We start from the raw sequence: 57671 nt of genomic DNA, 5'->3' as shown, positions 1-57671 counted from the left end.
TCAAATTTATTTCATTGTTATTAATTCATCTTCAATTACAAATTATATTTAACTCATCAAATCTAGACCCCAATCACAGATCTCTCTCATACTATTCAAATGACGAAAAACAGTTCGTTATTTACCAAGAATGAATAATTCCCCCTACCCAGAATAAGGTCATTACAGACGCAAACACCAGCAAAAAAGCGGTTGAGTAGGTATTTATGACCTTATTAGAAATGACAGTTAAAGAATGTCTAAACAATATTGTAAAGCAATATGCTTCACAAACAGCATTGATTGAAAACCAAAGTAAAAAGACACTTTCTTGGCAACAATTACAACAAGAAGTAGAAAGTGTTGCGCGTGGTTTTTTAGCGATTGGTTTAAAAAAAGGTGATCGTTTAGGTATTTGGTCTGCTAATAGTAAAGAGTGGATAATTTGTTTTCTTGCTGCTGCTCAAATTGGTGTTCCTGTTGTTTGTATTAACTTTCATTTTAAAAAAAGAGAGTTATTAGATTTATGTCGATTAACCGGTATTAAAGCATTATGTTTTTCTGATGGGTTTAAAAGTAATGACTTTATTGAAGTGATTAATTGCCTTGCTAAAAAAGTAACTGAAAATAAGGATGTATTACCTCAGTTATTTATTAGTATGGGAAATAAATCGGCAGAAAAAAGTGTCTCATTATCTCAATTAAAAGCAATTAGCCAAAAAATATCAGATAAAGAATATCAACATGCTATTTCACAAGTTAGTGTAAAAGATTTACTGACTATTCAAATGACCTCAGGCAGTACTGCTATGCCTAAAGGTGTCATGTTAAGCCAATATAATGTGATTAATAATGCCATGCTGTCAGCACAGCGATTAGGCGTAACGCATAACGATGTCATTTGTCTTGCTGTTCCTTTATTCCACTGTTTTGGGCTCTCTTCTTGTCTCTTTTTTGCGTTAACAACCGGATGCCAATTAGTTCTTCTTGATAACTATTGTGCAGAAGATGTTTTGAAAGTCGTCCAAGACTATCGTTGCACCGTTATGCATGGCGTACCAACGATTTTTAGCCGTTTAATGAAGCACGAGCAGTTTTCTCATTACGATTTATCTAGCCTTGATAAAGGCATTATTGCCGGGGCAAGTTTCCCTCCTGTGTTAATTGATGACATTGAAAATACGTTAGGAATGAAAGGGATCACCGTCTCTTATGGACAAACAGAAGCCTCGCCTTGTTGTACTCAAACATTACCAAACGATGCTTTACCCATAAAACGCAGTTCTATCGGTAAACCATTACCTTTTGTTGAAATGAAAATCATTAGTCCGAAAACGGGTAAACCTGTGCCAGTGGGCGTTTTGGGTGAAATTTGCACTCGTGGTTTTCATGTGATGATGGGTTATGACAATGCTCCTGATAAAACCAAGGAAGCTCTAGACGAGGAAGGTTGGTTACATACAGGGGATATTGGTTATGTCGATGAACAAGGAAATTATCACTACGCCTATCGCATGAAAGAGATTGTCGTCCGTGGTGGTGAAAATATCAGCCTTTGTGAAATAGAAGAGGCCATTGCGGAATATCCCGGTGTTGACGCAACGAAAGCGTTCGGCATTCCTTCTGTCGATTTAGGTGAGGAAGTCATTGCCACTATTTGTGTGCAAAAAGACTGCACCCTAAATGAAAGCGAATTACGTGTATTTCTACAAGAGCGTCTAGCTCGCTACAAAATTCCCAAAGAACTCCATTTCTTTACGCAGTTTCCTCATACCCCTTGCGGAAAAATTGATGTGCAAGCCCTGAAATTGCAATTGGGTTATGGCGTTTCAATCAAGGATGAAGAAACCAAAGTAGCGGGTTAAGTGACAACGGATTTATCCACATTCTGACAACAGCAGTATGAAGTCTAAAAATAATTAGGAGAAAAAATGACAAGTCGTAAAGCACTGGAAGGCGTCACTGTAGTTGAGTTGGCGACCTTTATTGCCGTACCCGCAGCGGGCCGTATTTTAGCTGATATGGGGGCAAACGTAATCAAAATTGAATCCCCAAGTGGTGATAACTTACGTTATACCGCACCGACTGAAGGCCGTCCGTTAGATCAACATGAAAACACCAGCTTTGATTTAGAAAATGCCAATAAACGTGGCATCGTGTTAAATACGAAAACAGAAGCAGGTAAAAAAATTCTGTTTGAACTGCTAGAAAAAGCCGACATTTTCTTAACTAACTGGCGTCCTGGTGCAAGAGAACGCGCAGGGTTGGATTATGAAACGTTAAAACAACGTTTTCCAAAATTAGTTTACGCCAGCGTGACCGGCTATGGTGATGAAGGCCCAGATAAAGATCTACCTGGATTTGATTACACGGCATTCTTTGCTCGTGGTGGCATTTTAGGTTCGCTGTACCAAAAAGGCACAGTACCAATGAATGTGATCCCTGGCCTTGGTGATCACCAATGTGCATTAGGTTTAGTGTCTGGTGTGTTAGCTGCTTATATTCGCGCTAAAAATATTGGGCAAGGTGAGTATGTTTCAACTAACTTACTGCATACCTCAATTTATACCCAAGCAATCATGATCCAAGCGGCACAATACCCAGATTATGGTCAGCCGTATCCAATCGATCGTCGTAATACTACCAGCCCATTTATTCTGGCTTATAAAACAAAAGATGACCGTTTTATTCAAGTCTGTATGCCTGTTTATGACGCCTATTATCCAACCTTTATTTCTTGTATTGGTCGTCCAGATTTAGCGGAAGACGCTCGTTATACACGTCTACAAGAAGTAGCGAAAAATAATCGCTCCCCTGAATTATATGACCTGATTTGGCAACAAGTTGAGCAAAAAACAGCGTCAGAATGGGCAGATATTTTTACCAAAAACGATATCCCATTCAGTATTGCGCAAACATGGGAAGAAGTGTTGGAAGACAAACAAGCTTGGGCAATCAACACCTTCTACAACATGAAGTACAAAAATGGCAGTGAAAAAGCCTTAGTTCGTCCACCTATTGATTTCTTAGAGAGTGGTTTACCTGAATATCGTCGTGGTCCTTTGTTAGGTGAAGACACACCGTCTGTATTAGCTGAATTAGGGTATAGCGCAGAAGAAATCGCCAGCCTTGAAGCCAATAAAGACGTGATGACGTGGAAAGAATAATCCACTTATTTTTTTAATTTTCAGGAGAGCAAAGGCATGCAACAAGACATTTTCACAATGGGCGTTGATATCGGATCGTCTGCATCAAAATGCATCATCATGAAAAATGGTGACGCCATTGTCGCTAAATCACTGGCATCTGTGGGTGCAGGAACCTCTGGGCCTGAAAAAGCGATCGCTGAAGTATTAAGCCAGTTTGGTGGCGATCTCAGTCAGATCAGTTGGATCTGTGCAACCGGTTATGGCCGTAATTCTCTGAAAGAAGCCAATAAAGAAGTGAGCGAACTGAGCTGTCACGCCAAAGGCGCGCACTTTCTTTTTCCGGGCGTAAAAACAGTGATTGATATCGGCGGTCAAGACGTTAAAGCACTTCATATGGATGGTGCAGGCCGTTTATTAAACTTTGTGATGAATGACAAATGCGCCGCCGGTACAGGACGCTTTTTAGATGTAATGTCGAGAGTATTAGAAACCAAGATTTCTGACCTCGCTCAAGAGGGCGCTAAGTCCACTAAGAAAGTCACGATTAGCTCAACCTGTACCGTGTTCTCTGAATCAGAAGTGATTTCTCATCTCGCGAATAACGAAACAATACCCGACGTTATTAATGGCATTCACCGTTCTGTGGCTAGCCGTATTGCTGGTCTTGCAAAACGAGTGGGGGTTGAAGCCCCTGTCGTGATGACAGGCGGTGTTGCCAGTAATTTTGAAGTTGTTCGTTATGTAAGCGAAGAGTTGAACGCCTCTATCGCCACTTCACCTTTATCACAATACAACGGGGCGATAGGTGCCGCCATTTATGCCTTTGAAGCGTACCGCCATCAACTGGAAGACGATGCGTTAACAATAGGAACATCAAAATGAGCAATGTAGATATGAATGCGCCGGATTATATTCCTGCGAAAAAACGACTGCAAAAAATCGCTGCTGATGCTTATCAGCGTGCGTGGGATGCTAAAAATAGCGGTGAAAAAATAGGCTGGTGTGCCTCTAACTTCCCACAAGAAATTGCTGAAACATTAGGTTTATGCGTGGTTTATCCTGAAAACCAAGCCGCAGCCATTGCGGCAAAAGGTGCAGGTTTAAAAATGTGTGAGCATGCAGAAAGCATGGGATATTCCAATGATATCTGTGCTTATGCTCGAATCAGCCTCTCATACATGGATATTAAGCAGTGTGAAGAGATGGATATGCCTCAGCCTGATTTCTTGCTGTGCTGTAACAATATCTGTAACTGCATGATCAAGTGGTATGAAAATATCGCATACGAATTGAATATCCCGATGATCCTTATCGATATTCCTTATAAAAATGATTATGACACTGATGATGTGACAGTGAAGTATGTTCAAGCACAATTTGATGATGCGATTAAACAACTTGAAAAAGTCACTGGCAAAGTCTTCTCCGAAGAGAAGTTTAAAGAAGTCTGTGAAATCTCACAACGTACAGGGCGCGCATGGCTAAAAGCAGCAGAATATTGCCAATATGAACCGTCACCAATGAATGGTTTTGATCTGTTTAACCACATGGCGGTTGCTGTTTGTGCTCGCGGCAAATTAGAAGCTGCACTGGCTTTTGAGCAACTGTGTGAAGAAATGGAACAAAATATCAAAGAGAAAAAATCGACTTACCGCGGTGAAGAAAAATACCGTGTTCTCTTTGAAGGTATTGCTTGCTGGCCTTATTTGCGTGCCACATCTACCCCGTTAAAAGAGCAAGGTATTAACGTTACCGCTACTGTTTACGCCACCGCGTTTGGTGTGATTTATCAAAACAGTGACGAGATGATGCGTGCTTACTCTTACGTTCCTAACTGCGTCTCTGTTGAGCGCGCGGCAGATATGCGTATTAACGTCAGCCGTCAAAATAAAGTTGATGGTGCGATTATTCACGTTAACCGCAGTTGTAAGCTCTGGAGTGGCATTATGCCCGAAATTGAGCGCCGTATTCGCCATGAACTTAAGATCCCAACGGTGACTTTTGATGGCGACCAAGCAGATCCCCGAGTTTTCTCTGAAGCGCAGTATGTCACCCGTGTTGAAGCATTAACAGAAATTATGGCTGCGAATAAAGCAGATATGAAAAAGGGAGACATCTAATGAAAGCATTAACGGATAGATTTGATGAGCTGCAAGCCGTGGTGGATAACCCCGTTGCGCAATTAGAGGGTTTTATTCGTAGTGGCAAAAAGGTGATTGGTTGTTTCCCTGAATATACTCCGAATGAAATTGTCTATGCAGCAGGCATGGTGCCTTTTGGCATTTGGGGCGCGGAAGGACGTGAGATCTCAGAAGCGAAGAAATATTTTCCTCCTTTCTATTGCGCGCTAGTGCTTTCTTCTCTTGAGATGGGATTGGATGGTGCGCTGAATAAACTGTCAGCAGCCATAATTCCTTCTTTGTGTGACACCTTAAAATGCTTAGGGCAAAACTGGAAAGCCGGTGTGCCACAAGTGCCTTTTATCCAACTGGTGCATCCACAAAATCGTAAAACCCCAGCGGGTATTGCTTTCTTAACCGAACAATACAAAAAAATCGCACTGCAATTAGGGGAAATTTCAGGTCAGCCTGTGACAGATGATGCACTAAAAAGTGCAATCCATTTGTTTAATCAGCGACGCGCCGCGTTACGCGAATTTTCAGAGATGGCCGCGCTTCATCCAAACTTAATCACACCACAACGTCGTAATACTGTGATCAAAAGTGGTTACTTTATGGATGTCATTGAACATACAAAAGCCGTTGAAGCCATTGTTGCACAATGCAAAACCTTATCTCCAGAACCTTGGAAAGGGCACAAAGTTGTTGTGACAGGCATTATTGCGGATAGCCCTTCTATTCTACAAATTTTGGCTGATAACAAGATGGCGATTGTGGCAGATGAAGTGGCACATGAGTCTCGTCAGTTCCGTCAAGATATCCCAGAAAATAACGCACCTTATGAAGCAATGGCAGAGCAAATCGCCCAGCTTGAAGGGTGTTCACTTTTATATGATCCAGAGAAAAAACGTGGCCGTTTAATTGCCGATATGGTGAAAAACACAGGCGCTGATGGTGTTGTCTATTTGCTAACAAAATTCTGTGATCCAGAAGAGTTCGATGCCCCGATAGTGAAGAAATTCCTCGATAGAGAAGGCATTCCTTCCATCATTATCGAAATCGATCAGCAAACTAAAACGTATGAACAAGCTAGAACGGCACTGCAAACTTTTGCTGATGTGCTTTCTGCTTAACAACATTAATCAATAGTCACAAAAGACCTGTGTGAATAGCACAGGTCAATTGAACCCTAACACATATAAGTGGGGCAATCATGGGTATTATTTGTTTAATCATTGGGCTAGCGATATTAATGATCATGTGTATGAAAGGCATACATATCTTCATTTCTGTCTTTACCACCAGCCTATTTCTTGCTGTGACTGCATGGCTTGTATCACCAGATATGCTTAATCCTGTCGATGCACTGTTACAAGTGTATACCGGTGGGTTAGGTGGTTATTTTGGTAGCTTCTTCTTCATTTTCGTACTTGGTGCGATTTTTGGCAAATTAACCGCTATCAGTGGCGCTGCTGATAGTGTTGCCTCTTTTATTATTGGTAAATTTGGTGAAAGAGCCGTTATTCCTTCATTAGTTGCGGCTTGTGCCATTTTAGCCTACGGCGGTGTTTCAGTGTTTGTTGCACTGTTTACCGTTTATTCGATGATGGTGAGTTTATTCCGCAAAGCGAATCTTCCTCGCAGACTTATTCCTGCTGTCTATTTTGCTGGTGCAGGTACGTTTGTGATGATAATGCCTGGATCACCACAAATCCAAAACCTTATCCCAATGAAGTTCTTAGGTACGTCAGCTACGGCCGGTTTAGTACCGGGTATGTTGACAGCATTATTCCAAGTCACCTTAGTGATTATTTATCTCACTTGGTTATTTAAGCGTGTAAAAGCGAAAGGTGAAGGCTGGGTTGAAGACGAAAAAACAGCAAAAGCCGAAGAAGGTAAAAAAGATCGTCAATTACCTAATGTGCTCGTTGCATTACTCCCTATGCTTATTTTGCTGGTCGTGCTGAATATCCTGAAATGGGACCCTGCTATCGCACTATTCTGCGCCATTATCGCCGCCTTGATTGTGTATTTACGCTATCTCGATTGGAAAAAGCTCGTACCTAATTTAGCCGCAGGAACAATGGAAGGGGTGACCTCCCTCTTTAATACGGCGGTTATTGTTGGGTTTGGGGCATTAGTGATGACCTTACCTGCGTTCAAAGAATCATTCCAAGCGATTGCTCAATCGGGTCTTAATCCACTTGTTGTTACTGCAATTTCAGTCGGTGCCTTGGTGTTTATCAGTGGTTCTGGCTCTGGTGCGCTAAGTATTGCTATGCCAATGATTGCCGCAATGTTCCCTGCAACTGTGGTTGATCAAGGCTCCTTACACCGTGTGGCAACAATGGCATCAATGAGTACAACTCCGCCATTTAACGGATTGATTATTACTGTCTTTAGCGTTTGTGGTGTCAGCCATAAAGAGGGCTATGGCCCTGTAGGAACGTTAACTCTCGCTATCCCACTGTTAGCCATGATGTTTATGTTGCTGCTGTACACCTTCTTACCTGCATCCATAGCGACGATGTAGAAATAACGTTAACCCATTAATGCGTGCGATAAGACGACAAACGTGAAATCGCACGCCATAGAGATAACCCTATATATTCACAGAGGAAAATAAACATGGATTTTCAGCTAACAGAAGAACAAGTCCTGATCCGCGATATGGTCAGAGAGTTTGTTGAAAATGATATTAAGCCTATTGCTGGCGAAATTGATAAAGAACACCGTTTTCCAAGTGAAAGCGTTGCACCTATGGCTGAATTAGGACTCTTTGGTTTCAATATTGATGAAAATTATGGTGGAACAGAAGCGGATGCAATTAGCTATGTATTAGCAACAGAAGAAATGGCAAAAGTCAGCGCTGCACACGCGATGATCATGGGATCACAGTGTTCATTAACTGGCCCCGTTATTCAAAAATATGCTGATGAAGAAACCAAAGCACGTATTTTACCGGGAGTGGTTTCAGGTGAACAAATTGGTTGCTTCTGTTTATCCGAACCAAGTGCGGGTTGTGATGCCGCAGCGCAACAAACAACCGCTGTTCGTCAAGGTGATAATTATGTGATTAATGGATCTAAATTGTGGATCACCGCAGCACCTCAAGGTGCATTCTTTATCGTATTTGCCATGACTGATAAAAGTGCGGGTGTTAAAGGGATCACCGCATTCTTAGTTGAGCGTGATAACCCAGGGATCAGCATTGGTTTACCAGAAGAAAAAATGGGTATGAATGGCTCTGAAACCTGTTCTGTCAGTTTTAGTGACTGTGTTGTACCTGTTAGTGCACGTTTAGGCGCGGAAGGTAAAGGCTTTAGCATTGCCATGGAAACCTTAGATGGTGGCCGTTTAAGCTGTTCAGCTATTGCGTTAGGTATCGCACAAAGTGCATTAGATGCCACGATTGATTACACCAAAGAGCGTATTCAATTTGGAAAACCTATTGCAGCTAACCAAGGTGTGCAATGGATGCTAGTGGATATGGCTACCCGTGTAGATTGTGCTCGTATGTTGGTGTATCGCGCAGCTGCGGCAAAAATTGCTGGGCTTCCTTATACCCGCGAATCAGCGCAAGCCAAATTATACGCTTCTGAAACAGCAACCTATGTCACTCAAAAAGCCGTTCAACTCCACGGTGGTATGGGCTACACCAAATCTTACCCTGTTGAACGCCTAATGCGTGAAGCAAAACTCACTGAAATTTTTGAAGGCACAAGCGAAGTGCAACGCATGGTGATCGCTAAACATATTTTAGCGTAATGACATTGGGATTTTATTAATTTGCTCCCTTGAGCAAAACGGAGAATGTGAATTATGAAACTTATTGCCTGCTGTAAGGTTGTTCATGACGAACAAGACATCACAACGCGGCCTGATCGTACACTCGCAACTGATAATGCGGGTTTAAAAATTAGTTTATATGATTTAAATGCAATTGAAACCGCAGTAGAAATTGCCTCGGCTCTGGGTGATAGTACCGTAACAGCGCTTAGTGTAGGCACGAGTGCAATGGTAGAAAACGCGAAAATTAAAAAAGATATTTTATCGCGTGGCCCTGATGCATTAACACTTGTTGCTGATGATGCGTGCAATGCTCTTTATTCAACAGATACCGCCAATATTATTGCGCAAGCAGCACAAAAGGTGGGTTTTGATTTATTAGTTTTCGGTGAAGGTTCTGGTGATTTATACGCTCAACAAACAGGTTTAGCAGTAGGTGAATACTTAGGCTTACCTTGTGTTAATGCCGTTAACAAAATCACCGTTGATGGTGACAAAATTATTGTTGAGCGTGATTTAGAAAATATCACTGAAGAGCTAGAGCTGACATTACCTGCCGTTGTCTGCGTGACATCAAGCATTAACACCCCAAAATTACCGTCAATGAAAGCCATTTTAGCTGCGAATAAAAAACCTGTTGAGAAACTTGGGTTAGGTGATATTGGTGTTGATATTTCAGCACTGACTGTCGTGCAAACACAAGTGTGCGCACCAGAACAGACTGATCGCCTTGGCATTATTTTAGAAGGTGATTCAGATGAAAATATTGCCACATTTGCTGAGCATTTACGCCAAGCGGTTAATCAATAAGGAGATTAAAAATGGCTAGTTTACTACCTACTACCTTTGTTTATGCCGAGAAAGCGGATGATTTAGCAAAGCTGATAGCGTTTGCTCGTGGTCTTGGTGAAAAAGTGAATGTGTTATTTATCGGTGATGACGAAAGCACGCGTGAATGTGTCAGCCTTGGTGCTGATTGTGTCTATTGCTTTGCGCCACAAGAAGGTGTGATTGCTGAAGATTATGCGGCCTCTTTTGCTGAAATTATTAAAGAAGCAGGTGCTAATGCATTGGTTTTATTAGCATCATCAAAACGAGCAAAAGCCATTGCGGCCCGCCTAGGTGTGATGTTAAAAGCGGGTGTTGTCAGTGATGCATTAAGTCTGACTGTTGAAAACAATATCGTGATCGCAACACATCAAGTTTATGGTGGTTTAGCACATGCTAAAGCAGAAATTCGCTCACCTTATGCTATTGCTACCGTTGGTGGTGCATTAGATGTGGAAGTCATTACAGATGCTCCCAATGCATCAGTGGTACAAGGCACCTTTGTCGCCCCTGCGCATACATTAAAAGTGTTAGCACGTAAGCCAAAACAAGGTAGTAGCGTTGATTTAGGTAAAGCGCATTGTGTTGTTGGTGTTGGACGTGGCTTTGGTAAGGCAGATGATATTGCGTTAGCGTCTGCATTAGCGAAAGCCCTTCAAGGTGAAGTGGGTTGCTCACGTCCAATTGCTGAAGGTGAAGGCTGGATGGAACACGATCGCTACATTGGTGTTTCAGGCGTGACCTTAGGTGCTGATGTTTATGTTGCTGTCGGTATTTCAGGGCAAATTCAACATATGGTCGGTGTAGATAGAGCAAAAATTATTGTTGGTATCAACAAAGATAAAAATGCGCCTATCTTCAATATGGTGGATTACGGGATTGTCGGCGACCTCTACAAAGTGTTACCTGCATTAACAGCAAAACTTGGCGGCTAATCCCCGTCGGTCGCTTAGTGAAAGTGTGCTAAGCGACCACACATAATAAAAGGATAGAAAAGTATGTCAGACGATATTTTTGACGCCATTATTGTGGGTGGTGGACTTGCTGGTGGTACTGCTGCCTATGTTTTAGCGCAAGCAGGATGTGATGTTTTAGTGGTTGAGCGAGGTAATTTCGCTGGCAGTAAAAATATGACGGGTGGGCGTTTATACGCACATAGTCTTGAAAAAATCATTCCTAACTTTGCTGAAGAAGCCCCAGTTGAGCGCCTTGTGACGCGTGAAAAGATCTCCATGTTAACGCCGACAGATGGCGTGACGTTAGATTATCAGCATACTCAGCAAGAAGAGGAAGCGGCGCGCTCTTATACTGTATTGCGTTCTTCATTTGATCAGTGGTTAATGGAAAAAGCGGAAGATGTTGGCGCACAAGTGATCACGGGCGTTCGTGTCGATGAAGTATTAGTAAAAGATGGCAAAGTATGCGGCGTTAAAGCGGGTGATGATGAAATTGAAGCCCATGTTGTGATTTTAGCTGATGGTGTTAATTCATTATTAGCGAAGCAATTAGGCATGACGCAAAAAGTAAATCCTCATACTGTTGCCGTTGGTGTTAAAGAGTTACTTGAATTTACTCCTCAACAAATGGAAGACCGATTTGGTTGCACCAATGATGAAGGGTTAGCTTGGCTTTTTGCGGGCGCACCATCAGGGGGATACTTAGGTGGTGGTTTTTTATATACCAATAAAAATACCGTTTCTTTAGGCCTAGTTTTAGGGCTACATAACGTCGATAAGTTCGAAAAAACGGTTCCTCAATTATTAGAAGATTTTAAACAACATCCTGTTGTTGCACCGCTTATCAAAGACGGAAAATTATTAGAATATTCAGCCCATATGGTGCCAGAAGGTGGCATGAATATGGTGTCTGAATTAGTGAGAGATGGTGTATTAGTGGCAGGTGATGCAGCTGGTTTTTGCCTCAATGTGGGTTATACCGTAAGAGGGATGGATCTGGCGATTGCTTCAGGTGAAGCGGCCGCAAAAGCGGTATTAATGGCGAAAGAACAAAACAGCTACAGTCAAAAAGAGCTGAGTTGTTATCAATCTTTATTAAATGACAGCTTTGTTATGAAAGATATGAAGCTATATAAAGATCTGCCTGCTTTCCTTGATAACACCAGATTCTTTACGGATTATCCGCAAATGGCGGCCAATGTCATGCATGATTTATTCGTGATTAATGGCCCAGAAAAACCAGTACGTAAGAAAATACTGTCTCAAGTGAAGAAAGTTGGTGTGATGAACTTAATTAAAGATGGCTTTAAAGGAGTACGTTCTTTATGAGTCAAGTAAACGTAGACGTTAAATTAGGCGTTAATAAATTTAATGTGGATGAAGAAAATCCGCATATTGTCTTAAAGGATGATATCGATCCTGCACAATTTGAAATCTTAATGAAAGCTTGTCCCGCAGGGCTATATAAAAAAGATGAGAAAGGGCAATATCTTTTTGATTATGCGGGGTGTTTAGAGTGTGGTACTTGCCGTGTGTTATGTGGTGAGACGATTTTAAAGAAATGGGAATATCCGTGTGGCACACTAGGCATTGAATTTCGTTACGGCTAATGAAATAGATCTTTTTCCCCTCTAGTGTAACCTCCAAAATTTAAACTAGAGGGGGGATAAGTATTATGGGTACATATTGATTCATATACGAACCATAATGCTTGTAATGATACTTATATAACCCATAATTTTGTTTTATAACTTATCTTAACGAGTGTATTTTTCGATACTCTGAAGGTGTCATAAAAAATTCAGATTTAAATTTTCGGCTTAAATTAGAAATATCACTAAACCCACATTCATAAGCCAGTTGTGTAATATTTTTCTCTGCTAAAAGCGGATTAACTAACGCTGTTTTATAATTCTCAAGACGCTTTTGGTAGATCCAACGAAGTACAGACGTATTTTGTTCTTTAAATAGCATCTGTAAATAGCGGACTGAGATCCCACACGCATTAGCACATTCATTAACACTTAAATCGGGATCGGAAAGATGTTGCTCAAGATAGTGCTGAGCAAAATAAAACAGTGTTGATCTTCCTAAGCTTTGCGGTGGTGTCGCAATACTAAATTCGCTAAAGGCTGAAGTAATTAAGTTCAATAAAATATCAGCAAGTTGTTGTGCATGTTGTGGTGGCATTGAATCCAAAAATGGAATATAACGCATCACAAAACTATAAACGAGAGAGCCGGTAATGCTATTACCGCGTATTGCTCTTGCTGTAAGATTTTGGGTATTACCTAAACGTGATGCTAGTTTCTCCCTTGGGATAAGGATCTTAAATAACGAGTAGTCGTTATCAAAAGACCAGGATACGGGTCTTGCCATATCAAAAATACAAAAGTCGCCTTGTCGCAGAAATGCCGTTCTTCCATCTTGAGTTAGATGGCTGGTTCCTGAACGCTGTATCTCAATTTGAAAATGTTCTTCTAAGCTCAGTTTATGGCTCAAAGGACGGCTACTTGCCCAGTGTCCATTAGACTCTAACTGAATAAAGCGAATATTTGTCACCTTCTGCTCGACAATATTGGCATAGAATCGAGAATGAGGAGGCAATTCGACTTCATTGCATTCATAAGACGATAAAAAGCGGTCTTTTATTGTATCCCTGAATACGGAAAACCGATCTACGTCAGGGAGTTCCCGTGTCGTAAACATGCTTTTCATAGTACGCCCACTTTTATTGAAAGTATTTTTGTTGTGTTGCCATCAATCTAGTATAAAAAACAACTTAAACTAGATGGAAATAGAATAATATTTTTTATAACTTTAAACTTAAAATAGTGCATTTAAATAATTATTAGCGAAGATACTTATTATCTTTTTTGTTAATAAATTGAAGGTAATATATTTAAAAATTTTTAATTTTTTAAATTAAAGTCATATAACTAATATAATTAATTTATAGCATTTTTGATGCTATCATTTCTATGCTATTAATCCTAAGTTAATTTCCTATCTTTAGAGAGAGATCTCATAAATGGATTAAGAGTGATTCTTATTAATGTCTTATTTATTTCATTCTTTTCGGAGTGTGAGTTAATATGGATTTTATGTACATAATAGAATTGGTTGTTAAATAATTTTGTTTTTTTATTGTTAATCATATAATTATTAATTATATAAAATTAAATTAATTTTTTATAAATTTAATAGTAAATATATTTAATTTTAATGACGTTCACTTTTTCACTTGTTGTGAACAAATCAATATTGTGAACGTGAAATAGGTTTCTCGATTTATAAAACATTATTTATGTAGTATTTAGCCCACTAAAATTAGTGGGCTGAAAATGAATATTTTCTATCTTTAACGTAGGCCTTGCACACTTTCCACTAAATTGGCTAACTGTGATACTACGCGGTCGCCAATATCGGCATTATCACCACCCAATGCTTTATTGCGCATAAAGTCTTTCTTGATTTGTTGCCAACGAATAGCGTCTTTTTCAGTTAGTTTTCCACGTAATTCCGCGAGTTTTAATAAATTTTCCTCGGCTCCAGTTGTCAGCAATTGTGCTTCACCAAGATAATGATCGTCGAGTAAGCGTTCAATCTCTTCATCATTCATTACCGCAGAGACTTTTTCACTTAATTTATTCATATTGCGGTAGCTGCCTTGCAAACGGAATGCTGGCTCTGTGCGATATTTATCTGATTGTGCCGCACTGGCGATATATTGCTGATTTACTTTTAAAATGACATTGCGTAGCGTAATTAAGTGTTTAAGCACCATTACAATTTCATTAATTTCAGCATCAGAATAAGGGTAACTTAATGTATTGGTAGAAACAGATTTCCCCATCGCCTTATCAACTAAAATATAGAGATCGTTAAGATCACGTAGTGCAAGCGGTGCCAATACCGCATTCGACGTTAAGCTATTTTCGATATAACTCAGGGCAAAAGCATCGTCCATACCACCTAATACTTCACCTAAGTTATAAATATCAGCTCGGTTAGCCAACATATCAGGAATACGGAAGACTTCACCTGATTCGGTGTAAGGGTTACCAGCCATGACGACACAGAATTTTTTACCCCGCATATCATAGGTTTTGGTTTTTCCTTTCCATACTCCTTCAATACGTCTTGTTCCATCACAGAGCGAAATGAACTTTTGTAAGAATTCAGGGTGAGTATGCTGAATATCATCCACATACAGCATAACGTTATTACCCATTTCTAATGCTAAGTTGAGTTTTTCAAGCTCTTGCCTTGCTGTTGCATTAGGTGCTTGTTCGGGATCGAGTGATAGCACGTTATGTCCTAATGCAGGGCCATTGATCTTCATAAAAATAAGACCTAAACGTGCGGCTGCATATTCCATTAATGTGGTTTTGCCATAACCCGGAGGTGAGATCATTAATAATAATCCCATTAAATCGGTGCGTTTACCTTCGCCTAACGCACCAATTTGTTTTGCCATATTGTCGCCAATAATCGGTAAATAGACATCGTTAATCAGCTTATTACGGACAAAAGAGCTTAATGGTTTGGCTTTAAATTCATGCAGTTTTAAGCGTTCACGTTCATCGCTGACTATTTTTTGACGCAGTGTGAGATACTGTCGGAATGCAGGAATAAAGTTCTTTCTTTGCCCGCGCATCCGGCTGAAATAGTCATCTAAACTGAGTGATAATGCCTGGTTTTCAATGGTGGGGTGAGAGCCTAATAAACCCGTTACAGTGAAGTATAAATCAGCTTCACTATAACGAGCTGATGCAACTTTATCTAATATAATGATAGCGATAGCACCCGGAATATAAGGTGAGAGTTCGGCATAATCAGGCAGAGAGCACAGCCCTTGTAGCCAATTTTGGATCAGTGCCCAACGCTGTGCGTATCGCGTACCTAAATTCTGTTGTGAACGATTAAAGTCTATCCACATATGGGCTTCTTCTAATCGGCTTTGTAATGCAATCACTAACTCTTTAGCATATTTGCTATAAACTAATTCAATAGGTGTTCTCGCCAACGCAAAGCTTAAATATTCAGAGGCCTGCATCGGTACATAGTGTTCGCACTCAATCGGATTATCATGAAGGAAGAGGCGTATATCCGCTTCGATTTCTGCTTGCAGATCGGTTAACGCATCGTCGGTATGGAATAATTGCTGAATATTCAGTGCGGTTCTTGCGCGTTCAGGCCATAAAGCGGGATATTGCTCATTTTGTTTCGTTTCCCAAAAGAGCGCAGCTATTGCGCGTGCCGTTGGGTTATAGCGTAGAAGATCAGCACTTTCGCCAATAGGGATCAGCTTTTTCAATATGGCGATCGCATCGTGATCGTGGATACCTTTTTCATAACCTTCTTTATAACGTGGGGTTGCAAAATCACGCACGAGTTTTTCCAGCTTTTCTGGAAGAGTGAGTGCTTCTTTTAGCGTTTCGTAATCAAGACCATCTTGACGTTTTGCCGCTGCATAAATAATGGAGTAAGCAAGGTACTCTGCACGATAAACAGTGTCCGATTCAGATTCAAGTGAGGCATTCCAATAAGGCTGTAATTGAGCAAGTTCTGTATTTTCAATCGGTTCTTGGTAATCCGTTCCTGTCAGATATAACCAAAGCTTATCTTCTTTAGGTAAGATAGTGAGATCAAGTTCTTGCGTATTTACGCTAAAGCGATGGCGAGGCCCTAATTTAATAACATTGCCACCGTCTTCAAAAATATCAGTTTTATCCCGCAGAATACGAATAGCTTGGTCGCGAGAGGATTTTAAGCGTGCATCAATATCATCAGCTTTGACGTTATCATTGATTTCTCTTAATTTTTCAATGATCTCTCGTGTTTTTAGTGATAAAGGATCTGATGCGAAAAAGGCATTTAACTCATCTTGTGACTGTAATCGAGATGTTCGACGTTGCAGATTTTCCAGTAAGCGATTGGCTGCGGTTAATAGGCTTTGTGAGCGACGTTGGCGATCATCAAGCAACACTTGTTTGTGTGACTCAAAGGTTTCTACTAACTCTTCACGTTTAGCCATAATATCATCAAGAAATTCATCATGATGGCTAAACTGACTTTCTAGCTCTTCTAATTGAACTAAAAGACGCGAAAGCTGATCGTCACAACGTTCAGGATCGGTTGCAAGGGATAAAGCATTGGTGATCCCTTGGCTAAATAAGCGAAATTGAGCACCAAATTGTGCCACGCTTTCGACGCTACTTTGTGATTTGCGTTTTTGTTGTAGTCGAGCGCGAGATTGATTGAGCTGAGCATAGATTTGTGAGATTGCATCAATAATATGCGTTTGTTGGGTAACGTCTTGGAACGTTAAAGATGCCATTAAGTTAGAAAGCATATCCAAATCAGCAGACATTTTTTCCATGTCATTCATTGGTGCATCTAGTTGTGCGCTGTTCTGGGCTTTTTCAATGAGGTTTTCAAAGGTAACAAGTTGAGCTTTGAATGGTTGTAATGCTTTATCACTGGCAAGGAAAAGTGCGGTTGCTTGTGAAACACGCTGTTGTGTTTCGGTAATTTCTGTTTCCATGGCGCTAAGTTTGGTTAAGTCCATATAACGGAATTCACGCAAGGAAATCAGATGCCCTCGATGGGCATTTAATAAATTCAAGCTATCAACAAATTGTTGAATATCAGTCCAACTATCGGGGAGTGTTAAGGCCAGTAGTGATTTTTGGCGATTAACCGCTTCAAGCATTGATTTCGCAGATTGCTGACGAATACTTTCCACTTTTTCATATTCATCAAGTACTAATTCACTGGTTTGAGAGATATCTTTTAATAATTTACCAATTCCTAAACAGTGTTCATCATTAAACCAATAATAGAGATCTAATAAGTTTTTAGGTTGTAAGCTGAGTTGCTCATAACGAGCAATAGAGATTTGATTACCTTCAATTTCTTTTGCAACATGCAAAATTTCAGAAATACCTCGTACTAAATCAGCATTACCAATACGGCCATAAAAACCATTACGAGGCGGTTGTTTATCGGCAAATTCTTCAGAATAGAAGGGGGTTTGCCAAACTTGCATTGGATGAACACGCGTGGCTTCTTCGCCTTCACCTTCAAACAGCACCATTTTCCCGTCTTCAAGCATCGCATAGCCATGACCAACTAACGGCACAGCAAGTTTACGCTCAATCATATTGTAATTGAAAAGCGCAAGGCGACCTTGTGAAGGAGAGTAGAAAACATATAACACATCTTCGCCATTAGGCGAACGGCGTAGACGGCGGAAATACATTCCTTCCATTGGTTGATCAAAGGTTTTGTATTCGCCATTTTGCAGGTAATAGCCACCAGGGAAAATAATGCCGTGATCTTCAGGTAATTGAACACAAGCTTGTCCAATTGCATCAATGCGTTGTACAGTTTGCGTCAAAATGTTGTAGACCAAATAACGCCAGTTTTCTTCGCGATACGGTAAGATTTTTAACAGAATTAAACTGCCTGTTTGAGCATATTCAATTTGTGCATCATCGAGAGATTGGTTTTTATCTAAGACGGCTTCACGATAAATCCCTAAACCATCTTCGGTGTTATTTTCACATTTAACGGTTAGGTCACCACCAGTCGTTTCGACAAAAACGGTATCAAGAATATTGATATGGGGAAAACGGCCATTAACCGTATCTTCACGTTGGGTTTTTGTCCATTCGAAATCGTAAGCAGGAGGGAGGGCAATATCGCGTTCACCACGATTATCAATATAGTCGATACGCTTTTTATCACTTGAGATAGCCCAGCGGAAAACACGAACATCAGTAATTCGCGCACCAATTTGAAAACTGGCAAGCAATTTCCCATCACGCTCAACAAGTTGTAGTAGTTGCGTATTTTTGTAATAAGTATAAAGCTCAGTAAAATCCTGAATAAAACGATTATCGTTTAAAAAAGTCTCTTCATAAGGGACTGCCTCAACGTCAAACTCTCCCTCGCTTTCAGTTAAACGATAAAGTGAAAAGACATCTTCAAGATGAATTTCACGTTTTAATCCAAGGAAAACGTTATAACCAAACAGTAGCCATTCACCAACACGAACAATATCTCTGGCTTGGCAGTTATTTTCAGTACGAATACGGATACGGCCAATAATATCCATTTGGCTTTGACCAAATTCATCTAAGCGATGTTGATTTAACTCAGTAGCTTTTTGATGAAGTTGTTGGCCTTGCTCAGTGAGGCGTTTGCGTAAGATTTCATACGCGCCACCTTGTGCAACGGCGCTATCGAGTATTTCCTGCTCGCGATTCGTATCCAGAATTTCAGACATGGTATAACGGATTTCCTTGGCTTAAACGATAAAAACAAGATAAAAGACATAGAGATGTCTCTATGCCTTTCGTCTCCTAAATAGCATTATTCTTCTTTAGAGGAGTCTGATTTAGTTGTCACATCTTTAATCAGTTGATTGGCCCCTTTTGCTGCCATAAATCCATTAATTAAATCTTGAACTTCAGGATTTTTTAATAAAGAAGCAATATCGAGTTTTTTATCTTGTTGAGTGCGGTTAATCAGTTTTTCAACGTTTTCTTTGGCAAAACTGCTTTTATCCATAAAACCATCTACCGCTTTACCTAAGCTTAATGCTTTAGAGAAGGTGTTAAAGAAGTTGCCATCACCGCCCACAATTTCAATATTGGTTTTGCTCAGCGCTGCTGCTAATACATCGGCTTGTTCGCGTGCAATTTCTTTGTTGGCTTCAATAGACGCCATTGCTTGTTCAAATTGTTTTTCAAGACTCATACGGAATTCTTCATGTGAACGCGCGGTATCACTGAGGTGATCCATAGATTTGAATTTATCTGTTAAACCATCGGCTTCTGCTTTCAAGCGTTGGCGAATAACCTCAGCTTGTGCTGATCCTAATTGGCCTTCACCACGCGCTTGTGCTGCGAGTTTCTCTTCAAGAATTTTCGCATCAGCAAGGCCTAATTTCTCTTTTGCATTGGCTTGTTGTTCTTCACCACGCGCTTGGGCAGCTAATTTCTCTTCTAAAATCTTGGCTTCTGCAAGGCCTTGTTGTTGCTGGGCTTGTGCTTTCGCTTCCATCACTTGCGCTTCAGTTAAGCCTTTTTCTTTCATGCCTCGTGCTTCAGCTAATAGTTTTTCAGCCGTGATGTTAGCCAGTACAAGGCCTTCTTTCTCTTCAGCTTCTGCTGTCGCTTGGCGCACTCGTGCTTCGGCAAGACCTAATGCAGCATGCTCTGCTTCAATACCTTCGGCTAAACGTTTTTTCGCTTCGGATTGTTTTACAGAGGCTTCTAATTCAGCTTTCGCCATCGTGCTGATTTCTTCAGCTTTATGTTTAGCACTAGACTCATCAGCTTCGGCTCTTTTCACTTGGCGAACTAAAGACTCTTCTGCTTCTGCTTGTGCATTTATGATGGTGACTTGACGCATACGTTCAGCTTCTGAGACTTCGCGTACTTCTTTAATGCGCTCTTCTTCTTGAGCAACCGTTTTTTCTACGGCGACACGCTCACGAATAACATTTGAGATATTTTTACGTTCTTCTTCTAACGCTTTTTCTTTCTCAATACGTTGCAACTCAACTTCACGTTCACGAGCAACAATTTCTAATTCACGAGCACGATTAACTCGCTCCTGTTCAATGGTGACTGCACGAGTACGATTTTGTTGTGCAACTTCCACTTCACGCATGCGGTTTTCTTCACGAATTTCAATTTCTTGCTGCGTTTGAATACGAGCTTGTTCTGCTTTTAAGCGCTCTTCTTCTTGCACACGCAAGGTTTCAGATGTTTCACGAGCACGAATATTATCGATTTCACGTTTTTGGCGTGCTTCTGCATCGGCTTGTTGGCGTTCTAAGGCCAGACTTGCTTCTCGGGTTTCCACGTTTTTCTTTTGAATAGCAAGTTCTTGGTCGCGCTCTTTTTGGTTGGTTTCAATATTATGAATGGCGGTAATTTCCGTGATTTTACGGATACCTTCAGAGTCAAAAATATTATTAGGATCAAGTGCTGATTTCGGGGTTTGTTCTAAATAGTCGATAGCAACGTCTTCTAATGCATAACCATTAAGATCTTTACCGATGACATCAACAATGCGATCACGGAAATTTTGTCTATCTTCAAAAAGTTTAGACAGTTCAAACTGTTTACCTACTGTTTTTAATGCTTCTGAGAATTTAGCACTAAATAGGGTACTGACTGCTTGATGATCTGATGCTCTATCAACACCAATGGCTTTTGCGACTTTTAATACGTCTTCAGTGGTTTCATTTACACGTAAATAAAATGCAACGGTAATATCAGCACGTAAGTTATCTTGGCAAATCAAACCATCTTTACCACGACGATCAACCTCTAACGTTAAAAGAGAAATACGCATAAACTCTTTTTTGTAGATAACAGGATAAACTAATGCACCTGTGAAGTGGACTTTAGGTTGTGAGGTCATGTCATTGACTATTAAGGCTGTACCTTGTGGCACTTTTATATAGAAAGCTTTAAATAATCCAAATAACCCTAAAATAATTAGAATTGCGAAGCCAACAATAGTTAAGAAAGGCATAACGAAAGCCAAATCCATACTTTTTTCTCCATAGGTTCAGACGATGCCGTCATTTTTTAATCGTATTTGTCTGTTAACTTAATTGTATTTCATCGAATGCGAATATCAGCGATGAAATTCATCTTCCGTTACGACTTGATAACTGTGAGTAGACGCGTCATAGCTAATAATAATAACGTTGTCTCCTCGTTTAATATTTTCTTGTTCTGGTGCTCTAACTTGTAAAATTAAACCTGCACCTCCATCCTCTAAAACGGCTTCACCTTTGTTTTCCGCTACATTGGCTGATCGTACTATGGCTAATTTACCTATTAATTGGTGTACTGATTTAGGCTTATTACGCGACATGAGCTTTTTACGAATAGGTTTTAAACATACCGCAGTAAGATTAAGAGAAATAAAAGAGATAATGATTAAAGCAACAAAGCCAACTAAATAATGAATAAAATTGGTTTCAATAGCGCTGATAATCCAATAGTTAGTAAAGTAACTGATAAACCAGCCAATAAGGGTAAAGAAGGTTACAATAATCGTAACTGGGATACCGGCTAACCCTAATTTTGTTAACCAACCTGCGAAACCTGTTGCATCAACATCCAATTCACTATCAATATTAAATAAATCAATATCTAATAATCCAAAAGCAGCACAAAGCCAATAAAAAGAGATAATAATAAGTAATGCACTAAAAATAATGCTAGGAAAAGCTAGGCTATTTTGGAAAAACAAATTCATAAAGAGTTCTCTTAATTTAAGAAGAAGATAATATCCTTGTCATATTAATATCTCTTATCATACTTTAATACGCTGAAAAAGCATGTAGTTATAATCACATTCTATATTTATTTTTTCATTTTATTTTTTATGGAAGTTAATATAACTTATTTAGATAATGATGAATAATATTCGGTATTATTGCGTATAAAATCAGATCATTCTCTAAAGTAATAATAAAAATATTTTTATCTATTACATATCATTTCTTATTAACTGAATAAGTGTTTTGTTGTAAAAAATAGAAATTTATTAAATAAAAACTCTATAACATTAAAAAAACAACACTAATTGTGTTGTGTATTCCATGCAGTACTATCGGTGCGATTAATGAACGAGTTCCTATTCTGATTTGGCAAAACACAACACCCACAATAAAAATAAGGATAAACGTAGTCATTGACTCATATTGAGTATGCATAGCGGCAAATAGAAGTGAAGAGATAATAATGGCAATCCATTTTCCGATATTGCCATACCACATACCCGCATTTAGTAGAAAACCTCTAAAAATGACTTCTTCAGTAATTGGAGCAATAAAGATAACTGAGAGTGCAAATAAGAAGAAGGCAAAACCTGTAATGGATTCAATTTCTGTAATCCATGAATCATCTTCAGAGCCTAAAAATAGACTAATAAAATATAATCCCACTAAGGCCAAAAAGGGGGCCTTTAGTGTACTCCATTGAAGACGACCTAACGGCATTAATTTAATATGTTTTTGATAGGCAAACCAAATAATTAGACAGTAGGGGAGATAAATAAAAAAACTGATCAATGAGATGATATAAGGTGATTGAAATAGTGCAACAGGAGAGGGAGTCAATAATAGACTAAAAGATGAGAAAAAATAACCTATAAAAGCAAGTATGCAAATAAAGGAGTGATAAATTCGGTCTTTGGGAAATTCCATTTTTGTTGATCCTTGAAGTTATACTGATGAGGTAGTTCTATTTTTATCATGTTCGAAATTATAAAGGCTTTGTAAGAAAAGAGTATGAAGAAATATTTGAATTATTAGGATATAAGAAAATACTTAGATGTTTGGTTTATGTAGGAGTTGCTCTATCGTTTTCAATTATATTTTTAGTTATCGATGAGTAAGTCGTATTTCACTCTTTTAATGAGGTGATTAATAAGCACTCAACGTGTTCGACCTATGATATTTAAGAGCTAATAATGGTAGCTAATTATTTTCCTTTGTGTTTTTTATAAATACAAAGATTTATATCTTAATATTGGTGTGGAAGAGAAAAGAACGATAGCGATGGTAATTAAAAATGCCATTTTTTAACATTAAGCCTTCAATTCCATTTTTCATAATCTATCTTCCTGATCCTCATATGATACAAATATATCTGAACTAGCATATTACTAATAGTGTTGTATTTATTTTGATCTACTTTCTAATAGATAGGAATGAGGTAGGTAGAAAAGAGAAACGGTATTTAGTAAGAATAATAATTAGTTTAGTCTATGAAAGCAAAAAACCAGCCCTAAGGCTGGTTTTTCTAAAGATGGTGCCCGAACTCGGAATCGAACCAAGGACACGGGGATTTTCAATCCCCTGCTCTACCGACTGAGCTATTCGGGCTAACGAGGCGCATTAAACCGTATTCAGCGTGATGCGTCAACGTCTTTTTAATAAAAAATGCAAAAATAAGTTTGTTTGCTTTCTTTTTATTCTATTCGAGTTTAAATTTTCATCATAAGCAATTTTTCAGTAAAAAATGCTTAAATAACAATCAGTAAAGATATTCACTTTTTTGCAGATCAAAGAGAAAACTTTCTCTTTTTTTGATGATTAAATTTGATTTTTGCTACTCAGCAGAGAGAAATTGGGTACAAGCAAAAAACAGATCATTTTTCTCGTTTTCCAACACTCAAAACTAACTTAATGCACCATTTTTACGGCATTGGGCAATCTTAAGAATATCCTCAGCCAATAATTTTGCTGTAATAATATCATCAGCATGATGATTCACCATTAAACGGCTTAAACAGCCTTCTAAGATGAGTTCCATCTGTTTAGCAACTAACTCGCTGTCTTCGATATCAAGCTCGCGTAGTAGCGTTCTAGAGTAATCAAATGAGCTTTGCTTTTGACGTTGGCTTAATTGGTGAATTTGAGAGTGCTCATCAGGGTATGCGCTACATGCTGCAACAAATAAACAACCAGGAAAACGGTTTTTCTCTAAACGTATGGCCAGTTGATCATAACGGGCAAGTAACTTTTGTTCGATAGTCAGTTCTTCATCTAACATCACTTGGCGTTGCCAAATATCAATTTGCTGCCCATGATGGCGAAGACAATCAAAAATTAAGGCATCTCTATCAGGCCAAAATGGGTGAAGTTGAGATTCATTGATATCCGAATCTTGAAGAAGCTCTGGTAAAGTCGCCGCTAAGCCGTATTGCTCTAGCTTGATAAGTACGTGGTCTAATAATGCTTCACGTTGCACGGAAATCTCCTTAAATCACGTTGTCGCGAAAACATCATAATTAGCAGACTTTAACTAAAAATGAAAGCAAGAGGCGACAGGGTAAAATGAAAATACCCCATCTTGCGACGGGGTATTTTCTTGTTTTTTTATTTCTTGTAAGCGCTAGGCGCTTTTTTGCAATGTTTTAATTTTTTACTTCAAACTACAGGATCATACCGCCGAAGAGGAAACCAAATCCGACAGCTAATACCACACCAATTGTACCAGGGATAAAGAATGGGTGGTTGAAGACTAATTTACCGATACGGGTTGTACCTGTGTCATCCATTTGAACTGCCGCAACCAGTGTTGGGTAAGTTGGCAGGATGAACAGACCAGAAACCGCAGAGAAAGATGCAATTGCAGTTAATGGAGATACACCTAGTGCTAAAGCCATTGGCATTAATGCTTTTGCTGTTGCTGCTTGTGAATATAACAGTGCAGAACAGAAGAAGAAGATAACGGCTAATAACCAAGGATGGCCAGTGATTAAATCACCCGCAGTCAGTTTGATCCAATCAATGTTACTTGAAACGAAAGTATCACCTAACCATGCAACACCCAGAATACAGATACATGCACTCATACCTGCTTTAAAAGTACTTGAGTTGAGGATGGTATCAGTTTTAACTTTACAGAAAACAGTGATAAGCGTTGCAACACTCAGCATGATGATAAGAATAGCGTTAGTGGTGTTCATTAACGGTTCTTTCACAATACCTAAGCTTGGGCTGTTGATGATTGCATAAGTAACAACACAGACAACACCCAGTAAGAACAGCATTACAGATGATTTAGCACCTGGTAATGTTTCTCTACGCTCTTGGCTACCACGTAACTCAACCAGACCTTGTTCTAAACGTTCACGATAGACAGCATCATCAGATAGTTTTGAGTTAAATACCCAAGACACGATGAATGACATCAGAATGATAGCAAGGAAAGTTGCTGGTAATAAGATAGACAGTAGAGTGATGTAACTTACTGTATTACCTTCACCGACCATTGCTGGGTTTTCCATGACTGATGCCATGTACACAACTGCAGCAGAGATAGGAGATGCAGTAATACCGATTTGAGCTGCAACAACACCTGTTGATAAAGGACGGCAAGGTTTGATGCCTTGTTCTTTTGCAACTTCTGCGATAACTGGCAGTGTTGCTAGAGAGATGTTCCCTGTACCTGCAAATAGAGTTAAGAAATAAGTCACAATTGGCGCAAGAATTGTGATGTATTTTGGATTACGTCTTAACAGTTTTTCAGTTTGGCCAACAAGGTAATCCAAACCACCAGCAACCTGCATCGCAGAGATTGCGGCAATAACAGCCATAATGATGGAGATAACATCAAAAGGGATTGAACCAGGTTTAACACCGATAGCAGCTAAAACTAAAACACCTAGACCACCGGCAAACCCGATACCAATTCCCCCAAGTCTCGCACCGAGGAAAATGGCCAGCAGAACGATAATCAATTCTACGGCTAACATAGCGTTTACTCCTTGAGATAATTAAAAAAATGAGAAAGATAAGTTAAATTTTTGTTTTTACAATCAAGTAAAAAGGCACGCCTCTTAAAGAGTCCGTGCCTTGTATTTTTAAGAGCTCATTCTTATGTTTAACAGTGTCATGTTATAAAACACAATTATTAATCATCGAAGCGTTTTGCTTTGTAAGCCGGGTTTTTTAAGTTCTCGATAGAGAAGATATCATCCAGTTGTTCTTCGGTTAATAAACCGCGTTCTAGAACAACTTCACGTACACTCTTACCAGTTTCTGCACAAATCTTACCAACGATGTCGCCGTTATGGTGACCAATGAATGGGTTCAGATAAGTAACGATACCGATTGAGCTAAATACGAAGTGTTCACAGACGTCTTTATTCGCAGTGATACCATCAACACATTTTTCTACTAAGTTACGGCAAGCGTTGCTTAACAGAGAGATTGATTCGAACATTGCTTGACCGATTGCAGGTTCCATTACGTTTAATTGTAATTGACCTGCTTCAGCAGCCATTGTTACACAAGTGTCATTACCGATAACTTTAAAGCAAGCTTGGTTAACAACTTCTGGAATAACTGGGTTTACTTTAGCTGGCATGATTGAAGAACCTGCTTGTAGTTCTGGAAGATTGATTTCTTTCAGACCTGCACGAGGACCAGAGGACAGTAAACGTAAGTCATTACAGATTTTAGACATTTTCACAGCTAAGCGTTTTAATGCGCCGTGAACCATTACATAAGCACCACAGTCAGAAGTTGCTTCAATTAAGTCTTCTGCTGGAACACAAGCTAAACCAGTTACTTCTGCCAGTTTTTCAACAGACAGTTTTTGGTAACCTGGTGCTGTGTTCAGACCAGTACCGATAGCTGTTGCACCTAAGTTCATTTCTAGCAGTAACTCAGCAGTGCGTTTCAGGTTTTTGATTTCTTCTTTCATCAGTACAGAGAAAGCGTGGAATTCTTGACCTAAAGTCATTGGTACAGCATCTTGTAATTGAGTACGACCCATTTTCAGGATGTCTTTAAACTCAACTGCTTTTCTATCAAAACCTGCTTTCAGCAGTTCGATAGATTCAGTTAATTTGATAACAGAGTTATAAACCGCTACACGGAAACCACAAGGATAAGCGTCGTTTGTTGATTGGCTCTTATTGACGTGGTCATTCGGGTTCAGGTATTGGTATTCACCTTTTTGGTGGCCCATTAATTCCAGACCGATGTTTGCGATAACTTCATTGGTATTCATATTTAATGAAGTACCCGCACCGCCTTGGAATACATCAACTGGGAATTGATCCATGTGTTTACCTGTTTCTAATACTACGTCACAGGCTTTGATAATCGTATCAGCGATTTCACGAGGAATAGTGTGAAGTTCTTTGTTTGCTAATGCTGCGGCTTTTTTCACCATTACCATACCGCGGATGAATTCTGGAACATCATTGATGGTACGATCACTGATGTAGAAGTTTTCAATTGCACGTAAAGTGTGGACGCCATAGTAAGCATCAGCAGGAACTTCTCTTTTACCTAACAGGTCTTCTTCGATACGAGTTTTATTTGACATGAGAACCTTCTTATTAAAATTTTAACTGTCTAGTTATGCGCTTGTTAATAAAATATATCGTTAACGGTTAATAATGTAATATAACTTACCGTTTTGCTTGGTACTGACACGATCATATTCGGGTTGTGAACAAATACCTTTAAGCTGGATCACTTTATACGTAAATAACGTCTAAATATTTTCTTTTTGTGATCTATCTCATGGATTTTACAGTTCTACTTCTCTTTTTAACGCCCCTTGAAAAGGAGTGTTAGGCTCCCCATTATTATGTAGATAAACTAAGAAAAAGCGAGTTCGTAAACCATCACCTTAGATGTAGTTCACACTCCTTTCTATTAATAATATGAATCTTTTTTTATAAAAAGGAGAACCAAGTGCGTTGGCTCCCATTAATTGTTATTTGTCTTCTTATCTATGTAGAAGCTGTTATTTTCGTCAATGTAGCATCTTCAATTGGCGTACTTACAACACTATTCCTTGTGGTGCTGACTTCTTGTGTTGGTGTCTCATTGGTAAAAAATCAGGGCGTAAAAAATATTGCTTCAATGCAGCAAAAACTTGCCGTGGGTGAAGTGCCTGCTGCTGAAATGGTGAAAAGCGTTTCGTTAATACTGGCGGGTATTTTATTGCTGATCCCCGGCTTCTTTACGGACTTCTTAGGTTTGCTGTTATTACTACCACCGTTACAAGCACTGTTAGTGACAAAATTAATTTCTCGTATTCGTGTTTATTCAGGTAGTAACGGACAAAGTGGATTTTCTTCTAGTCAAAATGGCACCACTTTTGAAGGTGAGTATCAACGCAAAGAAGATTCACCAAGTAACCAACTGAATAATAAGGGTGAAGATCAGGATAACGACCATTTTTCTGATAAAAAATAATTAGCCCAAAGCATAATCGACTAAAAAGGGGAAAATTTGAAAAAAAAACACACTTCTCCCCTTGAAGTTTTACCGGATGCCCCCACCTGTATCGTCATGGTACTGGTTCATCTTAGGCACTGGTATCAACCTTAATCCTGATATGGACTTTTTTATAGGAGCACTATTAATGAAGATTCGTCCATTACATGACCGTGTTATTGTTAAACGTAAAGAAGTCGAAGCTAAATCAGCAGGCGGTATCGTCCTTACTGGCACAGCGGCGGGTAAATCTACTCGTGGCGAAATCTTAGCCGTAGGTCAAGGCCGTATTATGGAAAACGGCGACGTTAAACCACTGGATGTTAAAGTTGGCGATATCGTAATTTTTAACGACGGTTATGGCGTTAAAACAGAAAAAATTGATAACGAAGACGTGCTTATCATGTCTGAAAGCGACATTTTAGCAATTGTAGAAGAATAATTTTTCTCTTTTAAGATCTTCTTAAACTGAACGAATTCAAAGGAAATATACGATGGCAGCTAAAGACGTCAAATTCGGTGTAGATGCTCGTAATAAAATGTTACGTGGTGTTAATGTTCTTGCAGATGCAGTTAAAGTAACTTTAGGCCCTAAAGGTCGTAACGTTGTTTTAGATAAATCTTTCGGTGCACCTGTTATTACTAAAGATGGTGTATCTGTAGCACGCGAAATTGAACTCGAAGATAAATTCGAGAACATGGGTGCGCAGATGGTGAAAGAAGTTGCTTCTAAAGCCAATGATGCGGCAGGTGATGGTACTACAACTGCAACAGTATTAGCACAATCAATCATTGCCGAAGGCTTAAAAGCAGTTGCCGCGGGCATGAACCCAATGGATCTGAAACGTGGTATCGACAAAGCAGTTATTGCTGCTGTCGAAGAACTGAAAAAACTGTCTGTTCCATGTTCAGATACTAAAGCAATTGCTCAAGTTGGTACCATTTCAGCGAACTCTGATGAAACCGTTGGTACTCTGATCGCGCAAGCGATGGACAAAGTCGGTAAAGAAGGTGTTATTACAGTTGAAGAAGGTACTGGCTTAGAAGACGAGCTAGATGTTGTTGAAGGTATGCAGTTTGACCGCGGTTACCTGTCTCCTTACTTCATCAACAAACCTGAAACAGGTACAGCAGAATTAGAAAACCCATTCATTCTGTTAGTTGATAAAAAAGTATCAAACATCCGTGAATTACTGCCTGTTTTAGAAGGTGTTGCTAAAGCTAACAAACCTCTGCTTATCATTGCAGAAGATGTTGAAGGCGAAGCACTGGCAACCTTAGTTGTAAACAACATGCGTGGTATCGTTAAAGTTGCTGCGGTTAAAGCACCTGGTTTTGGTGATCGCCGTAAAGCAATGTTACAAGATATCGCAACGTTAACTAACGGTGCTGTCATTTCTGAAGAAATCGGCATGGAGTTAGAAAAAGCAACCTTAGAAGACTTAGGTCAAGCAAAACGTGTTGTTATCAACAAAGACACTACCACAATCATTGATGGTTTAGGTGACCAAGACGCAATCAGCGGTCGTGTAGCTCAAATCCGTCAACAAATCGAAGATGCAACTTCAGATTATGACCGTGAAAAATTACAAGAACGCGTTGCTAAATTAGCTGGCGGTGTTGCAGTAATTAAAGTCGGTGCAGCAACTGAAGTTGAAATGAAAGAAAAACGCGCTCGTGTTGACGATGCTCTGCATGCAACTCGTGCAGCTGTTGAAGAAGGCGTTGTTGCTGGTGGTGGTACTGCACTGGTTCGTGTTGCTAATGCTCTGCGTGAGATGATTGGTGATAACGAAGAACAAACCGTGGGTATCCGCGTTGCATTACGTGCAATGGAATCTCCAATGCGTCAAATCGTTGCTAACGCAGGTGAAGAACCATCTGTTGTTGTAAACAACGTGAAAGCGGGTGAAGGTAACTACGGTTATAACGCTGCAACTGATGCTTACGGCGATATGATTGATATGGGTATCTTAGATCCAACTAAAGTTACTCGTTCTGCACTGCAATTTGCTGCATCTATCGCAGGTCTGATGATCACAACAGAAGCGATGATCACTGATTCACCTAAAGATGACAAAATGGATTTAGGTGGCGCTGGTGGTATGGGCGGCATGGGTGGAATGGGCGGCATGATGTAATTCATCAGCTAACTGTTTTACACGAAAAACCCGAGCTTAGGCTCGGGTTTTTTTATGCTGTTTTATTTCAGAATTATCAGATAATTTGTTTTTTATATAATTAGAAACAACTTATTTCTTTACAACGAGACAACAGATCGTTTTTACTGCATCGCTTAAAAATAATTAAATAAATTGGGGTGTCCACCATGTCTGTCGTCGCGATTGTACTTATTTTTCTTTTTGCTGTGATTGTGAGTGTGTTTATCTCACGATTATTGTCAGAAAAAATTCCTCTGCCATTAATTCAAATAGCTGTAGGGGCTTGTTTGTCGATTTTTGGTTTTGAGGTGGCTTTTGATCCACATCTTTTTTTGTTCCTCTTTATTCCACCGCTTCTATTTTTAGATGGGTGGCGTATCCCTAAAGAGGCACTATTTCAAGAAATTAAACCTATTATGTCATTGGCGATCGGTTTAGTGGTTGTCACCGTAATTGGCATGGGCTTTTTTATTCACTGGCTTATTCCTTCTATTTCGCTTGCGATTGCATTTGCTTTAGCAGCAATTTTGTCTCCAACCGATCCTGTTTCAGTATCTGCAATGACTGTAAATTCGCCACTTCCTTCTCGTATGACGCATATTTTAGAAGGGGAATCGTTACTTAATGACGCAACAGGTTTAGTTTGTTTTAGCTTTGCGGTTGCGGCTGCATTAACGGGATCTTTTTCTATTGCTTCAGCAACAGGACAATTTTTAGTTGTGGCTTTAGGTGGGGCGGCAATTGGTTTAATTGTGGCAGGTATTATAGGGCGGTTTAATCAGTTTTTGGTGAGACGCACTGGTGAAGATCCTGCAATCCAAATTTTGATTAGTTTATTAATGCCATTTTTTGCCTATTTATTAGCAGAGCATTTCCATGTATCGGGGATCTTAGCTGCAGTGGTTGCAGGCATTGCAATGCACTATGAAAAAATTGTTGGCCGTATGCAAGCGGCCACACGTATGCAAAGTAAAGCGGTTTGGGATACGGTTCAAGTTGCACTTAACGGCATGATCTTTATTTTATTAGGTGAACAACTTCCTGCAATGTGGAAAATTTTACCTGAAGTGACGCAATCCGCTGGGGCTACTAACCCTTGGGCTGTTTTAGGTTACATTATCGTGATCACTGTAGGACTTGCTGTACTGCGTTTTACATGGGTTTGGGTATCAATGTCACTTACCGTTTTTCGTTCACCTAATAAACGTTTATCTCGTCATGATCTGCGTTTAATGGCGATTATGGCAACTGCTGGTGTGAGAGGTGCAATTACATTAGCTGGTATTTTAACACTTCCTTTATTAATGACTGACGGCTCGCCATTCCCAACGCGTGATCTCGCTATCTTTATTGCTATGGGAGTCATTCTTTGCTCATTATTAATCGCAACAATCGCATTGCCGATTTTAACTAAAGGGCTCTCAGAAGACTTACCATATGAGGATGATGAAATTCGTACACGTTTAGCCTTAAATGAAGCCGCAATTGCACATATCAATGAATTAATGAATCAACCTTGCGAAGACTTAGATGAAATGTCGCTACGCATAGAAGCAGGCTCTCATTTATTAGAGATCTACAGCCGCCGCCTTGATAGTGAAGATAGTGTGCAAGAAGGTGCGCTTGATCTTAAGCGCTTGTTTAGTATGGAGCGTAAATTATCTCGTAGTGCATTAAAGGTTGAACGTGATGCATTGCAACAACTGCGTAAATCTCGTCATATTAGTGAACATATTTATCATCGTTTACGTCATGAGTTAGATTTAAAAGAAGAAGCGCTGAATCATCATTTGAGTTAATTTAGGCCAATATTATCGTCAGATGATGATTGATTGTCTGACGATTTTTAAAAAATGAACAAATAGTGTGTTCATTCTCGCACTGTGTAGGCTGAAAATAGGACAGATCATTTTAAAAGCATAAAAGCGGTGTAGAATAGGGGCATTGTTGCTTTGTCTATCTCAAAGCCGAATTTATACGTTAAAATAAGTTTAAAGCGAAAATAATATCTTAAGGCTATTGGCTAATGTGAGATAGTAATAATGATTTATTTTTGCGCATAAGAGGGATGACAAGGTATATTGTTGTCTTGACTAAACGGACACTCAAATAAATGAGGGGATCATGCGAATTAAATTGTTATTGGGAGCTGCTGCAGCGTTGTTATTAGCAGGCTGTTCTGCAACAAACACATTAAGCACTGCTGGCTCACAGGTACAAATCACTGATACGCAACCAGGCAGTGAATGCCAATTATTAGGAACAGTGACAGGTGTTCAAAATAACTGGTTATCAGGTTCCCGTACTGAAAGCCAATCACTGCGAGGTGCTGCTAACGACTTACGTAATAAAGCAGCCGCAATGGGTGGTAACGTTATTTTTAACGTTGGTACTGGCGCAGGTAGCTTTGTTGATAGCTTTGCACCATTAGATAGCAAAATGAGTGGGCAAGTTTATAAGTGTCAGTAATTGAATACGTGGTTACTTTTTAAGTACCAAGACCTGACCTCAATACTTTTTTCTTTGGGGTCAGGTTTGTTCTTTATTATTAAGGGCAAATTCTATTGAGTATTCAGATCTGCTTAATAGCTTCTTTTATCTCGATATCACCATCTAATATTGGAATACATTTTTTAAAGGTATTCTTCTTATCTAAAATTTCAGCAAGCGTTAACGCTACATTATCAATAGATATTTCGCCATCAGCGGGTATTTCTTCTTTTTTTGTGCAGATCTTATGTGTTCCTGAGTGTTCAGTTAAATAACCAGCTTGAATTATTGTGTAATCGAGGTTGGTCTGATTGATCAGATAAAGATCTGCAAAATATTTAGCAGTAAAATAATCAACTAATGTGGCCCATTTATCAGGTAATAAAGAATTTACTGCACTAAGCATGATATATCTTTTTATACCTTTCTCCATGGCAATTTGCATGGTTTTTACAGCACCATGTAGATCAACCTGTAATAGATCTTCCCCTCTAGAGCCTGTTGTAAAATAGATGGCATCTAAATGTTCAGGGAATTTATGAGAAATGGAAGACAAAGGTTTTGTGATATCTAGTTCAATTTCACGATAATGTGAATCTTTGATTTTAGATGAGTGTGAGATTTTTCTGGTAGTTCCGATGACATGGTGCCCATTAGCTAATAGTGTTCCAATTAATTTATGCCCAACTCGCCCTTTTGCACCGATTACCATTATGTTCATATTTTCTCCTCAATACTATTTAAGTGTTCACTGATTTAAAAGACAAAAAAGCACCCAAGAAGGTGCTTTTTCATAATGAAAGAAAGTGAACATAACTTAATTAGATAAATGATTTTTATGAAAATCACCACCAAACCTATCTTTATAGTGTAGTCACTTTTGTGTGATTATGTTGGGTTAATTATATAATCTAAACGTAAATAGTATCGGTTAGCATCAGGGATCACTCTTGACGTAACCCTAAATCAAGTAACGTCTTACTTGGTTCACCACCAATTTCACGCGTGAGTTTAGGCACCATATAACCTGATACTAAGCTCATAAGCCCTTTCATAATTTCTCTAGCTTCACTGTCTGGCACCATAAAGTGAGCCGCACCTTGTACTTTATCTAGAACATGCAAGTAATAAGGCATAACACCTGCATCAAATAAGGCACGACTTAAATCGGCAAGGACTTCAGCACTGTCGTTAACCCCACGCAATAACACACCTTGATTTAATAAAGTGACATTGGCCTTTTTTAGCTTTAAACAGGCTTCTCTCAATGCGTCATCAATTTCATTAGCGTGATTGGTATGCAGTACCATAATATTTTGCAAACGTGATTGTTGTAAACGCTGACATAGTGCATCAGTGACGCGAGCAGGAATAACCACAGGTAAGCGAGAGTGGATACGTAAACGTTTAAGATGGGGGATCGCTTCTAGTTGTGTTATTAACCAATCAAGCTCATCATCTTTCGCCATAAGAGGATCGCCCCCAGAGAAGATGATTTCATCGAGTTTTGGGTTATTTTTGATATACTCTATTGCCTTTTGCCAATTAGCCTTGTTTCCTTTGTTGTCTTCATAGGGAAAATGACGACGAAAACAGTAGCGACAATTGACAGCGCAACCACCTTTGACCAGAAGCAATGCACGATTCTGATATTTATGTAATAAACCTGGCACCGCATTTTGTTGCTCATCTAACGGATCAGTAGAAAATCCCGGTGTTATGGTAAATTCAGCATTTGCAGTTAATACTTGTAAAAGTAATGGATCGTTAGGATCGCCTTTTTTCATGCGTGCAACGAATTCACGGGGAACCCGTAGCGGAAAAAGCCGTCGCGCCTGAGCCCCTTTTTGGAGATCAGCGTGATGTTCCAATGCTAAAAGTTGGAGTAATTCAACAGGATCACTGATTGCCTGCGCGAGTTGTGTTAACCAGACTTCTCTGGTGGGGTGATTATGAGTTACAATGTGTGCCATTTTTTGGCTATGCCATTTTAAATTAAAAAAGTTAGAGGATATTCATGGCTTCTTATAATACCAACGATTTTCGTTCAGGTCTTAAAATCATGTTAGATGGCGAGCCAGCCGTCATTACTGAATGTGAATTTGTTAAACCAGGTAAAGGTCAGGCATTTGCTCGTGTACGTCTGCGTAAACTGATCTCTAACAAATTACTGGAAAAAACATTTAAATCTACTGATTCAGCAGAAGGTGCTGATGTCATGGATATCAACTTAACTTACCTGTACAACGACGGTGAGTTCTGGCATTTTATGAACAACGAAACTTTCGAACAATTAGCTGCAGACGAAAAAGCTGTTGGTGATAATGCTAAATGGTTGATCGACCAAGCTGAGTGTATCGTAACACTGTGGGATAATCGTCCTATCGCTGTTATTCCACCAAACTTTGTTGAATTAGAAATCGTTGATACTGATCCAGGTCTGAAAGGTGACACCGCAGGTACAGGTGGTAAACCAGCAACATTAAGCACTGGCGCTGTTGTTAAAGTTCCACTGTTTGTACAAATTGGTGAAGTTATCAAAGTTGATACTCGTTCAGGCGAATATGTATCACGTGTAAAATAATCGCGTAGATTATTTTACTGAGTACAACGTTAAGTACAATAATTAATTACCGCAGATAATGTTAACTATCTGCGGTATTTTTTTGTTTTAATTTATAATAATTGAATAAACTATACTATTTTCTTTCTAAAAAATTGATTAATTTGTATTACTGCATTATTTAATTTTTTATGTTATTATTTTGTTCCTAATTTATTTATCCCTTCATTATATTTTAAATGCCAAAAATGAATGCTCTATTCAATATTGGAATTGGTAAAAAATAACCATTTTCTTAGAATGAATGTGTAGGTTGTTTTGGTAAAGATAATCCACAGCAATATTTATTTTAAGTTTTTTGACTTTCCTTTAAGAGATATTGAAGAGTATAGATAAAAACATTAATCCTGTAATATTATTGATCTTTATTTTATATTTTAGTTGTACTAGGGAAACCCTTTCAATATAGACATTTACTTTGATATATCTCTTTTATTTTTTTATTAATTCAATTTATGACATAAAAAATTAACTTATTTTATAGGTTAAATAATTTCTTATGGAATGAATTTCCATTTCTTTATTTCTTCTTATTTTTTGTAAATCTCCCATACTTAAACACAAATAATAGAATTTTAATCTATACTTTATTTAGGTTGAATATAAATAATAGTCTTTAAATTTATTTTAAATTTGAATATTATCAATTAGTTATATTTACCAGTAGTGCTTGAGTTATTTTAGGAGGCTATATGGAAAATAGAACGATTATTATGGGCGCTGATCCTTCAGGATTTGAACTTAAAAATACGATTAAAACGTATTTGTTAGAAAAAAATTACACAATAAAAGATCTCACAGAATCAGGCCCTATTGGCTATTGTGATGTAGGTGATAAAGTAGGTTCAATTATTTCTGAACATCCTGAATATATTGGCTTTGTTTTCTGTGGTACAGGAATGGGGGTGAGCATTAGTGCGAATAAACATAAAAATGTTTATTGTGGTGTATGTGAAAGTATCACGACAGCCCGTTTTTGTAAGATCATTAATAACTGTAATATGATGGCAATGGGTGGCTTATTAATAACACCGTTTAAAGCTAAAATGATGGTTGATGCTTATTTGTCAGCGACTTTTACAGAAGGTTTTTCTGAAGCAACACCAGAAGATTTACAATCTGGCTTAAATTCAATGAGACAAATAGAAAAGAAAATTTATAAAATTTAAGTCATTATTATTATTCACTTTTATAAGCCTGAATTATCAGGCTTATTTTTTGCTTAAGTGATATATTTTGCTTATTAAATAGATAAAGATCTAGTATCTATACTAGATAATAAATAAAGCATTTTTATGGCTTAACAATAAATTAAAAGTAGGTGAACAATGGAACATCAACACTCTGATGCAGTAAATGCCCCATTACGTATTACCTCTAAAACCCGTGATGTTGGAGGGATTGAAACTTATCGTGCTTTACCTGATAAAAAACAACGATTAGTTGGGCCTTGGTGTTTTCTCGACCATTTAGGCCCCACTGTTTTTAATGACACCGTCGATAAATTAGCTATTTCTCCACATCCCCATATTGGCTTGCAAACTTTTACTTGGATGTTAGAAGGGGAGATTTTGCATCGCGATAGCCTCGGTTTTCAGCAAGTTATTCGACCTCAACAAGTGAATTTAATGACAGCAGGTCACGGTATTAGCCATTCAGAAGATAGTCATGGTGATAAAAAAGAAGTTCATCTGGCACAATTATGGATAGTGCTACCAAAAGATAAAAGAAATATGCCACCGCGCTTTGATCACTATCCTGATCTCCCTAAATGGCAAGCCGATGGCGCTGATTTCACGTTACTAATCGGTGATTATCAAAACTACAATTCCCCCGTATTATGTTTATTACCCATGGTTGGCATAGATATTATGGCAAAACATGCTACTCGGATTCCTTTATCATTAAATCCTAAATATGAATATGGGCTTTTTGTCTTAACTGGAGAAATGACAATAGAAGGGGAAACCTTTGCTGCGAATGAACTTGCTTATATTGGAATACAAAACACTGAATCACTAACGATTGAACTAGGTGATAATGCTCAAATTCTTTTCTTAGGTGGCGAACCTTTAAATGAAAAAATTTTGATGTGGTGGAATTTTATTGGTCGTAGCAAAGAAGAAATTCAACAAGCAATCACCGATTGGAATACAGGCAGTGAGCGTTTTGGTAAAGTGGTTAATGATGAAAGAACACCACTGGTGTCGCCTTTAATGCCTTAATCTTATGTTATAAAAGAAAATATTAATATTACGTATTTGAACTTAGCTGAGTTATCTAAAGATAATTCAGCTATTTTTTTCTTTGTGCTCTGCCATTTTTGATACCTAATCATAGTGATGACAAAATTGTTGTTTAGAACTCACCACTTACTGTCAACGTCATAATTGTCGACACGTCATTTTTTGTTTCCTTTCTGTTTTTTAATTTATTGATTTTAAATGAAAATAAAATAAATCATCTCTTGGCACGAAATATGCTTCATCTAAAGAAAAATTGACGACAGTAATGCTGTTAAACGTTTTTCTCGGAGGATGTGGCGAATGAATCGCTTTGTAATTGCAGAGCCACAACGATGCATAGGGTGTAATACCTGTATGGCAGCTTGTTCGGAAGTTCACCAAGCTGTGGGATTACAGGCGCATCCGCGTCTTACAGTGGTAAAAGTGGAGGATCAGACAGCCCCGATGCTTTGTCGGCACTGTGAGGATGCTCCTTGTGCTCGCGTGTGCCCAGTCAATGCCATTACTCATGAAGATAATATGATCTTTCTTAATGAGAGCCTGTGTATTGGCTGTAAGTTATGTGGTCTGGTTTGTCCCTTTGGGGCAATTACACCATCAGGTAGCAAACCCGTTAACTTACCGGCTGTCTTTGAACATTTTGTTCCAGAAGAGATGTTGGCCGATGTGCCAGCAAGTCTTCCAACAACCAACCCATTCCTTGCTTGGAATGTGGGGGTCCGTGCAATTGCAGTGAAATGCGATTTGTGTGCTTTCTCTGATGAAGGCCCTGCTTGTGTCAAGGTGTGTCCGACAGATGCATTGCATTTAGTTGAAGAAGACAAACTTGAAGAGCAGATGAAAACGCGTCGCTTAGATTCTGTGATGGAACCTATTACGAGTCTTGACGATTTATCTACTTTGACACAGGAGCGGAAGTAATATGGAACCTCTTCAGTTACTGCTGTGGTCAGTCATCCTGTATGTTGTTGGTGGCGTTATTGCACTGTTTTTAAAGAGACAGGAAGGGTTGGCAATCCTTATTTCAGGGATCAGCGCAATCATCGGCGGTGTATTAGGTGTTTTAAGTGCATTACCGGTTATTTTTGGTGGTGAAATCGCCACATTTACCGCGGCAGGCCCATTTGAATTTGCTGCCTTCGTGGTACGCATGGATATGTTAGGCGCCTTTATGGTGTTCGTCATTTCATTATTGGTCAGTGTGTGCGCGCTTTATTCTCTTGCTTATGTGCAAGAATATAAAGGACGTGGCGCTTGGAGCATGGGATTCTTTATGAATCTGTTTATTGCTTCTATGGTTGGCTTAGTAGTGATGGATAATGCGTTCTACTTTATTATCCTATTCGAAATGATGTCACTAGCTTCTTGGTTCTTAGTTATTGCTGACCAAGATGACGAATCTATTCATGCAGGTTTACTTTATTTCTTTATCGCTCACGCAGGCTCCGTGTTAATCATGATTGCCTTCTTCTTGATGTGGCGTGAAAGTGGTAGCCTTGATTTTGATTCATTCCGTCAACTCTCTCTTTCTCCTGCAATGGCCTCTGTGGTGTTCTTACTGGGTTTCTTTGGTTTTGGTGCCAAAGCCGGTATGTTGCCATTACACAGTTGGTTACCAAAAGCCCACCCCGCAGCACCTTCACACGCATCGGCATTAATGTCAGGTGTCATGGTTAAAATTGGTATCTTTGGGATAATCAAAGTCGGTATCGATTTATTAGGTGCCACAGAAATGTGGTGGGGCATTGTTGTTCTTGGGTTTGGTGCTGTTTCTTCTGTATTAGGTGTTATGTACGCCTTAGCAGAGCATGATTTAAAACGCTTACTCGCATGGCACACCGTTGAAAATATCGGCATCATTTTAATGGGTGTGGGTGTTGGCATGGTAGGAATGGCAACCGATCATCCTGTTATAGCAGCACTTGGCCTGTTAGGCGCTTTATATCACTTATTAAACCATGCGGTGTTCAAAGGATTATTATTCCTTGGTGCCGGTGCCATTATTAACCAAATTCACACTCGTGATATGGATAAAATGGGGGGCTTAGCAAAACTAATGCCTTATACCGCAACAGCCTTCCTAATTGGTTGTATGGCGATTTCAGCGTTACCACCATTAAATGGTTTTGTGAGTGAATGGTATACCTATCAATCCCTTTTCTCGATGAGTTACGAAGGTAACTTTGTAATGCGCTTAAGTGGTCCAATTGCCATTATTATGTTGGCAATTACAGGGGCATTAGCGGCCATGTGTTTCGTTAAAGTCTATGGTGTTAGCTTCTGTGGTGGCCCGCGTAGCGAGCAAGCAACAAAAGCGAAAGAAGTGCCTTTACCAATGACGATTGCAATGGGTTTATTAGCACTATTCTGTGTTGTATTAGGTGTGGGGGCTGCTTTTGTTGCGCCAATTATTGCAAACATTGCAATGTCACTTAGTGAAACCAGTGCATTAACCGTGACTCAAGGCACAATGCTTGTTCCTGATACCGCATCACAAGCAATGTTCTCTCCAGCATTAACATTTGTTTTATTAATTGCCTTACCGCTTATCCCATTCCTGATTTATCTCGGCCTAAAAGGCAATCAACCTGCGTTTCGTCGTAAAGGTAACCCTTGGGCGTGTGGTTATGTATGGGAAAAAGACATGGCAGTATCAGCAGGTGGCTTTACTCAAGCATTACGTAGCATGTTTGCACCGCTTTATCGTATGCGTAAACAACTTGATCCATCTCCATTGCTGTCTCGTGGTTTTAATAAAACACAGCTCGGTGCTGAAAAGGTCGAACCATTCTGGGATGAACGCATTATTTATCCTCTGGTTCGTGGTATCCAACGCTTTGCAAAACGTATCCAATGCCTACAAGGCGGGGATTTCAGACTCTATTGTCTCTACGTTGTCGCAGCGCTGGTCATCTTGCTTTTAGTCATCGCAGCGTAAGGAGAGGGACTTATGACTTTCCAAGAAGCACCTACGTTAATGATGGGAATATTCGCATTAATTCAAGCACTCTTTTTGCTGGCGATAACCCCATTATGTACAGGTATTTCGCGCACAATTCGCGCCAAGATGCATTCGCGTCGAGGCCCCGGAATTTTGCAAGATTATCGAGATATCTTTAAGTTATTTAAACGCCAATCAGTAGCGCCTGAGCAATCTGGTGTGATCTTCCAAGTGATGCCGTATGTGTTACTCGGAAGTATGTTAGTGGTTGCTATGGCACTGCCCGTCTTTACTGCAACGTCACTGTTTGCGGGTGCGGCTGATCTTATCGCACTGATTTATTTGTTTGCACTTTATCGTTTCTTCTTCTCTTTATCTGGTCTGGATTCAGGAAGCCCATTTGCGGGTATTGGTGCTAGCCGTGAATTAACATTGGGTGTGTTAGTTGAGCCAATTTTAGTGTTATCGCTGATTGTGGTGGCTTTAATTGTAGGTTCAACCAACGTTGGCACCATCAGTGCAACACTGGCTCAAGGTTGGGTATCACCCACTGCCACACTGTTAGCCTTATTAGCTTGTGCTTTTGCGGCATTTATCGAAATGGGAAAAATGCCATTTGACGTTGCTGAAGCTGAGCAGGAGTTACAAGAAGGACCATTAACTGAGTATTCAGGCTCTGGTTTTGCCATGGTGAAACTAGGTCTTGGCTTAAAACAAGTCGTGGTGGCTGAACTGTTCTTAGCCATATTTATTCCTTTCGGTAAAGCAACAGAATTCACCTTTATTGCACTGATCATAGCGTTAGTTTTAATGGCAGTGAAATTGTTAGTGGTGTTTGTATTAGCGTCATTGGTTGAAAACAGTTTAGCGCGTGGTCGCTTCCTGCTGACTCACCATGTGACATGGTTAGGATTCGGTGTTGCGGCACTGGCTCTTGTTTTCTATTTAACCGGTCTATAAGGAGCGATGATTACAATGGAAAATATAGCTCTTGCGACCTTACTCATCCCATTTGCGGGGGCGTTGATTACGTCCTTAATGCCAAATCGGATGGCGAAGTGGTTATGTACACTGTTCGCTTTATTAGCCACATTAGGAACGGTTGTTTTAGGTTGGCAGTTCCTCGCTGAAGGTAAAGTCGATACCACAATTACGCTAGTACAATATGGTGATGTCGCGCTCTTTGGTTTTACCATTGACCGTGTCAGTACTTTGATTGCTTTCGCTGTTGTGTTCTTAGGATTGTTAGTGAGTTTTTACTCTACTGGCTATCTGACTAACGGCAACCGTGAGCATCCACATGATGGTACTCGTCGCTATTATGCCTTCTTGCTGATTTTTATTGGAGCAATGGCTGGTTTAGTCCTTTCATCGACTATTTTGGGGCAACTCCTATTTTTCGAAATCACAGGGGGATGTTCTTGGGGATTAATCGGTTACTACCAATCTGAAAAATCACTCCGTTCAGCAATGAAAGCGTTGTTGATCACTCACGTTGCTTCAATCGGTCTTTATCTCGCAGCAGCAACTTTATTTGTGAGTACGGGTACATTTGAATTAACCGCCATTGCAACCTTAGATGAACCAACCAAACTGATTGTGTTTGGCGGTATCCTCTTTGCTGCTTGGGGTAAATCAGCTCAACTACCACTACAAGCTTGGTTACCTGATGCGATGGAAGCACCAACTCCTGTGAGTGCTTACTTACACGCAGCATCAATGGTGAAAGTCGGTGTTTATATCTTTGCTCGTGCGATTATGTCAGCAGATGGAGATGTCCCTCATCTTATTGGTTGGGTGGGTATTACCATGGCGGTTATCACGTTGATTTATGGCTTTATGATGTATCTGCCACAAAAAGATATGAAACGCCTGTTAGCATGGTCAACTATCACTCAGCTCTCTTATATCTTCCTTGCATTATCTATTTCTATCTTTGGACCGCGCGAAGCGTTTGAAGGCGGTATCGCTTATATCTTTAACCATGCCTTCGCTAAAAGTTTGTTCTTCTTAGTTGCTGGTGCATTGAGCTATAGCTGCGGTACTCGTATGTTGCCTCGCTTAAAAGGGTTAATTAATAAATATCCATTATTGGGTGTGGGGTTCTGTGTCGCCGCATTGGCAATTGCAGGTGTTCCACCACTTAATGGCTTCTTTAGTAAATTCCCAATTTTTGCTGCAGGTTTTGAACTGTCGAGTATTTTCTGGGTGATGACACCAATTATGGTGCTAGTGCTGATTGAGTCTGTGGCTAGCTTCACTTGGTTTATCTACTGGTTTGGTCGTGTTGTACCGGGCAAACCAAGTAAAGAAGTTGAGGAAGGACAACCCGTTCCTATGGCGATGCAAATTGTCATTGGAATACTGATTATTATGTCCTTTGCATCCAGTGTTATCGCAGTCACTTGGCTAGGATAAGGGAGATAAATCATGACTGGAGCACTTATCGTAAACAATTTGGCGGGGTTAATGATGATAACTTCGCTATTGGTAATTGGCGCGAAAAAGCCGATTGCTTCTTGTTGGTTCTATGCATTGCAATCTTTCGTCTTGGTGATGATTTTTGTCACCTTGGCTAATACGTTAGATGCACACCAACTGACACTTTGGGCGATTACCGCCTTCTTTACTAAAGTTCTGCTTGTTCCACTTATTTTAGGATTTGCATTCCGTAAGTTATCCGATCCTAGTGCGAATATCAGTGTTATTAGCCCCGCACTATTGATGTTGCTGGCGGCTGTTATCGTCATTTTAAGCTGGTTTGTGGTTGAACCAATTCAAATACCAATGGTTGTTGATTTGAAACCTGCACTAGCAGTTTCTTTGGGGCACTTTATGTTGGGGCTACTTTGCATCGTGACTCAACGCAATATCCTAAAACAAGCTTTTGGTTACTGCTTAATGGAAAACGGCTCTCACTTAACACTGGCATTATTGGCTTGGAGAGCACCAGAACTGGTCGAAATCGGTATCGCCACTGACGCCATCTTTGCTGTGATTGTGATGGCAGTGCTGGCTCGTAAGATTTACCGCACGCTCAACACACTGAACGTGGATCAACTGACCGCGCTGAAGGGGTGAGGAGATGAACCAAACAACCATGTTAACAATTTTAATGTTTGCGCCGTTGGTATTTTCAATATTGGCGTTTCTGAGTCCGTTATTAAAAGCGGGTGCTCGTCCTATTGTGACAGGCATTCATGCAATTGGTATCACCGTCTTGTTAGTCGCCGCATTAGGAACAGTGGCAGATGTCATGTCTCATGGCGAAATATTGGCGGCGGCTAATTGGGTTCACGTTGATAGCTTAGGCGCATTATTCCTAGCTATCTTAGGCATTATTGGCTTTTTAACGGGGCTTTATTCTATTGGCTATATGAGCCACGAAGTGGATGAGGGTGAAATCTCAGTACGTACTTTGTGTAATTACTATGGCTTCTTCCACCTGTTTTTATTCACCATGTTATTAGCGATCACCAGTAATAACCTGATCTTAATGTGGGCAGCCATTGAAGCAACAACCCTAAGCTCTGCATTCTTAGTGGGAATTTATGGTCAACGTTCTTCTTTGGAAGCGGCGTGGAAGTACATCATCATCTGTAGTGTCGGTGTCGCGTTTGGTCTTTTTGGTACTATTTTGGTTTATGCCAATGCTGCAAGCTTTATGCCTGATCCAGATCAGGCCATTTTCTGGACTGAAGTGTTGAAATATACAGACCAGTTAGACCCAACTCTGATGCATTTAGCTTTTGTCTTTATTTTAATCGGTTTTGGTACCAAAACGGGGTTATTCCCAATGCATGCTTGGTTACCAGATGCGCACAGTGAAGCACCAAGCCCAGTCAGTGCTTTGTTATCGGCAGTGTTACTGAACTGTGCTCTATTAATCATTATTCGTTACTACATCATTATTGATGCTGCTATTGGCACTGAGTTTACACGTAACTTACTGTTAATCTTTGGTTTCCTCTCTGTTGCTATCGCAGCTTTCTTTATTCTTATTCAGCGCGATATGAAACGTCTTTTAGCGTATTCCAGTGTGGAAAACATGGGATTAATTGCCGTCGCGTTAGGAATTGGCGGACCAATCGGTATTTTGGCGGCTTTATTCCACACCTTAAACCATAGTTTAGCGAAAGCACTGTTGTTCTGTGGCTCTGGTAACGTGCTATTGAAATACGGTACACGTGATTTAAATGTCGTAAAAGGCATGTTTAAAGTGATGCCATTAAGTGCAGCTCTTTTTGCTGGTGGTGCGTTAGCGTTAGGGGGGATGCCTCCTTTCAACGTCTTTATCAGTGAATTTATGATTGTTGTGGCAGGTTTAGCTTCTCAGCACATAGGTTTAACTATTCTACTATTATTGTTATTAACCATAGTATTAGGTGGATTAGTTCGTATGGTGGCGAAAACCGTCTTTGGTCCAAAACCTGATGTTGTTGCTAAAGGTGAACTGGGGATCTTAACCACATTACCAATGGTCATTTTGATTGCCCTTATGTTGTTAATGGGAACTCACATTCCTAAGCCTGTCAGCGAGCTGTTAGAAAATGCCGCTAATATCGTGATGAATATTGATAAAAATGAATCACCAAATTATGCATGGCCAACAACTTTAATCAGCAATCAATCCACATCAGTTCAGGAGATGTAACGTGAGCTACCAAAATTATGTCAGTAGAAAAGAGGGAAAAGAACTAGGTGGAGATTATGTTGCCAAAGTTCGTGAAAAATTCCCATCAGCTGTTCTTGATGAAGAGCGACAAACCGCTGATCAATTGACGATAACAGTAAAAACAGAATCACTTCCTGAAGTGGTGGAATACTTGTATTACGGCTTAGGCGGTTGGTTGCCGGTTTTATTTGGTAATGACGAACGTAGTTTAAACGGGGATTATGCCGTGTACTACGCATTATCAATGGAAGAGGGTGAAAAATGTTGGGTTGTAGTTAAAGCCCATGTTAGTCCAATTACGCTAGAATTTCCGTCTGTAACCCCGCGGGTGCCAGCTGCTGTCTGGGGTGAACGTGAAATCCGTGATATGTATGGCCTTATTCCCGTTGGTTTACCTGATGAGCGTCGTTTAGTGCTTCCAGATGACTGGCCTGAAGAGATGTATCCATTGCGTAAAGATGCGATGGATTATCGTCAACGTCCGGCACCAACGACAGAAGTTGAGACTTACCCTTTTGTGAATGAAGGTAAGCAAGATGCGCGTGTTGTACCAATCGGCCCTATGCACATTACTTCTGATGAGCCTGGACATTTCCGTTTATTTGTCGACGGTGAAAATATTGTCGATGCAGATTACCGCATGTTCTATGTTCACCGTGGTATGGAAAAGCTGGCTGAAACCCGAATGGGTTATAACGAAGTGACATTCTTATCAGATCGCGTGTGTGGTATCTGTGGTTTCACTCACAGTGTGGCCTATGTGACTTCTGTTGAAAATGCATTAGGTATTGAAGTGCCTCGTCGTGCGCATACCATTCGTTCAATCTTATTAGAAGTTGAACGCCTTCATAGCCATTTATTAAATATTGGTTTAGCGAGCCACTTTACAGGTTTTGATACTGGCTTTATGCAATTTTTCCGCATTCGTGAAAAATCAATGCAGATTGCAGAAATGCTCACCGGCGCACGTAAAACGTATGGCTTAAACTTAATTGGTGGTATTCGTCGCGATATCTTAAAAGATCAGCGCCTTAAAACTATTCAATTAATAAGAGAAATGCGTCGTGAAGTTACTGAGCTTGTCGATGTTCTTCTCACTGCACCTAATATGGAACAGCGTACGGTTGGTGTGGGAATTTTAGACAAAAAAGTTGCCCGTGATTTTAGCCCTGTAGGCCCGATGATCAGAGCGAGTGGCTTTAAACGTGATGTGCGTTTTGACCATCCATTTGCCGATTATGGCAATCTCCCTCTCACTCTTTTTAGTTATGAAGGTGGCGATGTATTCTCTCGTGTGATGGTGCGTATTAAAGAAGTCTTGGATTCAATGGCAATGATTGAATATGCCTTAGATAACTTACCAGAAGGGCCTTTATTAACGGAAGGCTTTACTTATCAACCTTATAAATTTGCACTGGGCTTTACAGAAGCACCACGCGGTGAAGATGTTCACTGGAGTATGTTGGGTGATAACCAAAAACTCTTCCGCTGGCGTTGTCGTGCGGCTACTTATGCTAACTGGCCTGTATTACGTTATATGTTGCAAGGAAATACCGTATCCGATGCGCCATTGATTATCGGTAGCCTTGACCCTTGCTATTCCTGTACTGACAGGGTAACGCTCGTCGATGTGAAAAAACGTAAATCTAAAACAGTTTCTTATAAAGAAATTGAACGTTATAGCATCGAACGTAAAAATTCGCCGCTCAAGTGAGGGAATGAACGATGTTAAAATTGTTTAAAACCATAATCAAAACAGGCGAAGCAACAACAAAATATCCATTTAAACCACTGGATTTACCGGATGGTTTTAGAGGAAAGCCTGAATATGATCCACAGCAGTGTATTGTTTGTGGTGCTTGTACTGCGGCTTGCCCTGCCAATGCATTAACGATGGAAACCAATTTAGAAACTGGTGAGCGTCACTGGCAACTGTTTATTGGTCGTTGTATTTACTGTGGTCGCTGTGAAGAAGTTTGCCCAACAAGAGCGATTGTTTTATCGGATATGTTTGAAACGGCAGTAACGAAAAAATCAGACCTTTATATTAAAGGAACATTTAAGTTATTGAATTGCCGTGAGTGTCATCAGCCATTTACCCCTAAAAAATCTGTTGAATATGCGATGGCATTATTAGTGCAATCGGGTTGGGATGAAAATACCGTGGAAGCAATGCGGCCACAATTTGAAACCTGCCCTGAATGTAAGCGTAAACATAACTTATTATCTGATGGCCGTGAAAATATTAGTATGGGCGAGATCGGGAGTACAATAAAATGAGTCTACCAGAAATTCCCATTAATCATCATGTTAGCCAACCTATCACTCTTGATGAACAGGTACAAAAGCTAAAGCAAACATTGTTGAAAGATATTCAGCGTTCAGCTTATGTTTATCGTGTTGACTGTGGTGGTTGTAATGGTTGTGAGATTGAAATTTTCTCCGCAATTACACCGGTTTTTGATGCTGAACGTTTTGGTATCAAAGTGGTAGCCTCACCTCGTCACGCTGATATTTTATTATTCACTGGCGCAGTAACGCGTCAGATGCGTGTTCCTGCATTACGTGCTTATGAATCAGCGCCTGATCCAAAAATTTGTATCTCTTATGGTGCTTGTGGCTGTGGTGGCGGTATTTTCCACGATCTATATTGCGTATGGGGTGGTAGCGAATCTATCGTGCCTATTGATGTATGGATACCTGGTTGTCCTCCGACGCCAGCAGCAACTATTTATGGTTTTGCTGTTGCTTTAGGTTTGCTTGATCAAAAATTAAAAGGCGAATCACACATAGAAGTTGAGAATGAAAAAGCCTCACTTATTTTGCCTTCTATTCCTCTTGATGCTCGGGTAATGATTGAGCGTGAAGCGCGTCGTCTGGCAGGTTATTACCAAGGAAGACAAATCAGTGATCATTTCTTGACGTTACTTGAAGGTGCCACAATTCAAGAAGTGAGTGGCCGTGTTGATGAATGGTTACGACAAGCTAACGATCCTCGTTTATCAGAGATTGTGAAACGCTTGGTTTACTCTTTAAGCCAAGGAGGCATATATGCCTGATGACGCTAAAGTCTACTTTTGGTCATTAAGACAAAAGTTTGTAGATAGTGATGATGATATTCCTGAACAAGCGCAACAGGTGATGTATTACTCGCTCGCAATTGGCCACCATGTGGGAATGATTGACTGTTTAAAAACAGAGTTAGTCTGCCCTTTAGAAAAATATAAAGAGTGGATCGATTTATTACCTGAAGGTGAAGCGAAGCGCAAAATGCACGGATTACTGACATTTGGTGAAATCAATATTAACTCTGAGCATACTCACTTATTAGCGTTAGCATTTGATCCTATCACAAAAAGTGACGATCCTATTTTTAGTGAGTGGAGTCAAACGCTGATTAAATTACTAGGTGAGATCCACGCAGAACCTGCGATTTATTTGATAGTGAAGAGAAAATCATGAGTGAAGCAATGACAGCACCTAAAGTGGTATTAACGGTTGGCAACAGCATGATGGGCGATGATGGTGCAGGCCCTCTGCTTGCTGAATTAATGGAAGCAAACCCAATTGATGGATGGATTGTTATCAATGGGGGAAGTGCACCTGAGAATGTTTCTTACCAAGTAAGAGAGCTACAACCGCAATGTGTTGTCATTGTTGATGCTGCTGACATTGGTTTAAATCCGGGTGAGATTAGGGTGATAGATCCTGATTATATAGCGGAAATGTTTATTATGAGCACCCATAATATGCCACTGAATTTTCTTATTGATCAATTAAAAGATGATATTCCTGATATCACTTTTCTAGGGGTCCAACCTGATTTAGTCGGTTTTTACTACCCAATGACTGAAGCAGTAAAAAATGCCGTTGATGAGGTTTATCAAGGTATCAAGTCTTGGCGAGTTGATTACTTTCCAGAGCTTGAAGTTTGTGATGAAGAAGATATCGAAGAATAAAAATAGAACGAGTATCCAAAGATTATAGATAAAAACTAAAACATCCGCTTTGCGGATGTTTTTCATTAATGACACTTATATTACTCATTAATAAATAGCATAACGATTGATAACATGTTTTTTTTGTATAAACCTTAATTTTTCCTTTAGTAATTTCTTTTAAAAAACAATCCTGCTTAACCTTTTCTTCATCGGATATTTCAAAAGTTAACTATACTAATTCTTTATTAATAATGATTTTTACTTCGAATTAGCAGAAAAGTAACTTTTTCACTTAAGCATAACAAGAGAATAGCAAGAATAGCTCCATATTCAGCTAGGTACCTCTGCTATCCTTAAGCGGTATTTTCAGAGCAAAAGTTACCTATTACAAAGAATGAAAGGTTGATTATGTCTTCTTTTGTACCTCAATTAAGTATTGTGGTTGCCGTTTATAATGGTGAAAAATTTTTATCGCAATTTTTTAATTATTTACAAGCGCAAAAACTACAGAATTGGGAGCTTATTCTTGTTGATGATGGTTCTAAAGATAATTCCTTAAAATTACTTTATGAATGGAAAGATAAATTCCCTGATGTCACTATTTTGACGCAAGAAAACCAAGGCGTTTCTGTTGCTCGTAATACTGGTTTTCATGTTGCCCGTGGAAAATACGTTGCTTTCCCGGATATTGACGATGTTATTGATGCCAGAATGTATCCTCGGTTACTTGAAATTGCCCTTGCAGATGATTTAGATATTGCGACTTGCAATGGTAATTATGTTTATGCCGATGGACGCCCTTCACGTCCTATCTTTCCATCTAACCGATTACATTCAACGGATGTTTTAACAGGGCCACAGTGGTTAGAAATAGCATTAAACTCTAAAAAATTCTTACATGTAACTTGGTTAAATATTTATCGACGTGAGTTTTTACTTGCTCATGGTTATTATTTTGAGCCAGGCTTACATCATCAAGATATTCCATGGACAACGGAGGTATTATTAACTGCCGAACGTGTTAAATATATTGATGAGCGTTATTACGACTATCTTATTCACTCTGAATCAGTTTCTCATGCAACGCCTAATGATACTATTCATGTTCGAACTATTCATAATTACATGAAAATATTAGAGATGCTTGATGCTATTAATCAAAAGCATAAGGATGTCGCTAAAAATATTAATGCATGTTATTGGCAAATCGCAAAAGAAGGTTTGGGAATTATTCACTCAATCGGTTCTATTCAATCTATTGAGGTTAAAAAACAAATAGTTAAAGAGTTTTTTGATAGAGGGATTTGGACACTTATCTGGCAGAATGCGAAAGATTTCAGATTACGTTGGCGTTTAGGTAGGCGTTATTTTAAATTAAAGAAAATATTAAACTCATAATCATAAAAAGGCACAATAATGTGCCTTTTTTATTTTTAATGCATATTAAATAAAATGAAATAATTTAATTTCGTTAAAAAGTCACTTTATTTCGTTTTACGCTCACTGATAAATTCAATGATAAATATATAACTTATTTATTATAAAAATACTGTGCACTTGCTAGAAGTTTGCCATAATGAGTAATACTGCTTAATAAAAGTTTATGTAAAATCAATAAACTGTCGAATATTATTCGAGTAGTTGGATGAAAAATTTTATTATGGTGCCACTGATTTATTCTTTATCTGCAATAATTGTAGAGCATCGTAATTATCATTGTTATTTATCTTATTTCAGCCTCTTCTCTAATGGGATCAGAGACTGGTGATAAGTCGTATCTAAAAAATCGGAGAATGTTTTATGTCTATTCGGTTTGGTTGGCGGCAATCATTAGTAACTTTAACTTGCTTAGCCGCACTAAGCGTTCCTTTTGCAACATCTGCTCAAACGTTAAAACTGGCGATTGGTGAAGAGCCAACAGAAGGTTTTGACCCAATGTTGGGGTGGAGCCATGGTAGCTATTTACTTCTTCATAGCCCATTGTTAAAGCAAAATGCGGATCTCTCTTGGTATAGCAATATGTTAAGTGACTACCAGCCAAGTGAAGATGGTAAAACATGGAAATTAACATTAAAACCTGATTTAAAATTCTCGGATGGCTTGCCACTAACGGCAAAAGATATTGTGTTTACCTATAACAATGCGGCTGCAAGTGGCGGTAAAGTAGATATGGGAAATTTTCTTTCTGCAAAAGCAGATGACGATTTACATGTCACTATTACCTTAAAAGCACCACAGAGTACGTTTGTTAATGTATTAGGCTCGTTAGGTATTGTTTCTGCTGATAAGTATGATGAAAAAACCTATGCACAAAAACCAATTGGTGCAGGTCCTTATCGCATGGTCAGTTTCCAACCGGGTCAGCAATTAATTGTTGAAGCTAACCCTTATTATGCGGGGCAGAAAAACGATTTTGAAAAGCTCATTTTTGTTTTTCTTGATGAAGATGCGGCCTTTGCTGCGGCTCAAAGCGGGCAATTAGGCATCGTTCGTATTCCACCAGCAACAGCGGCTATTGCTAAAAATTTACCTAATACAAAATTATGGGAAAGGCCGAGTGTTGAAAATCGCGGTATTGTTTTTCCAATGGTAAAATCAGGTGAGAAGAACGCACAAGGCTATGATATTGGTAATGATATCACGGCTGATATCGCTATCCGTAAAGCCATAAATTATGCTCTTGATCGTAAATTGCTGTCAGAACAAGTCCTTGATGGTTATGCAGTTCCCGCTTATACCGGTGTAAAAGGACTACCTTGGGATCAAACTGAGGCTGCATTTAAAGATGGTGATGTTGAAAAGGCAAAACAAATTCTTGAAGATGCAGGTTGGAAACTCAACAAAAATGGTATTCGTGAAAAAGACGGTTTAGAAGCTAAATTAACCTTGTGGTATACCAGTGGTGATGCGACACGTCGTGATTTAGCAGAATCAGTTCGTGCGTTAGTACAGCCTCTTGGTATTCAAATGGATCTTAAATCAGGAAGTTGGGATACGGTAGAGCGTTATATGCACTCAAATCCAACTTTATTTGGTTGGGGAAGTCTTGATCCTATGGAGTTATATCATCACTACAGCGAAAATGCGGCAGGTGTTGGTTATTATAATCCAGGTTATTACAAAAACGCTGAAGTTGAAAAACACCTACAAGCTGCACTTGATGCTCATACATGGCAAGAAGCTGTTCCTCATTGGAAAGCTGTTGAGTGGGATGGTAAAAATGGCGTTGGTGTTAAAGGTGACGCAGCTTGGGCTTGGCTGATGAATGTGCAACATACTTATCTAACTAACCCTTGTGTTGATTTGGGTACAGGAACACCTGAAATTCATGGTTCATGGTCATTATTAAATAGCGTAGATACTTGGAAGTGGACTTGTCAGTAATACGTCAAAGTGCAGGTTTTTTCCTGCGATTACTCTGCCTGCTGTTGGTGACAACAGCGGGTGTTTTTATTTTATTAAGTTTTTCACCGATTGATCCCATTAAGGCCTATATCGGCAGTGATCTCCTGAATGTTCCCCCTGAGCAATACCCTTTAATCGCAGCTCGTTGGGGAATTGATCAGCCTTTATGGATGCGATTTTGGCTCTGGTTTAGTCAAATTATCCAAGGGGATTTTGGCTATTCCATGCTGTATAACATGCCTGTTATTGATGTTATTCGTGAGCGTGCCGGACCTTCCTTTATTTTACTTTCTTCCGCGTGGGTGTTTTCAGGTGTTATTGGTGTTGTGATGGGATTAGTGGCTGGCCGATACCTTAATCGTTGGCCCGATAGAATTATTTCTACACTCTCTTATTTGTTAGCCTCTTTACCGACATTCTGGGTAGGATTACTGCTGTTATCACTGTTTTCTGTCACTTTGCACTGGGCACCAATTTGTTGCGCATGGCCGATGGGAAGTAGTGCTGAAACAGCAACATTAAGCCAACGTTTTTCTCATCTTATTTTACCTATGATTGCTCTTGGATTATTAGGCACAGGAAATATCGCACTGCATACTCGAGCGAAAGTTGCTGAAGTGATGGGAAGTGAGTTTATTCATTTTGCTAAGGCTCAAGGTGATAAAGGTTGGGCTATGATGCTATTTCATGTTCTACGTCATGCCATTACGCCTGCACTTTGCTTACAGTTTGCATCAATTGGTGAATTACTTGGTGGCTCACTTTTGGCTGAAAAAGTATTTGCTTATCCAGGCTTAGGGCAAGCAACAGTCGATGCAGGATTACGAGGTGATATTCCTCTCTTAATGGGGATTGTTGTTTTCAGCACTATTTTGATTTTCTTTGGTAATAGTATTTCTAACATATTATTAAGACGTATTAATAAAGGAATTTTACGAGACTCATGATTTACGATCCGAACAAGCCTTTGCTACGACTTTTGTTAGTCACCCTAGCGTTAATTGGGTTAGTTGCATATGGTTTTTCTGTTTCTCATACTGATATCGTAATGGACTTTTTGGCGAGAAATCAGGCGCCGTCAGATCAATATTGGTTCGGTACTGATAATTTAGGGCGTTCTTTGTGGCTGCGTTGTTTTCAAGGAATGTTAAGCAGTTTAAATATTGGTGTGACAAGTGCGATTGTTAGTGGTGCTATCGCTCTGATTTTCGCAGGTATTTCTTCAATTAATCGTTATTGTGATTTCTTTGTTAGAGGTGTTGTTGATGCGCTTTTAGCATTACCTCATTTATTACTATTGATTTTGATTTGTTTTACCTTAGGTGGTGGGCAACAAGGAGTGATTTGGGCTGTGGCATTAACTCATTGGCCTAAGCTTGCGTTGATTTTACGTGGTGAAATTCAACGTATTCGAGAGGCGGATTACGTCATGCTATCACGTCGTATTGGCAATTCACCTTTTGAATGTGTAAAAAAACACTATATTCCCATGTTATTACCGCAGTGGATTGTAGGAACGCTATTGATGTTTCCTCATGCAGTATTACATAGCGCAGCGTTAAGTTTTTTAGGTTTTGGACAAGCGGCTCATGAACCTTCTTTAGGTTTATTACTATCTGATGCATTACGTTATTTAAGTACAGGCTCTTGGTGGATGGTGGTGTTTCCGGGATTGATTTTGATGTGCTTGGTCTTGATTTTCGATCAATTTGCTAAGGCAATGCAACAACTGTGGTTAAGAGGGGCAGGATGTTAAGTTTTGAACAGCTTTCCATTGATATTGCACAATTTCGTTGGTTGGGAAAACGAAATTGGCAACCGTTGCTAAAATCAATCTCTTTGGATATTAAACCAGGAAAAATGTTGGCATTAGTGGGAGGAAGTGGCGAAGGTAAAAGTTTATTACTTCAAAGCGCATTAGGACTTTTGCCTGCGAATATGCGAGTTCGTGGCTCAATTAAACTTAATGGCCATACATTAAGTGAGCGAGAACTGATTGCTTATCGAGGAAATACTTTTTGCTATATTCCTCAGGGAGTGACTGCACTTAATCCTTTAATTTGTATCGGTGAACAGTTAAGTCGCTCTGCGCATTTGAGTGGTGCTGAAGTTACATCAGATGATATCGTGCAGCAATTAGGGCTTTATCATCTCTCTGGCTCATTGATAAAAACCTATCCAGCAAAATTATCTGGTGGGATGGCAAAACGTGTATTGGCCTGTAATGCAACACTCTCTAATGCACAATATATTTTAGCTGATGAAATCACCTCGTGGCTGGATGATGAACATGCCTGTTTGTTATTAGGGCATTTAAGAGAGTTATGTAATCAAGGTAAATCAGTACTTTGGGTTACACATGATTTGGCCTTAGCCGCAAGGTTTGCGGATACGATAGCGGTGCTTAATCAGGGGGAAGTTAACGAAGTTATTCCTGCTAATGTGCTTAATCGTCATGAAGGTAGTGAGTGGTTGAAGACTCTCTGGAACGCATTACCTGAACAACAATTTATAAATACAAAAGAAGCATCACTTAATCCATTATAATATTGAGTTCTTAAGTTTTATTTTTATACATTTCATTTGTTATTTTTGGAGTTATCTTTATGCCACTTTTAGAGTTAAAACAATTATCTGTGGAGCAAGCAGGTAAGGTGTTATGGCAAGATCTCTCCTTTTCGTTAGATGCGGGAGAGCGACTCGGTATTTCAGCGCCAAGCGGTACAGGAAAAACGACATTAGGTCGTGTTCTAGCGCGGTGGCAAGCACCAACTCAAGGTTCAATTCTTGTTAATGGCAAACCATTATCTAACAAGGGTTATTGCCCTATTCAATTAGTTCCTCAGCATCCTGATAAATGTTTTAATCCGTTTAGAACAACAGGAGATAGTGTTCGTGATGCTTGGTCGCCAGATAAAGATTGGTTTGAAAAATTAAGAATAAAATCAGAATGGTTAACACGTAGGCCTAATGAACTATCTGGCGGAGAATTGGCACGTATTGCGTTATTACGTGCGTTAGATCCTCGTACTCAAATATTGATTGCAGATGAAGTCACGGCACAATTAGATGCTAAAATTCAAGCTGATATTTGGCAAGTATTGATCGATGAAAGTCAGAAGCGTCCTTTAAGTTTAATTATTTTTAGCCACAATAAAGCACTGCTTGAAAAAGTATCGACGAAGGTGTGGTGGGTTAATGAAGAAAAAAATAATTTTACTATTTTAAATTTGAATTCTTCAATCAGCTAATAAAAAAAGAGCTTCCTATATTTTTATAGGAAGCCAAATAATACAGCTAAAATTAACCTCAAACAAAACAATAAGGAATTAGAAGCGATAAGTGTAGTCAATACCAAATTGCATATCGTGATTACGATATGTAGTCATTTCCCAATTTGCTTTAGTACCAATAGATGAGTGTTTATCCACTTGATACGTTAATCCAATATGAACAAATGGACGTTGTTTTAACTGTTTTTTATTTTCTAAATAATCAATTTTTTGTTGACCTAAATAGTCAATATGGCTACGGAAGTCGCCTTGATAATGTGATAAGTTCCACAGTAATCCTGCTTTTGTATTAAGTATGAAAGAGGAACCTAATAAATGATCCATACCCAATCCTATTTTGGCTAATAATGAATGCGTTTTGAGGGCATCATAGTGTGCTGCAAATTGGGCATTTTGAGTTTCACTATAAGCTGAACGTGAGATTTGATTAAAAGTAAGTCCTACAAATGGTGTAAGCATAAATTCATTTGATATGGTATATGGATAAGAGCCTTGTAAATCTATGTGATAACCAGATATTTTAGTGTTGCCTTTACCTGATTCAGTATCTGCTAATGCTTGTCTTTCAATAGAAACTTTACGATTTAAATAAGCGCCTTTTAATGAAAGATGTAATGCATTGCTATTTAACTCAGCATTGAGTGATGGTATTAAATCTAGGCTAAAACCAATTAAAGGTAATGCATAACCTTGATATTGATAGCCTTTAGGTAATGAAGAAGAGATATCTGTATCAATGGCAAGCCCTACAACTAATGGAATATGATTAATATCAAAACGATAAGCACCACTTAATCCAGTTTGTATTGCATTGACTTTATTTACATTTTGATAGTGTGAAAAGCTACTAACACAGGCTTTTTCAGTACCAACGGAACAGATTGTAGAAGCTAAATAACGCAGTTGTCCTTGTTGCATATCCATAAGTTTATAGCCGTTTTCAGCAATTAATTGCATTGATTTATAGGTATTTTCAATATCAATAGGTTTGCTGATCACAACGGATGGTTTGGTATCTGCTTTCTCTTTGGTTGTACCTGTCTGCTCTTTGGGAGTGTCTGGTTGCTCTTTGGTTGTATCTGCTTGCTCTTTGGTTATACCTGTCTGCTCTTTGGTTGTGTCTGGTTGCTCTTTGGTTGTGTCTGGTTGCTCTTTGGTTGTCTCTGTTTGCTCTTTGGTTGTGTCTGTCTGCTTTTTGGGAGTATCTGCTTTCTCTTTGGTTGTACCTGTCTGCTCTTTGGGAGTATCTGCTTTCTCTTTGGTTGTACCTGTCTGCTCTTTGG

Annotated in this window: 47 protein-coding genes and 1 tRNA gene; 36 read left to right on the top strand and 12 right to left on the bottom strand. The window is 39.3% G+C overall.

The features are described 5' to 3' along the window. Positions 1-206: 206 nt before the first annotated feature. The 11 genes from DK866_RS07250 (at position 207) to DK866_RS07200 (ending at position 12431) form a co-directional block, all read left to right on the top strand. A complete protein-coding gene (locus tag DK866_RS07250) occupies positions 207-1844 on the top strand; it encodes an AMP-binding protein (RefSeq protein ID WP_109408357.1) in 1638 nt (545 codons plus the stop codon). 66 nt (positions 1845-1910) lie between these two features. Further along, a complete protein-coding gene (locus DK866_RS07245) occupies positions 1911-3146 on the top strand; it encodes a CaiB/BaiF CoA transferase family protein (RefSeq protein ID WP_109400052.1) in 1236 nt (411 codons plus the stop codon). Positions 3147-3182: 36 nt separating this feature from the next. Beyond that, positions 3183-4010 carry an acyl-CoA dehydratase activase gene (locus tag DK866_RS07240; RefSeq protein WP_109408356.1) on the top strand — a complete coding sequence of 276 codons (828 nt, stop codon included), beginning with the start codon at positions 3183-3185 and terminating at the stop codon, positions 4008-4010. Next, positions 4007-5248: a 2-hydroxyacyl-CoA dehydratase subunit D gene (locus tag DK866_RS07235; RefSeq protein WP_109408355.1), complete on the top strand. Its 1242-nt coding sequence runs from the start codon at positions 4007-4009 to the stop codon at positions 5246-5248. Before DK866_RS07240 ends, DK866_RS07235 begins: the two co-directional genes overlap by 4 nt. Then, positions 5248-6381: a 2-hydroxyacyl-CoA dehydratase subunit D gene (locus tag DK866_RS07230; RefSeq protein ID WP_109408354.1), complete on the top strand. Its 1134-nt coding sequence runs from the start codon at positions 5248-5250 to the stop codon at positions 6379-6381. Before DK866_RS07235 ends, DK866_RS07230 begins: the two co-directional genes overlap by 1 nt. Positions 6382-6461: 80 nt before the next feature. Continuing rightward, a complete protein-coding gene (locus DK866_RS07225; protein WP_072069069.1) occupies positions 6462-7781 on the top strand; it encodes a GntP family permease in 1320 nt (439 codons plus the stop codon). Between the two features lie 95 nt (positions 7782-7876). Further along, entirely contained in the window at positions 7877-9016 is a 1140-nt protein-coding gene (locus DK866_RS07220) for an acyl-CoA dehydrogenase family protein (protein WP_072064398.1), read from the top strand. A gap of 54 nt (positions 9017-9070) precedes the next feature. Continuing rightward, positions 9071-9847, top strand: a complete 777-nt coding sequence (gene fixA, locus DK866_RS07215) for a putative electron transfer flavoprotein FixA (protein WP_109408353.1) — start codon at positions 9071-9073, stop codon at positions 9845-9847. An 11-nt stretch (positions 9848-9858) separates the two neighbouring features. Next, the gene (locus tag DK866_RS07210; protein WP_109408352.1) at positions 9859-10800 is read left to right on the top strand and encodes an FAD-binding protein; all 942 of its coding nucleotides are present in this window, start codon (positions 9859-9861) and stop codon (positions 10798-10800) included. Between the two features lie 63 nt (positions 10801-10863). Then, positions 10864-12150 (top strand): FAD-dependent oxidoreductase FixC, encoded by a 1287-nt coding sequence (fixC, locus tag DK866_RS07205; RefSeq protein ID WP_109408351.1) that lies wholly within the window; start codon positions 10864-10866, stop codon positions 12148-12150. Continuing rightward, positions 12147-12431 carry a ferredoxin gene (locus DK866_RS07200; protein WP_060556296.1) on the top strand — a complete coding sequence of 95 codons (285 nt, stop codon included), beginning with the start codon at positions 12147-12149 and terminating at the stop codon, positions 12429-12431. Before fixC ends, DK866_RS07200 begins: the two co-directional genes overlap by 4 nt. 142 nt (positions 12432-12573) lie before the next feature. Here the strand turns inward: DK866_RS07200 and DK866_RS07195 are convergent, their stop codons facing one another. From DK866_RS07195 to aspA, 9 genes are all read right to left on the bottom strand, one after another. Continuing rightward, positions 12574-13539, bottom strand: coding sequence for a helix-turn-helix domain-containing protein (locus tag DK866_RS07195; protein ID WP_109408350.1), 966 nt, complete (start codon positions 13537-13539; stop codon positions 12574-12576). A 643-nt stretch (positions 13540-14182) separates the two neighbouring features. Next, positions 14183-19117: a DNA repair ATPase gene (locus tag DK866_RS07190; RefSeq protein WP_109408349.1), complete on the bottom strand. Its 4935-nt coding sequence runs from the start codon at positions 19115-19117 to the stop codon at positions 14183-14185. An 86-nt stretch (positions 19118-19203) separates the two neighbouring features. Next, complete coding sequence (locus DK866_RS07185; protein WP_109408348.1) at positions 19204-21399, bottom strand: flotillin family protein; 2196 nt, start codon at positions 21397-21399, stop codon at positions 19204-19206. 87 nt (positions 21400-21486) lie between these two features. After that, positions 21487-22116, bottom strand: coding sequence for an OB-fold-containig protein (locus DK866_RS07180; RefSeq protein WP_109408347.1), 630 nt, complete (start codon positions 22114-22116; stop codon positions 21487-21489). A gap of 304 nt (positions 22117-22420) precedes the next feature. Next, positions 22421-23068 carry a CPBP family intramembrane glutamic endopeptidase gene (locus DK866_RS07175; protein ID WP_109408346.1) on the bottom strand — a complete coding sequence of 216 codons (648 nt, stop codon included), beginning with the start codon at positions 23066-23068 and terminating at the stop codon, positions 22421-22423. Between the two features lie 605 nt (positions 23069-23673). Next, positions 23674-23749, bottom strand: a tRNA-Phe gene (locus DK866_RS07170). A 295-nt stretch (positions 23750-24044) separates the two neighbouring features. Continuing rightward, positions 24045-24617 (bottom strand): division control transcriptional repressor DicD, encoded by a 573-nt coding sequence (gene dicD / locus DK866_RS07165; protein WP_109408345.1) that lies wholly within the window; start codon positions 24615-24617, stop codon positions 24045-24047. 184 nt (positions 24618-24801) lie between these two features. Beyond that, positions 24802-26127, bottom strand: a complete 1326-nt coding sequence (locus DK866_RS07160) for an anaerobic C4-dicarboxylate transporter (protein ID WP_072069058.1) — start codon at positions 26125-26127, stop codon at positions 24802-24804. A gap of 158 nt (positions 26128-26285) precedes the next feature. Continuing rightward, complete coding sequence (gene aspA, locus DK866_RS07155; protein WP_109408344.1) at positions 26286-27710, bottom strand: aspartate ammonia-lyase; 1425 nt, start codon at positions 27708-27710, stop codon at positions 26286-26288. 374 nt (positions 27711-28084) lie between these two features. On the opposite strand from aspA, the gene DK866_RS07150 reads away from it, so the two are divergent. From DK866_RS07150 to DK866_RS07130, 5 genes are all read left to right on the top strand, one after another. Then, the gene (locus tag DK866_RS07150) at positions 28085-28591 is read left to right on the top strand and encodes an FxsA family protein (protein WP_109408343.1); all 507 of its coding nucleotides are present in this window, start codon (positions 28085-28087) and stop codon (positions 28589-28591) included. 169 nt (positions 28592-28760) lie between these two features. Then, complete coding sequence (locus DK866_RS07145) at positions 28761-29054, top strand: co-chaperone GroES (protein WP_036914050.1); 294 nt, start codon at positions 28761-28763, stop codon at positions 29052-29054. 52 nt (positions 29055-29106) lie between these two features. Then, complete coding sequence (gene groL / locus DK866_RS07140) at positions 29107-30753, top strand: chaperonin GroEL (protein WP_109408342.1); 1647 nt, start codon at positions 29107-29109, stop codon at positions 30751-30753. A gap of 188 nt (positions 30754-30941) precedes the next feature. Beyond that, positions 30942-32573 carry a Na+/H+ antiporter gene (locus DK866_RS07135; RefSeq protein ID WP_109408341.1) on the top strand — a complete coding sequence of 544 codons (1632 nt, stop codon included), beginning with the start codon at positions 30942-30944 and terminating at the stop codon, positions 32571-32573. Between the two features lie 325 nt (positions 32574-32898). Next, a complete protein-coding gene (locus DK866_RS07130; RefSeq protein WP_023582946.1) occupies positions 32899-33243 on the top strand; it encodes a DUF4156 domain-containing protein in 345 nt (114 codons plus the stop codon). Between the two features lie 103 nt (positions 33244-33346). Here DK866_RS07130 and DK866_RS07125 read toward each other — a convergent pair whose 3' ends face one another. Continuing rightward, positions 33347-33985, bottom strand: a complete 639-nt coding sequence (locus DK866_RS07125) for an NAD(P)H-binding protein (protein WP_109408340.1) — start codon at positions 33983-33985, stop codon at positions 33347-33349. Positions 33986-34208: 223 nt separating this feature from the next. Further along, entirely contained in the window at positions 34209-35237 is a 1029-nt protein-coding gene (epmB, locus tag DK866_RS07120; RefSeq protein WP_109408339.1) for an EF-P beta-lysylation protein EpmB, read from the bottom strand. Positions 35238-35281: 44 nt separating this feature from the next. Between epmB and efp the strand changes: the two genes are divergently transcribed. The 20 genes from efp to DK866_RS07020 all read left to right on the top strand — a co-directional run bounded on the left by efp (position 35282) and on the right by DK866_RS07020 (position 56346). Beyond that, the gene (gene efp, locus DK866_RS07115; protein ID WP_006536168.1) at positions 35282-35848 is read left to right on the top strand and encodes an elongation factor P; all 567 of its coding nucleotides are present in this window, start codon (positions 35282-35284) and stop codon (positions 35846-35848) included. 731 nt (positions 35849-36579) lie between these two features. Further along, on the top strand, positions 36580-37056 hold the full coding sequence (locus DK866_RS07110) for an RpiB/LacA/LacB family sugar-phosphate isomerase (RefSeq protein WP_109408338.1): 477 nt from the start codon (positions 36580-36582) through the stop codon (positions 37054-37056). 159 nt (positions 37057-37215) lie between these two features. Beyond that, positions 37216-38112 (top strand): pirin family protein, encoded by an 897-nt coding sequence (locus DK866_RS07105; RefSeq protein WP_109408337.1) that lies wholly within the window; start codon positions 37216-37218, stop codon positions 38110-38112. Between the two features lie 321 nt (positions 38113-38433). Continuing rightward, complete coding sequence (locus DK866_RS07100) at positions 38434-39054, top strand: 4Fe-4S dicluster domain-containing protein (protein ID WP_109408336.1); 621 nt, start codon at positions 38434-38436, stop codon at positions 39052-39054. A 1-nt stretch (position 39055) separates the two neighbouring features. After that, positions 39056-41071, top strand: a complete 2016-nt coding sequence (hyfB, locus tag DK866_RS07095; RefSeq protein ID WP_109408335.1) for a hydrogenase 4 subunit B — start codon at positions 39056-39058, stop codon at positions 41069-41071. Positions 41072-41083: 12 nt separating this feature from the next. Next, entirely contained in the window at positions 41084-42034 is a 951-nt protein-coding gene (locus DK866_RS07090; RefSeq protein WP_036934336.1) for a respiratory chain complex I subunit 1 family protein, read from the top strand. A 6-nt stretch (positions 42035-42040) separates the two neighbouring features. Beyond that, a complete protein-coding gene (locus DK866_RS07085) occupies positions 42041-43492 on the top strand; it encodes a hydrogenase 4 subunit D (RefSeq protein WP_109408334.1) in 1452 nt (483 codons plus the stop codon). Positions 43493-43504: 12 nt separating this feature from the next. Further along, positions 43505-44155, top strand: coding sequence for a hydrogenase 4 membrane subunit (hyfE, locus tag DK866_RS07080; protein WP_036934333.1), 651 nt, complete (start codon positions 43505-43507; stop codon positions 44153-44155). A gap of 4 nt (positions 44156-44159) precedes the next feature. Then, positions 44160-45728, top strand: coding sequence for a hydrogenase 4 subunit F (locus DK866_RS07075; RefSeq protein WP_109408333.1), 1569 nt, complete (start codon positions 44160-44162; stop codon positions 45726-45728). A 1-nt stretch (position 45729) separates the two neighbouring features. Next, positions 45730-47463, top strand: a complete 1734-nt coding sequence (locus tag DK866_RS07070) for an NADH-quinone oxidoreductase subunit C (protein ID WP_109408332.1) — start codon at positions 45730-45732, stop codon at positions 47461-47463. An 11-nt stretch (positions 47464-47474) separates the two neighbouring features. Continuing rightward, positions 47475-48029: a hydrogenase 4 subunit H gene (gene hyfH, locus DK866_RS07065; RefSeq protein ID WP_036934329.1), complete on the top strand. Its 555-nt coding sequence runs from the start codon at positions 47475-47477 to the stop codon at positions 48027-48029. Next, positions 48026-48808 carry an NADH-quinone oxidoreductase subunit B family protein gene (locus DK866_RS07060; RefSeq protein ID WP_109408331.1) on the top strand — a complete coding sequence of 261 codons (783 nt, stop codon included), beginning with the start codon at positions 48026-48028 and terminating at the stop codon, positions 48806-48808. Before hyfH ends, DK866_RS07060 begins: the two co-directional genes overlap by 4 nt. Further along, positions 48801-49211, top strand: coding sequence for a formate hydrogenlyase maturation HycH family protein (locus tag DK866_RS07055; RefSeq protein WP_109408330.1), 411 nt, complete (start codon positions 48801-48803; stop codon positions 49209-49211). Before DK866_RS07060 ends, DK866_RS07055 begins: the two co-directional genes overlap by 8 nt. Beyond that, a complete protein-coding gene (gene hycI / locus DK866_RS07050; protein ID WP_109408329.1) occupies positions 49208-49708 on the top strand; it encodes a hydrogenase maturation peptidase HycI in 501 nt (166 codons plus the stop codon). Before DK866_RS07055 ends, hycI begins: the two co-directional genes overlap by 4 nt. Before the next feature lie 390 nt (positions 49709-50098). Beyond that, a complete protein-coding gene (locus tag DK866_RS07045) occupies positions 50099-51088 on the top strand; it encodes a glycosyltransferase (protein ID WP_109408328.1) in 990 nt (329 codons plus the stop codon). A gap of 402 nt (positions 51089-51490) precedes the next feature. Next, positions 51491-53074, top strand: a complete 1584-nt coding sequence (locus DK866_RS07040) for an ABC transporter substrate-binding protein (RefSeq protein ID WP_109408327.1) — start codon at positions 51491-51493, stop codon at positions 53072-53074. Then, positions 53059-54042 carry an ABC transporter permease gene (locus tag DK866_RS07035; protein WP_109408326.1) on the top strand — a complete coding sequence of 328 codons (984 nt, stop codon included), beginning with the start codon at positions 53059-53061 and terminating at the stop codon, positions 54040-54042. The genes DK866_RS07040 and DK866_RS07035 overlap by 16 nt, the downstream gene beginning before the upstream one ends. Then, complete coding sequence (locus tag DK866_RS07030; protein WP_109408325.1) at positions 54039-54851, top strand: ABC transporter permease; 813 nt, start codon at positions 54039-54041, stop codon at positions 54849-54851. The genes DK866_RS07035 and DK866_RS07030 overlap by 4 nt, the downstream gene beginning before the upstream one ends. Further along, positions 54845-55642, top strand: a complete 798-nt coding sequence (locus DK866_RS07025; RefSeq protein ID WP_109408324.1) for an ATP-binding cassette domain-containing protein — start codon at positions 54845-54847, stop codon at positions 55640-55642. The genes DK866_RS07030 and DK866_RS07025 overlap by 7 nt, the downstream gene beginning before the upstream one ends. A 59-nt stretch (positions 55643-55701) precedes the next feature. Beyond that, positions 55702-56346 (top strand): ATP-binding cassette domain-containing protein, encoded by a 645-nt coding sequence (locus tag DK866_RS07020; RefSeq protein WP_109408323.1) that lies wholly within the window; start codon positions 55702-55704, stop codon positions 56344-56346. A gap of 78 nt (positions 56347-56424) precedes the next feature. Here DK866_RS07020 and DK866_RS07015 read toward each other — a convergent pair. Continuing rightward, positions 56425-57671: autotransporter outer membrane beta-barrel domain-containing protein (locus tag DK866_RS07015; RefSeq protein ID WP_244179667.1), on the bottom strand; the 1247-nt coding region annotated here is incomplete at its 5' end.

This window comes from Proteus genomosp. 4 str. ATCC 51469 (assembly GCF_003144375.1).
Taxonomy (GTDB): Bacteria; Pseudomonadota; Gammaproteobacteria; order Enterobacterales; family Enterobacteriaceae; genus Proteus.
Note: the sequence above shows the minus strand (reverse complement) of the source record. Positions and strands in the feature narration are given on the sequence as shown.

Bases quoted from the DNA above. Each gene is read 5' to 3' on its own strand.
- DK866_RS07030 (WP_109408325.1), top strand. From the start codon at position 54,039: ATGATTTACGATCCGAACAAGCCTTTGCTACGACTTTTGTTAGTCACC.
- DK866_RS07105 (WP_109408337.1), top strand. From the start codon at position 37,216: ATGGAACATCAACACTCTGATGCAGTAAATGCCCCATTACGTATTACC.
- DK866_RS07145 (WP_036914050.1), top strand. From the start codon at position 28,761: ATGAAGATTCGTCCATTACATGACCGTGTTATTGTTAAACGTAAAGAA.
- DK866_RS07250 (WP_109408357.1), top strand. From the start codon at position 207: ATGACCTTATTAGAAATGACAGTTAAAGAATGTCTAAACAATATTGTA.
- DK866_RS07190 (WP_109408349.1), bottom strand. From the start codon at position 19,117: ATGTCTGAAATTCTGGATACGAATCGCGAGCAGGAAATACTCGATAGC.
- epmB (WP_109408339.1), bottom strand. From the start codon at position 35,237: ATGGCACACATTGTAACTCATAATCACCCCACCAGAGAAGTCTGGTTA.
- DK866_RS07125 (WP_109408340.1), bottom strand. From the start codon at position 33,985: ATGAACATAATGGTAATCGGTGCAAAAGGGCGAGTTGGGCATAAATTA.
- DK866_RS07020 (WP_109408323.1), top strand. From the start codon at position 55,702: ATGCCACTTTTAGAGTTAAAACAATTATCTGTGGAGCAAGCAGGTAAG.
- DK866_RS07245 (WP_109400052.1), top strand. From the start codon at position 1,911: ATGACAAGTCGTAAAGCACTGGAAGGCGTCACTGTAGTTGAGTTGGCG.
- DK866_RS07085 (WP_109408334.1), top strand. From the start codon at position 42,041: ATGATTACAATGGAAAATATAGCTCTTGCGACCTTACTCATCCCATTT.
- efp (WP_006536168.1), top strand. From the start codon at position 35,282: ATGGCTTCTTATAATACCAACGATTTTCGTTCAGGTCTTAAAATCATG.
- DK866_RS07025 (WP_109408324.1), top strand. From the start codon at position 54,845: ATGTTAAGTTTTGAACAGCTTTCCATTGATATTGCACAATTTCGTTGG.
- DK866_RS07130 (WP_023582946.1), top strand. From the start codon at position 32,899: ATGCGAATTAAATTGTTATTGGGAGCTGCTGCAGCGTTGTTATTAGCA.
- DK866_RS07160 (WP_072069058.1), bottom strand. From the start codon at position 26,127: ATGTTAGCCGTAGAATTGATTATCGTTCTGCTGGCCATTTTCCTCGGT.
- fixC (WP_109408351.1), top strand. From the start codon at position 10,864: ATGTCAGACGATATTTTTGACGCCATTATTGTGGGTGGTGGACTTGCT.
- DK866_RS07055 (WP_109408330.1), top strand. From the start codon at position 48,801: ATGCCTGATGACGCTAAAGTCTACTTTTGGTCATTAAGACAAAAGTTT.
- DK866_RS07060 (WP_109408331.1), top strand. From the start codon at position 48,026: ATGAGTCTACCAGAAATTCCCATTAATCATCATGTTAGCCAACCTATC.
- hycI (WP_109408329.1), top strand. From the start codon at position 49,208: ATGAGTGAAGCAATGACAGCACCTAAAGTGGTATTAACGGTTGGCAAC.
- fixA (WP_109408353.1), top strand. From the start codon at position 9,071: ATGAAACTTATTGCCTGCTGTAAGGTTGTTCATGACGAACAAGACATC.
- DK866_RS07110 (WP_109408338.1), top strand. From the start codon at position 36,580: ATGGAAAATAGAACGATTATTATGGGCGCTGATCCTTCAGGATTTGAA.
- DK866_RS07175 (WP_109408346.1), bottom strand. From the start codon at position 23,068: ATGGAATTTCCCAAAGACCGAATTTATCACTCCTTTATTTGCATACTT.
- DK866_RS07195 (WP_109408350.1), bottom strand. From the start codon at position 13,539: ATGAAAAGCATGTTTACGACACGGGAACTCCCTGACGTAGATCGGTTT.
- DK866_RS07180 (WP_109408347.1), bottom strand. From the start codon at position 22,116: ATGAATTTGTTTTTCCAAAATAGCCTAGCTTTTCCTAGCATTATTTTT.
- DK866_RS07185 (WP_109408348.1), bottom strand. From the start codon at position 21,399: ATGGATTTGGCTTTCGTTATGCCTTTCTTAACTATTGTTGGCTTCGCA.
- DK866_RS07200 (WP_060556296.1), top strand. From the start codon at position 12,147: ATGAGTCAAGTAAACGTAGACGTTAAATTAGGCGTTAATAAATTTAAT.
- DK866_RS07100 (WP_109408336.1), top strand. From the start codon at position 38,434: ATGAATCGCTTTGTAATTGCAGAGCCACAACGATGCATAGGGTGTAAT.
- DK866_RS07230 (WP_109408354.1), top strand. From the start codon at position 5,248: ATGAAAGCATTAACGGATAGATTTGATGAGCTGCAAGCCGTGGTGGAT.
- DK866_RS07040 (WP_109408327.1), top strand. From the start codon at position 51,491: ATGTCTATTCGGTTTGGTTGGCGGCAATCATTAGTAACTTTAACTTGC.
- aspA (WP_109408344.1), bottom strand. From the start codon at position 27,710: ATGTCAAATAAAACTCGTATCGAAGAAGACCTGTTAGGTAAAAGAGAA.
- hyfH (WP_036934329.1), top strand. From the start codon at position 47,475: ATGTTAAAATTGTTTAAAACCATAATCAAAACAGGCGAAGCAACAACA.
- DK866_RS07135 (WP_109408341.1), top strand. From the start codon at position 30,942: ATGTCTGTCGTCGCGATTGTACTTATTTTTCTTTTTGCTGTGATTGTG.
- DK866_RS07220 (WP_072064398.1), top strand. From the start codon at position 7,877: ATGGATTTTCAGCTAACAGAAGAACAAGTCCTGATCCGCGATATGGTC.
- DK866_RS07240 (WP_109408356.1), top strand. From the start codon at position 3,183: ATGCAACAAGACATTTTCACAATGGGCGTTGATATCGGATCGTCTGCA.
- DK866_RS07090 (WP_036934336.1), top strand. From the start codon at position 41,084: ATGACTTTCCAAGAAGCACCTACGTTAATGATGGGAATATTCGCATTA.
- DK866_RS07225 (WP_072069069.1), top strand. From the start codon at position 6,462: ATGGGTATTATTTGTTTAATCATTGGGCTAGCGATATTAATGATCATG.
- DK866_RS07075 (WP_109408333.1), top strand. From the start codon at position 44,160: ATGAACCAAACAACCATGTTAACAATTTTAATGTTTGCGCCGTTGGTA.
- DK866_RS07210 (WP_109408352.1), top strand. From the start codon at position 9,859: ATGGCTAGTTTACTACCTACTACCTTTGTTTATGCCGAGAAAGCGGAT.
- DK866_RS07045 (WP_109408328.1), top strand. From the start codon at position 50,099: ATGTCTTCTTTTGTACCTCAATTAAGTATTGTGGTTGCCGTTTATAAT.
- DK866_RS07235 (WP_109408355.1), top strand. From the start codon at position 4,007: ATGAGCAATGTAGATATGAATGCGCCGGATTATATTCCTGCGAAAAAA.
- groL (WP_109408342.1), top strand. From the start codon at position 29,107: ATGGCAGCTAAAGACGTCAAATTCGGTGTAGATGCTCGTAATAAAATG.
- hyfE (WP_036934333.1), top strand. From the start codon at position 43,505: ATGACTGGAGCACTTATCGTAAACAATTTGGCGGGGTTAATGATGATA.
- hyfB (WP_109408335.1), top strand. From the start codon at position 39,056: ATGGAACCTCTTCAGTTACTGCTGTGGTCAGTCATCCTGTATGTTGTT.